This window comes from Chromobacterium sp. Beijing (assembly GCF_021496765.1).
Taxonomy (GTDB): domain Bacteria; phylum Pseudomonadota; class Gammaproteobacteria; order Burkholderiales; family Chromobacteriaceae; genus Chromobacterium.
Genome location: NZ_CP053750.1, coordinates 3220001 through 3277303, shown reverse-complemented (window position 1 = coordinate 3277303; position 57303 = coordinate 3220001). Strand labels below are relative to the sequence as shown.

Sequence of the window (57303 nt, the reverse complement as noted above, 5' to 3'; positions counted from 1 at the left end):
CGCTGCGTTTCGAATGCGTGCTGAGCCAGTGCCTGGTGCTGGGCGAAGGCGCGGGCGCCGGCAATCTGGTGTTGGGCGAGGTGCGCCACGTGCATGTGGCGGACGAGGCGTGGCGGGACGGCCGCGTGGCGAGCAAGGCCCTGGACTTGGTGGGCAAGCTGGGCGGCGACGAGTTCAGCCGCGCGAAGACTGCTTTCAGTTTGCGGCGGCCCGGCGCGTGACGGCGCTGCGGCTCTGGCTGGCCAGTTCGTCCAGCAAGGCGTAGCGGCGCTGATATTCCGCGCGTTTCTTGCTGGCGATCTCGCTCAGGGGCTTGCGCGGCAGTTGCAGCGGCAGGCTGAAGAAGCGCTTGCAAGCGGTGGGCTGGGCGTCGAAGGTGTCCCAGAAGCTGTCGTAATCGGCAAAGAACTGGCGGCGATAGCGCCAGGAGCTGTAGATATGCTGCCATTTGCTGACGGCCAGCACCTGGTTGGCGCCTATTTCCTGGGCCAGCGCGACCAAGGCCTCAACCGCCAAACGCTTGGGAAACAGGCCGTGGCTTTGCTTGGTGAGCTGGTGCACGGCTTCCGCGCCATGGGGTTTGCGCGGGCCTTGCAGGCCGCCGATGATGATGGCGGTTTCACCTTGATGGCGGGTGATGGTGAAGGTCAGCGTGGCGATGGCGATCCCTTCCTCCGAGCAGATCTGCAAGGACAACTCGCCTTCTTTGTCGAAGCTGTGGCGGTGCGTCAGCACCGCCGTGATCGCGGCCTCGTTTTTGCCGAGCAGCGTGGCCAGCGGCAGACCGGCGTCGCTGAGCAGGCTGCGGTAGGCGGCGGGAGACACCCGCGTCGCCAGCGTCTGATAGTGTTCGCGCAGAGCCGCCAGCTTACCGCTTGGGCCAAGAGCGCGGTACAGATAGGGGCGGTGCAGCTTGCAGGCCAGCCGCGGATTGGCTTGCAGATGGCGGCGCAGCGCGGGTTGGCCCCAGCTGTCCAGCCAGCGCAGCGTCCAGGGCAGGGTCAGCAGTCCGCGCAGCGCGAATTTGCAGCGATTCTTCCCTTCGTCGAATCCGTCCTTGCGGGAGAAGCGCCCGCTGGCCAGAGACCAGAATAAATCCACCGCGTTCAGCGCCGACATACCATAACCTCAAGAAAAAAAGGGTTAAGGCTACGTTATCGCGGCGCTGTGATTGTTAATGAATATGGGGCAAATTGTGACGAATTGTGACGATTTCGTCTGAAATTAAATACATTGTAATTATTTTCCCGTATCCAACAGCTGGCCCAGAGGTTGTTCCAGCCGATACAGGCGGAAGCGTTCCTTTGGGTCGCCCGGACGCTGGAAGCTCGCCATCGGCGTCAGACCGCGGAGAAAGGCCGGCAGCTGGTCGTGAAGAGACTGGACCAGCAACCAGCGGCAGTCTTTGGCTTGCGACGTGCTTTCCAGCCGCAGCGTGCGGTAATCGGCGTAGTAGTCCAGCAGCGCGCGTTGGGGTTCGCCCAGGCCGACGCTGGCGACGCATTCGCCTTGCCGGCCGATGTCGGCCAGGACAGGGCGCAGCGGGGCGAAGGTTTCGCGGTAGCGCATGCCGTGATCCAGCGCCGGTAGCCACAGCGTGGCCAGGCCGCCCCACAACAGCACGATGGTCAGGCTCCAGCGCCAGGCGAAGCCGGGCGCGGTATCGGCCGGGAAGCGTCGCCATAGCCAGGCCGCGCCGCCGGCGATCAGGCCGAAGGCCAGCCAGGTCCATGGATGCCACTGCGGGTGCCAATCGGTGAACTTGCGGTGCAGCAGGTGACGGGACCATTGCGCCGGTTCGCCGGTGGAAAGCACCCAGGCGACGGCGAGCACGAAGGCGCCAAGCGCCAGGCAGAGAAACAGGCTGAAGCCGGACAGCGCGCGCCAGCCGCGATGGGATTCGCCGGCGCGCAAACCGGCGATGGCCAGCAGCGCCAGCGGCAGCAGCAAGGGCATCGCATAGAGTTCGCGGGCGTCGCCCGCCAGCGACAAGACGGTCAGCGTCACCAGCCAGAGCAGCGCCGGCGCCGCCGGCCAGGCGCGGGTCCATTGTCGGCGGCCGCGCCACAGCCCCCACAAGGCCAGCGGCAAGACCGGGATGCCGTACCAGGGCAGGGTGCGGCCGTAGAACAGGCGCGGCGCCTTGGGGCCCAGGTGGGCGCTGCCGTCGAAGCGGCCGAAGTTGTTCACTTTGAACCACAGCTGGAACAAGGCCGGGTCGCGCAAGTACAGGCTCAAGCCCCACAGCGCGGTCAGCGGCAGGCCGATCAACGCGGCCAGCAGCAGGCCGCCGGCGTAACGGCGGTTGCGGTAATCCGGGTGCAGCGGCAGCAACAAGGCGGTCAGGCCCAGGCAGCCGGGGCCGAGCAGGCCCTTGCTCAGGAAGGCGACGCCGCCGCCCAGGCCCAGCAGCGCGCCGCCGAGCAAGGCGCGCCGGCGCAGCAGCACCAGTCCGGCCAGACCCCAGGCCACGCCGGCCAGCAGGGCGGTGTCCGTGATCATCTGATGGGCGCGCATCGGCAGGCCCAGGCAACCCAGCAGCAGCAAGGCGCCCCAGGCGGCGGCGCGGCGGCCGTACAAGGCGCCGGCGGAGACGGCGGTGCCGGCCAGGGCCAGCGCCATCCAGCCGCCGGCGGCCAGCCGCGCGGCGTCCGGCGCGCTGAGCCAGCCGCTGAACAATTGCATGGTGAAGGCGGCGCTGATGAAGAACAGCGGCGGCTTTTCCATGAAGGGCTCGCCGGCCAGCGTCGGCACGATCCAGTCGCCGGTCTGAGCGATATGGCGGATCAGGCCGAAGGTGTAGGCTTCGTCCGGCTTCCAGGGCTCATGACCCACCAGGCCGGGCAGCAGCCAGGCGACGGCGATGAGCAAGAACAGCCAGACGGGGATGGAAGGCAGGCCGGAATCTGCGGGCTGCGCGGCGTAAGGAGTGGAGAAACGCATGGAGTCCGCGGAAAAGTGGTCGTTAATTGTTATGGGAAAGGGGAGGGCGAGCCGTCCCGTTCATCACCTTGAGGCATGGCGACCGCGGGCTTCTGCCAGGAAGATCCGCGGCCGGACGGTAGAGTGTAGCGTTGTTTGCGCGCCAAGCAAACTTGAGCGCAGCCGCATCGGGGCGGGGGCGGTTTCAATTGTGCGGCGGGTCTTTAGGCCGCATCGAGTGCAGCGCGGACTTCTGCATTTCCAGGGCTTTGATCTGCATGCTCAGCATGCCCATATTCATGGTCAGCCAGCTTTCCACCACGCGCAATTCCGCCAGCTTGCGCTCGATCTCCTCCTCGCTCATCGGCGGCAGAAAGGGCTGCATGCCCGGCGGCGTGGCGGTTTGCCAGAACTGGCGGAATAGGGAGAAGGGGTCGTTGGGGTTGAATTCGTTGCTCATGAGCGGCTCCCTTGGCGAAGAAAAAACGGGCAAGCTGTGCTTGCCCGTTCAGTATATGCCTTAAATGCCAGGCAAACGCTTACTTGCTGTTCTGCGCGTCCACGGCGGCCAGGGCCACCATGTTGACGATGCGGCGCACCGAAGCGATCGGGGTCAGGATGTGAGCCGGCTTGCTCATGCCCATCAGGATGGGGCCGATGGTCACGCCGTCGGAGGCGGAAACGCGCAACAGGTTGTAGCTGATGTTGGCGGCTTCCACATTCGGCATGATCAACAGATTGGCCGAGCCTTTCAGCGTGCTGTCCGGCATGGCCTGGTTGCGGATGCTTTCCACCAACGCGGCGTCGCCCTGCATTTCGCCGTCGATTTCCAGATCCGGCTGCGCCGAGCGGATCTGGTCGAAGGCGGCGCGCATCTTCTGCGCCGACGCGCTGTTCAGCGTGCCGAAGCTGGAGTTGGACAGCAGCGCGGCCTTGGGCGCAATGCCGAAGCGCTTGATCGATTCGCTGGCCATGCGGGTGATGCTGGCCAGTTGCTCGGCGCTCGGGTCGGCGTTGACGTAGGTGTCGGCGATGAAGATGTTGCCGGTGGGCAGGATCAGCGCGTTCATCGCGCCGGCCACTTGCTCCGGGTTGTTGTAGCCGAGCACGGTTTCAACGATGTCGAAGTGCTGGCGGTACGGCCCGTAGGTGCCGCAGATCATCGCGTCGGCGTCGCCGCGGCGCACCATCATTGCGCCGATCAGCGTGGTGTTGCCGATCACGCGACGGCGAGCCTGCTCCTGGGACACGCCCTTGCGCTTGGTCAGCTGGTAGTACTCTTTCCAGTACTCGGCGAAGCGCGGATCGGATTCGTTGTTGACGATCTCGAAGTCCTTGCCGGCTACCAGTTTCAGGCCCAGCTTCTGGATGCGCATGTCGATGACGCTGGGGCGGCCGATCAGGATGGGCTTGGCCAGGCCTTGGGTGACGATTTCCTGCGTGGCGTGCAGCACGCGCTCGTCTTCGCCCTCGGTCAGCACCACGCGCTTCTGGTCTTTCTTGGCCTGGGCGAACACCGGCTTCATGAACAGATTGGTCTTGTACACGAACTGGGCCAGTTGATCGGCGTAGGCGTCGAAGTCCTGGATCGGGCGAGTGGCCACGCCGGAATCCATTGCGGCCTTGGCCACGGCGGGCGCGATCTTGACGATCAGACGCGGGTCGAACGGTTTCGGAATCACGTATTCCGGGCCGAAGGACAGTTCCTGGTCGCCGTAGGCGGTGGCCACCACGTCGTTTTGCTCGGCCAGCGCCAGGTCGGCGATGGCGCGCACCGTGGCCAGCTTCATCTCTTCATTGATGGTGGTGGCGCCCACGTCCAGCGCGCCGCGGAAGATGAAGGGGAAGCACAGCACGTTGTTGACCTGGTTCGGATAGTCCGAACGGCCGGTGCCGATGATGGCGTCCGGGCGCACTTCCTTGACCAGCGGCGGCAGAATTTCCGGCTCCGGGTTGGCCATGGCCAGGATCAGCGGCGAGCGGGCCATGGATTTGACCATGTCCTGGGACACCAGCTTGGGACCGGACAGGCCCATGAAGATGTCGGCGCCGGCCATGGCGTCGGCCAGCTTGCGTTGGCCGTTGTCCTTGATCGCGTAGCGTTTCTTGGAGTCGTCCAGTTTCTCGTCGCGGCCTTCGTAGATCACGCCCTTGGAGTCGCAGACGGTGATGTTGTCGCGGTTCACGCCCAGCGCCACCAGCAGGTCCAGGCAGGCGATGGCGGCGGCGCCGGCGCCGGAGGCCACCACGCGCACTTGCGCGATGTCCTTCTCCACCAGGCGCAGGCCGTTGAGCACCGCGGCGGCGGCCACGATGGCGGTGCCGTGCTGGTCGTCATGGAACACCGGAATGTTCATGCGTTCGCGGCACTTCTTCTCGATGTAGAAGCACTCGGGCGCCTTGATGTCTTCCAGGTTGATGCCGCCGAAAGTGGGTTCCAGCGAACAGATGATGTCCACCAGCTTGTCCGGATCCAGCTCGTTGACCTCGATGTCGAACACATCGATGCCGGCGAACTTCTTGAACAGCACGCCCTTGCCTTCCATCACCGGCTTGCCGGCCAGCGCGCCGATATTGCCCAGGCCCAGCACCGCGGTGCCGTTGGAGATCACCGCCACCAGATTGCCGCGCGCGGTGTATTTGTAGGCGTTCAGCGGATCTTCCACGATGGCGTCGCAGGCGGCCGCCACTCCGGGGGAGTAGGCCAGGGCGAGATCGCGTTGGGTGGTGAGAGGCTTGGTCGGGGCAACCTGGATTTTGCCCGGGTTGGGGTACTGGTGGTATTCCAGTGCGCTCTGGCGCAATTGCTCGTCCATTCTCTGGGACTCCTGAGGTTGATCTTTAGGTGGTTGGTTGGTGTAAGAGAGTAACTACACATTATACGGGCTTAAGGGCGGGCGGGGCTATCGCCTTGTCGGACAAAAAACGCGATGGCGCATGCCATCGCGTTTTCACGCCTGTCAGGCGGATGCTAATTCACCATGCCCAGCGCGCGCGGCAGCCACAGCGAGATCTCCGGAATGTAGGTGACGGCCACCAGGAAGCCCAGCATGGTCAGCAACCAGGGCCAGACCGCCACCGTTAGTTCGGTGATGCCCATCTTGGTGATCCCGGAAGCCACGTAAAGGTTCAATCCCACCGGCGGGTGGCACATGCCCACTTCCATGTTCACCGCGATCAGAATGCCGAAGTGGATGGGATTGACGCCCAGTTTCACCGCCACCGGATAAAGGATGGGCGCCATGATCAGCACGATGGCGGACGGGTCCATGAAGTTGCCGGCCGCCAGCAGCAGGATATTGGTCAGCAGCAGGAAGGCGACGATGCCCAGGCCCTGGCCGGTCATCCAGGCCGCCATCGCCTGCGGAATCTGCTCGGACGCCAGCAGGAAGGAGAACAGCACCGCGTTGGTGATGATGTAGAGCAGCATGGAACTCATCGACGCCGCGTTCAGCAAGACCTTGGGCACGTCCTTCAGTCCCATGTCCTTGTAGACGAAGACCGCGATCACGAAGGCGTACACCGCCGCCATCGCCGCCGCCTCGGTGGGCGTGAAGATGCCGCTGTAAATGCCGCCTATCACCAGCGCGATCAACAACAAGCCCCAGACGCTGTCGCGGAAAGCCTGCCAACGCTCGCCCCAGCCGGCGCGGGGCAGGCGCGGGTAGTCGAACTTCTTGGCGCGGAACCAGGTGGTCAGGCCCAGCAGCAGGGACAGGCACAGGCCGGGCAGCACGCCCGCCATGAACAGCTGGCCCACCGAGGCGGTGCTGACGCTCATGCCGTTGGGGCCGGTGACATCCATGCCGGCGGTGGCGATGCTGTACATCACCAGATTGATCGACGGCGGAAACAGAATGCCCAGCGCGCCGGAAGTGGTGATCACGCCGGCGCCGAAGCGCTGCGGATAGCCCTGCTTGACCATGGCCGGCAGAATGATGGAACCCACCGCCACCACGGTGGCGACAGATGAGCCGGTGATGGCGGCGAACAACGCGCAGGACACCACGCCGGCCAGACCCAGGCCGCCGTACCAGTGGCCCACCAGCGTGGTGGCGAAGCGGATCATCCGTTTGGCCACGCCGCCGTGCATCAGGAAGTTGCCGGCCAGGATGAAGAAGGGGATGGCCATGATTTCAAACTTCTCGATGCCGGTGAACAGCTTCAGCGCCACCGAAGTGACCGGCACATCCGTCATGGTGAACAGGAAGGTCAGCACCGTCAGGCCCAGGGAGATGGAAATCGGCATGCCGGTCAGCATCAGCAGCATCAACAGGCCGAAAATGATCAAGGCGCTCATGGGCGGCCTCCGTGATGCATATCGTGGGGGTGCATATTGTCCAGCTGCTCGTCGCCGTCCAGGCCGTCCACATGGCCGTGGTCATGCTTGGGCAGCGAGCCGGTCCTGAGGAAATTCCAGGCCACTTGCAGGAAGCGGAAGCACATCAGCGAAGAACCACAGGGAATGGCCAGGTAGACCAGCCACATCGGCGCCTCCAGATCCGGCGAGGTTTGATCGGTGTGGGCGATGTCCCAGACGAAATCCGCGCCCATGACGGCGACGGTGCCGGTGAACAGCGCGCCGGCCAGCAGGCCGAAGACGATGAAACGTCCGCGGCGTTTGTCGCTGAGCCGGTTGATCAGCACGTCCACGCCGACATGGATGCCGGTGCGCACGCCGTAAGCGGCGCCGAACTTGGCCATCCAGACGAAGAGGTAAATGGTCAGCTCCTGCGCCCAGGACATATTGATGTGGGCGAGCAGCGGTTGCAGAGTGGCGATGCCCGAACCGTAGCGGTGCAGCACCGCGGTAAAGGTGATGAGGGTGGCCGCCCCCATCAGGCAGGCGATCATCCACTCCTCAAGGTGATCGAGGAATTTCAACATATCTGTCTCCGCATGGAACAAGAGCATGCTTGAGGGCATGCTCTTGAACCGGGCTGGCTTTATTTGGCCGGATTGAAACCGGTTTCTTTATAGATCTGGTTTAGCAGATCCTGGCCAATGCGGCCGGCCATCTTGGCGTGGACCGGCGCCAACGCCTTCTTGAAGGCGCTGCGTTCCTGCGGAGTGGGGGTGTAGATCTGGGTTTTGCCGGAAGCCTTGATGCCGGCCAGCGCGCGTTCGTTTTCCTTCTTCGCGATATCGTTGGCGTAGGTGGACGCATCGCGGATCGCGCTGTCCAGCTGGGCGCGCACGTCGGCCGGCAGGCCGTCCCAGAACTTCTTGTTGACGATGACGGCGTAGCCGAGGAAGCCGTGCTGGGTCAGCGTCAGCTGTTTTTGCACCTCATAGGCCTTGCTGGTGTACAGATTGGACGCTTCCAGCTCGGTGCCATCCACCACGCCGGTCTGCAGCGCCTGATACACCTCGGAGAAAGCCATCACTTGCGGCAGCGCGCCCAGGGTGCGCATTTCCTCTTCCAGCACCTTGGACGACTGGATGCGGATCTTCAGGCCCTTGAGGTCGGCCGGCGTGCGGATGGGCTTGTTGGCGGAGAAATTCTTGAAGCCGTTGTCCCAATAGGCCAGGCCCTTGATGCCCTTGCCCTCCAGCTTGCCCAGCAACTGCTTGCCGATGGGGCCGTGCATCACCTTGTTGACCTGGTCGTAATTGTCGAACAGATAGGGCAGATCGAAGACCTCGAACTCCTTGACCCCCAGCGGGCCGAACTTGGCCAGGCTGGGCGCCAGCATCTGAACCGCGCCCAGCTGCAGCGCCTCCAGTTCTTCCTTGTCCTTGTACAACTGGCTGTTGGGATACACTTGCACCTTGACCTTGCCCTTGGTGCGTTCCTCAGCCAGTTTCTTGAAATATTCGGCGGCTTTGCCCTTGGGGGTGTCCGGAGACACCACATGGCTGAATTTGATGAGGATCTCGCCGGCGGCATTGGCAACGCCGGACAAAGCGAACGCGGCGCAGAGGGCCACGGCGGCAGTCTTCAGTTTCATTCTCTATCTCCATCGTACTTGTATAGTGTTGTATGGAATCCACCAATCCCTTGGCATTTTATGGCCGGCAAAAGCGATTTGGCCGGCGCCGTGGGCGGTTTTTCCTTATGCGCTGTCCTTGTGGACAGTCTGCTTGTTCCGTGTAAAGTAGGATTTCCTATTTCTTTCAACTATTAGGGACTTCCGCATTAGGGCTTTCCCTAGAATGCCATGCAGATAAAAAATTTATTGTCGCGCCGTTCCCCCGGCATGCTCTGGCTCAGCGCCGGCGCGCTGTTGCTGGCCCTGCTGTTGGCGCTGGGCAGCCTGTTCTACCTGGTTTACCGGGACTGGCGCGACGAGCAGCAAGACAATCTGATCCAGGAAGTGCTGTGGCTGGAGCAGTCCTTGCGCATGTATCTGGAAGGGCAGCAGGAATGGGCTGAAAATCTGGGCCGGGAAATCGAGGACGGCAATATCGACAGCCAGCGCTTTGCCCGGCAAGCCGCGTTTTACCTGCGGGGCAACCCGGAACTGCTGAGCATCGAGCAGGTGGACGTGGACGGCAGGGTGGTGCGCGACCAGCACGGCACCCGCCGCGACGGCAGCGTGCTGACCGGAGAAACCTTCGACGCGCTGTGGCGCGCCAACCGCCTGCTGCGGCCCAGTTACGGCGAACCCTATCAGGGCGGCGATGGCAAATACCGCTTCGATCTGGCCGTGCCCATCGTCCACGACGGCAAACCCCTGGGCGGGCTGAGGCTGGCCTACCAGATGGACCTGCTGTTGTTCAACCAGGTGCCGTGGTGGATCGCCTCCAAGAACTACATCAGCATCCAGGATTTGAGCGGCAAAATCCTGGCCAGCAAGTTCGATCCGGCGGAGCGTCCCGGCACCCTCTCGCATCAGACCAGCTTCGACCCGCCCGGCTACGGCCTCTATCTGCACGCGACCAGCTACCGCGCCGGCCTGGGGCTGACCCTGCCGGTGCTGTCCGGCCTGATCGCGCTGCTGGTCAGCGCGCTCTTGTACGCCGCCTGGCGCATCCGCCGCCACGTGCGCGAACGCGCGCACGCGGAACAGGCGCTGGCCAAGGAAGTGTCCTTGCGCCAGGCGATAGAAGACTGTATGAAAAGCGGCCTGGTGGCTTTGGAGGACGAAGGGCGCATCGTGCGCGTCAACCGCGCCTTCTGCGACATGCTGGGCTTCGGCGCGGACGAACTGGTGGGTCAGGCGCCGCCGCATCCGTTCTGGCCGGAGGACGACCACGCTGCCATGACCGCGGCGATCGCCGCGGTGCGCGACAACCGCCAGCCGGAAGAGGGCTTCGAACTGCGCTTTGCGCGCAAGGACGGAGAATTCATCGAAGTGCGGCTCTACGCCACCCCGCTGGTGGAAGCCGACGGCAGCCAGCGCGGCTGGATCGCCTCCCTGTTCGACATCACCGAGCGCAAGCGGCAGCGGCTGGCGCTCAACGCCTCCCATCAGCGCTTCCTCACCGTGCTCAACGGCCTGGTGGCCGGCGTCTGCGTGATGGAAGAAAGCGGCGGCCTGTTGCTGTACGCCAATCCGGCGTTTGCCCGGCTATGGCTGACGGTGGAGCCGGACGGCCCCTGCTGCGTGCTGCTGCCCGGCCTGCAGGAACAGCCGGAACAAGATGAGTACGGCCTGGAATTCACCACCGACGGCGGCGGCAGCTGGTTCCAGATGCACCGCCGCCGCATCGACTGGGTGAACGGCGAATCCGCCTGGCTGGCCATCCTGGCCGACGTCAGCGAAGACAAGGCGCGCGAAGGGCGGGAACTGGCGCAGCAGGAACGGCTGCAAAACACCTCGCGCCTGATCGCCATGGGCGAAATGGCCTCCACGCTGGCGCATGAACTGAACCAGCCGCTGACCGCCATCAACACCTACGCCGCCGGCGTCAGCCGCCGGCTGCCGGCGGAACTGGAACTGCCGGCCGGCGTGCGCGAAGCGATTCAGGAAATCGCCGGACAGGCCAAGCGCGCCGCCCAGATCGTCAGCAGCATCCGCGCCTTCGTCAAAAAGCACGAGCCCCAATTGCAGCGCGTGGAACCGGGGCCGGTGGTGCTGCGCGCCGTCGGCCTGGCGGAAGGCCTGGCGGTCAAAGCCGGGGTCAAGCTGCAGGTGGAACAAGACCCGGCAGGCTGCCTGCTGGACATGGACCCGGTGCTGATCGAGCAAGTGCTGCTCAATCTGATGAAAAACGCCATTGAAGCGATGCAGGAAGCGCAGACCAAGCGGCCGCGGGTCAAAGTGCGCACCTCCATCGGCACCGCCTTCTGGCGGGTGGAAGTGGTGGACAACGGCCCCGGCCTGTCCGAGGCGATGAAGAGCAATCTGTTCACCCCGTTCTACTCCACCAAGCCGGAAGGCATGGGCATCGGCCTGAACATCTGCCGCTCCATCGTTGAATTCCACCGCGGCGAATTCGGCGCCAACAGCACCGTAGCCGGCGGCTGCGCGTTCTGGTTCACCCTGCCGCTGGCCAAGTGAGGGTCCTGCCTCCGCGCGGGGCAGAGAGGGCAGGCGGCGGGCGGGGGCGGTGAAGGCGGTCCGTTTTGAATAAGCCGCTGCCGGGTTCGCGTCTGTTTCCCGGCGGCGGATTGGCTTATGCTGTGGCGGCGCGCTGGAATGTCCGCCGCGCCCGCCTTCCCGCATCCGACAGGAGCCCGCCATGTCCGTTTCCATGTACCAAGCCTCCGTCCCGGCGCTGATCCGGGGCCTGAACAATCTGTCCGCCATCCTGGACAAGGCCGCCGCCGACGCCGCCGCGCGCAACATCGCGCCGGACGTGCTGCTGAACGCCCGGCTGGCGCCGGACATGTTCGCGCTGACGCGCCAGGTGCAGATCGCCAGCGACAGCGCCAAAGGCTGCGCCGCGCGGCTGGCGGGCGTCGACGTGCCCAGCTACGCCGACGACGAAGCCAGCTTTGCCGATTTGCAACAGCGCATCGCCAAGACCGTGGCGTTTTTGCAGGGTTTTAACGCTGCGCAGATCGACGGCAGCGAGACGCGGGAAGTGGTGCTGAAAGTGCGCGGTGACGAGATCCGCTTCAGCGGACAGAACTATCTGCTGGGCTTTGTGCTGCCCAACTTCTACTTCCACCTCACCGCCGCCTACGCCATCCTGCGCCACAACGGCGTGGCGCTGGGCAAGATGGATTACTTGGGCGGCGTGTAGTCCCGGGCGGGGAGCCGCCGCAGCGCTGGCCAGCGCTGCAAAAACTGCTTGTCCATCAGCCTGCGCTCAAACACGGCGGCGTTGCCATGCCTGGGATTATGGCGCAACACGCCGTTCATCAAATCGTCCAGACCGCAGGGAGCCAGAATCCGCACGCGGTCCTCCTCATCCAGCCAGGCCGCCACGGAAGTGGCGGTTTCCGGCCAACTAGCCACCCCGTCCGCCAGGCTTTGTAATGGCGGCAAGGGGCGGCCCGGCTCCTGTTCGCGCCAGAGGTGCACCGCCGCTTGATTGCAGACTTCCCAGTTCAAGCTTGGCAGCGCAGTGCGCAATTGGGCTTCCAACTGATGCTCGCGCTCTGGGCTTAAGTCCGCGGGATCGAAGTAAACCAGATCTATGTCCGGGATAGGTGTGGGCCGTGCATGGCTGCACAGCCGGTCCCAAACCAGGCTGCGGATGGCTCCGGCGCCGATGGCCCAGGAGGACAGGCCCAAGGCGCGCCCAGCGCCAAGCGCCTCCATCAGCCACGGCTGCCCGCGCAGCAAAGCTACTAACTGTCGCTCATGCTCCATCGGCCTGCGCCGGCGCCTCCGGCGTCAGGATGGTCTCCTGCGCCAGCTCCAGCTTCTCCGGATAGTCGCGGCTGTAGTGCAGGCCGCGGCTCTCCTTGCGCAGCAGCGCCGAACGCACGATCAATTCCGAAGTCTGTACCAGATTGCGCAGCTCGATCAGATCGTTGCTGACGTGGAAATGGCGGTAATACTCGTTGATTTCCTCGGACAGCAGGCGGATGCGGTTTTGCGCCCGCATCAGCCGCTTATTGGTGCGCACAATGCCCACATAGTCCCACATCGCCCGGCGCAGCTCGTCCCAGTTGTGGGAAATCACCACCTCCTCGTCCGGGTCCGTCACCTGGCTGTCGTCCCAGTCCGGGATCTTGGGCAGCTTGATCTCCGGCGCGGCCAGGATGTCCGCCGCCGCCGCCTTGCCTATCACCAGACACTCCAGCAAGGAATTGCTGGCCAGCCGGTTGGCCCCGTGCAGGCCGGTGCAGGCCACTTCGCCCACCGCGTACAGCGCGTCCACATCGGTGTGGCCGGTCAGGTCCGTAACCAGGCCGCCGCAGGTGAAATGCACCGCCGGCACCACCGGGATGGGCTGTTGGGTGATGTCTATGCCCAGCTCCAGGCAATGGGCGTAGATATTGGGGAAATGCTCGCGGATGAAATGGGCGGGCTTGTAGGAAATGTCCAGGTAGACGCAATCCAGGCCGTGCTTCTTCATCTCAAAGTCGATGGCGCGCGCCACCACGTCGCGCGGCGCCAGCTCGGCGCGCGGATCGTGCTCCGGCATAAAGCGGGTGCCGTCCGGCAGCTTCAGGATGCCCCCCTCGCCGCGCACCGCCTCGGTGATCAGGAAGGACTTGCTGTGCGGGTGATACAGGCAAGTGGGGTGGAACTGCATGAATTCCATATTCCCCACCCGGCAGCCGGCGCGCCAGCCCATGGCGATGCCGTCGCCGGTGGCGGTGTCCGGGTTGGTGGTGTACAGGTAAACCTTGCCGGCGCCGCCGGAGGCCAGAATGGTGTGCTTGGCGGCGATGGTCACCACCTGATCCGCCAGCTTGTCCAGCGCGTACACCCCATAGGCGCGGTTGCCGGGCAGGCCCAGCTTGCGCGAGGTGATCAGATCGATGGCGATATGCTCTTCCAGCTCCGTGATATTGGGGTGGGCCTTGATCTTCTGCCCCAGCGTGCTGGTCACCGCCGCGCCGGTGGCGTCCGCGGCGTGAATGATGCGGCGGTGGCTGTGGCCGCCCTCGCGGGTCAGGTGATAACCGGTGCGGTGGGTTTCATCCTTGGTGAAGGGCACGCCCAGCGCAATCAGCCAATCAATGGCTTCCTTGGAATGCTCGACAATGAAGCGCGTGGTCTCCTCATTGCACAGCCCTGCGCCGGCAATCAGCGTATCGCGGATGTGTTCCTCCACCGAATCCTCGGTGTCCAGCACCGCGGCGATGCCGCCCTGAGCGTAAGTGGAACTGCCTTCCAGCAAATCGCGCTTGGTAATCAGACCCACCTTGCGGCTTTCCGCCAGGTGCAAGGCCAAGGTCATCCCGGCCAGACCGCTGCCGATGATCAGAACATCAAACTTAAGCATGATGAAATCCTGCAGGACGCAGAGTCGAAATGGATAGGCAGCGTAGCAGACTTCATGCTGGTGTGACAGATGGGGGAGGGGCACTCATGACGACGGGGGCTGCGCTTGCTCATAGGCCCGCAGCAAGTCTTTAATCCGGTAATCCAGTGCGCTCATATTGTGCTCGTCGTAGACGAGTTGCGGCTCCACGATCTCCCTCAGTTCCGCAATCAGCGTGGGCAGGCGCTGTTGCAGATCCAATTGCTGAAACGTTTGGCAGGTGGTGGCCCAGGCCTCGGCCGGGCTCAAATCCTCGCAGGCTATCCGCACGCCCAAGCGATGGAACACGGTGTCGATCAGGCTCAGGGTGCAGATTGCCTGTTGTAGGGCTGCTTGTGGCGGGGTCATGGTCTTGGCTCCGATATTGCGGCAGGCACACCGCGTGCGTTTGCAAAATGGTATCTATGTCGCGCCCCTGAGTGTGGTGGCGGCTGTTGCCAGGGGGAGGGGCTCGGCGTAAATGATGGGGCGGCAAGAGGCAGAGCCTTAATTCATGATGTTCTCTGCTGGAGGGGGGCCTTGAAGCCGACATTATTTCCTACGGTATTTCTTCGGTGCCGGGGTGATAGAACAGATACAAGCCATCCTCGCGATCTTGCAAATCCAGCGTGGCCCCCTCTGTATCGAAAAACACTGTCAGGTCCTGGGTGTCGTTGGCGGACCAAACGCTTTTGACGAAGCTCTGGACATCGCTGATATCGGCTTGAATGCAGTAGGGCTGTTCAAAGGGGAGGGTGACTGTTGAAGCATGGCGGGCAAAGATTAAGGTCAGCGCCTGTAGTGTCTCAGACTCATCTGCCGCCGCCAGCTTTTGTTGCGGCTCGGCATCGAGATGGCAGTGTTGCCTCAGGAATGCCCGGTTCTTGGCGTAGTCATCAGCCTGGATTGGCATCACCGCGCCGCTGAACAGGCCGCTTAGCCGCTTTAGCGCAAGCCTGGCGCGGTGTTCGATTAATTTATTGTTCAGCATGGGTACACGCTATCACTGCCTTGGTCATCGAGTTCAAAGCGGTACACCTGTAGTTGGCACAACTTTGCAGTACGGTGGCCGGATAGAACCGGGTGATTTTGACGAACCATCGCTGATGAACTCCCTCCGTGTGTCGAAGGATTGATGCTGTGGAGAGCAGTTTTCATCGTTATCTGTCTAATTGTTTAACTTTGAAGAATAAGGAAGTCCCGTTTGAAAATGATATTTCCCAGCGCCGATATGATATCGGTTCCGATTTCGCAGAAGAAGTCATCGTAGCCGGCGTACATAGCACCATCTTCTGCGATCAGATAGCTGAGATGTCTGGAGTAGCCTTGCCCCACTGGCAGCAGTTTTTTTCCAATTAAAGGTTGATAGACCTCAAGAGCCCATAGACGATCAAAGCCCTGGGTGGCCAGAACTGAGTCGAAATACGACTCATCTTCTGCCTTACCGTCCCAAGAACGGTGTTTTAAGGTGATGCCGTTAAAGCTCTGGATGAAATGCACTCCGGCTTGGAAGACGCTGTAGCCGTCCTGTTCCCAAGCCAGAATCGCATGTTGGGGCGCAATATTTCTGCTCGGCTGCCAGCCATACTCGGCCAATTTGGCCGTGGTCGCGGTAGGGAAGGTGTAGTGCATAAGATGCTCTTTTAACATTGTGGCGCAGATTGCGCGGGCGTCAGCTTGCGCTTAGCCATATAAATACTCGAAGCGATTCAAGCGGTCCTTGATGCTGAGAAAACGCGTGGTTAATTTCGTGAGCTTAGCTCCCGGTGGGTCTTGTCCATTTTCAGTCCCCGTGCGCCTTGCTCATCGGTCGCTGAGTGATAGTAGTACAGTGTCGAGAGCTTGCGCAGTGGTGCTTGGTCTGGGCCGTAGGGGGCCAGCACTTTAATGTCGCGTGTGGCTTCGCTGCTTGGGACTGGAGGTGAAGCCGTCTGGTTCGAATAAGTTATGCATTGGCTGTTTGCCTTAGGCTTTGAAGGCTTACTTGTTGCCGTCGCCAGGGATTCGCTGCGGAACGGTCCCTGCCCCTTGTCTCCCAGCCCCAAGCACGTGATAATCCGGCCGTGCTGTGCATCAGCACCGGAATTAGCGTTCCGAGGCAAGAAGGCGGACAGCCGCACATGCGGCATCTCATGTCCGGACACACCATAGATGCGCCTACTCTCAGGCGGGTCATGGTGGGAGCGTGCTTGCACGCGCCGGATCCTTCTTGCCGGTAACGCTAATCCTGCCATGTCCCCGCCGCCTCCGCTTAGCGTCGGAGGGCGGGCATAAAGCTCAAGAAGGAGTTGCCATGACTAGCGCCACTCAAACCCTCCACAGCCCATCGCTGTCAACTTTGCTGTCCCAGCTGAAAAGCTTGCGTCGGCAAAATCCCTTACTACACCCGATTGACCCGCTGTTGCCGCAGCTTGACGAATACGACGAGCGCTTCCATCACAGCGTCCAACTGATCTGTCTGGAACTCGGCCAGGTCAGCCATGCCTTGAGCGCGCTTGTTGCCATGCTGGACCAACCCAACTTGGACACGCTGGAGTGCGAGCAGCTGTATTGCCTGCTGGAGCCCTTCGCCCGCCGCTTGCAGCAGACTACGGTGCAAATGCAGGCACTGGCTTAATCCTTCCAAATGCTCAAAGCCCCGGATGGGGCTTTGGGTTTATTACGGCTTGGGTTTGGTTCGGTTTTTGTGCATCAGGCGGCCGCAGGACGAGTCTGCCTTTTGCGCCAGCGGATTGATGTCGCCGCTACGATTCTCTGTGCCTGACTCCAGGCCTCGTAGTCCATTTCTAGCTTCGCGTCCTTGCGTGTCGGGCAATGCCCGTGGAGGGCTAGGTGGTTGGTGTGGTGGTGGTAGTACTCTGCTATCAGTTCGGAGGGGGCCGATGGTGACTTCAGGCCGGAGTTGTAGGGGCGGTACTGGTTCCAGCTTTGCGCTAGGACGTCGCGCACGGCTGTGGTGTGGACTTGGGCCGGTAGCACGAAGCTATCCGGTTCAAACAGATGGCCCGTCGGTCTGTCACGGACTTTGATGGCTCGCAGGTCACCGTTCAAGTTGTGGTGAGTTGTTTGTTTGGTTAAGTATTGGTGACTCTGGGAATGAAGCTGGGTTTATTCACTTCATCAAAATTTAAACATTATTATAAGCTACTGAAACATACGATCCAAATCCGTAAAGCTTGTGGCTACCTTTGCCATATTGCCAAAAAAAGGCTCCGCCGAGCAGTCGGCTTCATCGTTGTGATCCCAATAATAGACTTCCCCTTTATTGTCCCCGGTGCAACTTAAAAGAAGCAAGCTTCCACTTGAGTCATGAGCAATAGGAATATATCCAAGAGGGATACGACCTTTATGCATCGTTATTGCATAATCAAGGGTGCAAGAAGCTAATGGGGTAGAATGCGCATAAAAGTACTGTATGGAGATGCTTTTTGTTTTTATTTTTATGGAGCTCGGTTCTGGCTTGCCTCCATTGTATTTTGACAAAAACTCTAAATAATCTTGGGCTGGTGAAATGTCAAGTTTTCCAAAAAAATCTATCAAAGTGGTCGCCGATGGCCTTTCTTTAAAGCTATAAGCTTGGAGCATCTGCTGCTTTTTTCGCTTGTCGAGCTTTACTCCATTTTTGATCAGAAAATTCAGCTCCTCTAAACTAATGCCAAGGGGTAGATATTGTGTCATTTTATCTCCTGTATTTGGTGTTGAGTGTCAGGTGGATCATATGGTTCTACTTGCTTCATTAAAGAAAATTCTTGAAATTTAATATTTAACTTATGGGTTTGGCAGATTGTTTTGAATGATTCTGTTGTGAAAAAAATCTGTGGGTTGTTGATGTCTCTTATGATGAGGTCGTCTTGAGTGATTTTGGCATCTTTTTGGATTTGAATTTTATAATCGTCAACGCACTCAAAAACTGCTTTCCTGTTTAGTATTATTCCGGCATGGGCATCAATTGTATGTGCACCTATTTTTATTCTGCAAGGGTGTATTTCCATTTGGGGGCTTATGACTTCGCCAATACTGTTAATGGCATGATCTGAAAAAATTGGAAATGCCATTGTGGGCTCAAAGTAGTCGTAATTCTTTATGGTTTCTGGGGTGAAAAAAGACTGGGTCGTAACATTTAACGGATGAGCATTTTTAAAATTATTACTTTCTATTCCAAGCATAAAATAATCTAAAATGACTCCGTTGGGGTCTTTCAGGTCTAGCAGAGCGTTTTCGCATTTCCCTGTGGTATACACACTATATATTTTCATCGCTTTGCTTTCGTGTTTTGACCTTTGGAGGGATGGAAGGTGATGCGCAAGTTAGTTTTCCTGAATTTAGATCCACTCTTAATTTTAATTGTTCCCCAGGTGCTTACTGTGTGGCCTTGACTGTGCCACACTTTCGGCTGTTGTGATCAACAGAGTCATACTTGCTGAAAGTTATATGTTAGTAAAATTTTTACTACATCTGATTGATTGGCCGTTGCTAAAAATCAATACTTGTTTCAATACATGCCCAATCTGATTAGGGTTATGCCAACTCAGTAACTATTTGACCTTGTTGGTGGTGCTGTTGAAATGATTCAGGCTAAACCCATTAGGGTGCGAGTGGGGGTGTTGTTTGCAGCAGTCTTTCTTTAGTTTTTCATAGTTTAATGTAATGTAAGTACAGTAATTAACTTAAGCTATTCTAAATGACTAAAGCCCCGAACGGGGCTTTGGGTTTTCTGTAGTTTGAGCTTTATTTGTTGCACAAACTTGCAGTGGAGTAATTTTTTGTGTCGGCCGATTTTTCTAAATAGGACGAGTCCTATATAGGACTGCAAAATTTGTTGTTTATCTTTGGATGCTAATGCTTCATGAGGTTATATGGAATTTTTCTTCTTCCAATTTTGACCGTCAATGCTTTGGTATGCCTGGTCAATCTTGTAAGTGTCTTCTTTTTGTAAAATAATATGCTTTGAATAGCTGTTTTGTTTTTTTCTATTTTTGGAAATGACTTCGAACTTTAAGGGGGAGCTCTCAGTGCAGGAGATGGTTTCCTGATCGTAGAGGCGAGGTCTTCCAACTCCTAATGTTTCTAGCTTTTCCTGTCCAATTTTACAGAAGGCAGACTCAGTTAAAAATGGCCGCAGAATAAGCTCTAGCTTGGATCTGGATTCTTGGTCGGTTTTTTTAATGAACTCATTGTCTGTTTCAAACTCTGGCTTTCTCTTTTCTGCATAATACCAGTCTTCCCAGTTAAGCATCTGTTCCAGAAAATTGGCGGTGAATTCAGAAGGAGTCAATTTTTGTCTCGCAGCAGTCTGGGTTTTTGAAGCTAATAGATTGGGCTATACCATTTGCGTGTCATTGCTATAAGGTCTCAAGGAGGACAATTTTCTCCAATCTTGGTGTTAAAGTTAAGGTTGAAAACCAACTGGGTCCCATGAAATAAACTATTAAATCTCTGAGTCAGAGTAGTGGCGGTGGTTGCATGGTGGTCGATTTCCACCGCCTGCGCGCCTTGTTTGTCGGTCGGCACCGACAAAGTGTCTCGGTGGCCAATTTTTTACCTTGGTATTGGCTGCTGGCTGATCTGACTTTAATTGCCAGCCAGTTTTGATTTGAATGATTCGCAAATTTGGTGGTTTTGTATTTGAAATTAACTGGATAATGCCATATAACTTTCGACGCATTTGTAGCACATTGGTTTTAATGTTTCCAGTATCTGATTTAATGTGCTTTCGTCTGTTATTTCAACTTGAGAGGATGAAAAAGTTGTTCCATGTATCATTTCTCCCTCAGTAACAACAAGAGGGAACTCGATTTCTTCAAAAAGAATACTTGAATATATTATTTTTTCGAGTGTTTTTTTTGTTATGGCGTTGGCCGCTCTTGCGCTGACATTTTCAGTGCCAGACCAGCCGTGCTGTGTGCAATTAATAAGAGACATATTTCACCTGACTTTAAGTTTGAAGCCTTTTTTTGCAAGAAATTTTGCTTGGCCTCCGGGGCCCTCTGGAACATTTACTCCCCCTGCTCGAAGAACATTTGATACATGGTCTACGCAACTGTTTGTACGTTCACTATAAGGGCCAAGTTCTTTATGGATTTGTTCTTTTTGATACTTCTGAGCAGCTGCAGCATCAGGAACTTCGATTTGAGTGGTATGTACTACAGGTAGTCCAGCTAGAGAGTTATGTTCAGCTTCGTTGATAATAGTTGTAGTAGAGTGGTTTTCACTTGTTATAACTTGGTGAGTGTGTAAGCTACCCTTGCCACTAACTTCCACTGTGTAATGTCCTGTTCTAGACCCCGTGTCGTATTGTCGGATCGTTGCAACCCCTCCCTTAATTGGGCAAGTCGTCAGACCTTTAGGATCAACCCATTGGATTGGGTTGGAGGCGTAGTTATGAGTATTTATCCCACCAAATAACCCAATCGGATCCCGCGAAATAAAGCGCCCGATCTCCGGATCATAGTAGCGGTGGCGGTTGTAGTGCAGCCCGGACTCCTCATCCTGGTACTGGCCCTGGAAACGGAAGGGGTTGCGGATGCCGGCCTTGTTGGCGGCGTCGGCGATGATTTCCCGTGCTTGCCCCCAGGCCTGGTAGTCCATTTCCAGCGCCAGCGCGCCTTGTTCGTCGGTCAGCGCCTGCGGGGTGCCCAGGTGGTCGGTATGGTAGTAGTACACCGCCGTCGGTTCGCTGGGTTCCGGCGCCGGCTTGCGCAGCGGGTCCTGGTCCGAGTCATAGGGGCGGTGCTGGCTCCAGCGCGGCACTTTGACGCCGCGCACGGCCTCGGTGTGGACTTGAGCCAGCGGCACGAAGCTGTCCGGTTCAAACAGATAATGCACCGCTTGTTCGTCCCGGGTTTCAAAGGCCAGCACGTCGCCGTCCCAGCCGTAAAGCGTGGTCTGGCCGGCCTGGGTTTTGGCGATGCGGCGGCCCAGCGGGTCGTAGTGGTAGTCGGTGTTCTGACCGTCCGGCGCGGTCAGGCGGGACAGGCGGTTGTGGCTGTCCCACTCCAGCTTGGTGAGCGCACCGTTGACGCGCTTTTCCACCAGGTTGCCGCGGCTGTCGTAGCGGTAGTGGCGGCCGGCGTACTGGCTGAGCAGGTTGCCCAGCAGGCTGTTGTCCTGGTGGCCGTCGGCGGCCGGGGCGTTGTCCAGCAGGTTGCCGGCCGGGTCGAAGCGGAAGCTTTCCACGCCCTTGGGAGTGGCGGCTTCCAGCAGGCGGCCCACCGGGTCGTAGCGGTAGTTGAGCTGGCCGGCGCGGCTGTCCGCGATGCCGGTGAGTTGGCCGGCGACGTCGTACTGGTATTGGCGGTTCCACTGGGTGGAGCCCATCAGCCGCTGGCTGGCCAGGCGGCCGGCCTTGTCGTAGCTCTGGTGCTGTTGCAGCGCATTGCCCAGCACGCGCTGGGTTTCGCGGTGCAGCTTGTCGCGCTCCAGGTTGACGATGTCGCGCTGGCCGAACAGCAGGCCGTGCACGTGGCCGCTGCCGTAGCTGAGGATGTCCACGCGGCGGCCGTCCGGGCGCACGCTGGCGACGCGGTTGCCCAGCGGGTCATGCTCATGCTGCCAGCGGTAGGTTTCCTTGACGCCGGCCACGCTGTAGCCGTGGTGTTCTTCTATGACATTGCCCACCGGGTCGTAAATCCAGCGCAGGCTGGCGTAGCGGTTCTTGGCCTGGTACAGCCGGCCGGCGGGGTCGTAGCCGAAGCTTTCCAGGCTGCCCGGCGCGCTGCGTTCGATCAGGCGGCCGGCGCCGTCGTAACGGTAGAGGGTGGCGACATCGCCTTCCTGTTGTTTTTCCAGCTGGCCGGCGGCGTTGTAGTGGTAGCGGGTGGGGCTGCCGTCAAAGCCGGTTTCCGAAATCAGCTGGCCGCCGGCGTCGTATTCGAACAGATACTGGCGGTGGTTTTCATTGCGCAGCGCGGTCAGCCGGCCCAGCTTGTCGTATTTGTAGGCCAGGCTGTGGCCGTTGGCGTCGGTGCGGGTCTGCAGCCGGCCGGCTTTGTCGTAGTCGTAATGGGTGGCGCGGCCCAGCGGGTCGGTGAGTTTGAGCAGGCGTGCTTCGGCGTCGTGCTCCAATTGCGTGGCCTGGCCGTCCGGTAGGACGATGGCCTGCAGCGTGCCGTTGGCTGCGTATTGGTAGCGGGTGGCGCTGCCCATGGCGTCGATGATCAGCTGCGAGCGGCCGCGTTCGTCGTACTGCCATTGGGTGGCGCTGCCGGAGCAGTCGGTATAGCTCTGCAGCAGGCCGTCCGGGCGGTAGGCAATCTGTTTCTTGCCGCCCTTGGCGTCGGTGATGGCCACCGGCAGGCCCTGCTCGTTGTAGGCGTATTTGGTCTTGTGGCCCAGCGGGTCGGTTTCCTCGATCAACTGGCCCTTGTCGTCGTAGGCGCGCAGCCATTTTTCGCCCAGCGGATCGGTGATCTCCACCAGATTGTCCTGGGCGTCGTAGGCGAAGGCCACTTCGCTGCCGTCGCGGCGCTCGTGCAATACCAGATTGCTCTTGTCGTCGTAGGAGAAGCTGTCTTGCGAGCCGTCCGGGTAGATGTGGTTGACCAGGTTTTTCTGGGCGTCGTAGTCGAACCATTCTTCCTTGTGGTCCGGGTAGATGATGCGGTAGTTGTAGCCCTTGTCGTCGAAGTAGTACTCGGTGGTGCGGCCGTAGGCGTCGGTGACGTAGGTGAGGTCGATATTGTCGTCCCAGGCCAGGCGGATGTCCTGGCTGCCGTCGTCGGCGTATTCGCGCACGGCGCGCGCGTCCAGGTGTTTGCCGTCCCACTCCAGATGGATGCCGCGGCCGGTGCGGTCGGTGTAGCGGGTCAGCAGGTGGTGCTGGTACTGGTAGCTCCAGCTTTGACCGTTTTCATCGCTGGCGGCCAACAGGTCGCCGGCGTCCGCGGCCAGCGGGCCGGCGTCGTCGTATTGGTATTGCGCCAGCGTGCGCAGCGGCAGGCCGGTTTCCGGGTTTTGTAGGCTGATGCGAACAATGCGGCCGCGCGCGTCGTGGCTGAGGTCCGCCACGTAGCCGGCGCTGCTGAGCAGCTGGATCAGCCGGCCGTCGCGGAAGTTCATCGCGATGCTGTTGCCGGCGCGGTCCTTGATCAGCGCCAGGCGGAAGCTGTCGCCGTGGCGTTCGTATAGTTGCACCAGATCGTGGCCGTAGGTCTGGGAGATCAGGGTGTCGGACAGGCGGCTGAGGGTGAAGCCTTCCAGCTCGTCCTTCAGGGATTCGCCCACCGGCAGCAGCGGATAGTCCAGCGTGCGGCAGCTGTCGTCGTGGAGCTTCAGCGCTTCGCCTTCGATGTCGAAGCGCGCGCCGTAAGCCACGCCCCAGCGTGCGCCCAAGTCGCCGCGGGCGTCGTTGCCGTCGAAGTTGGAGCGATATTGCCGGGTCCAGATGATGGGCAGCACGCCGGGCAGGCTGAAGTCGGTATGTTGCAGCGATTCTTCGCCCAGCACGTAGCCGATGCTGTTGGGCGAGGCGGCGCAGGCGCATTTGGGCGGCGGCTTGATCTTGCCCTTGAAGCGGCTGGTGACCTCCTGATAAAGCTGCTGGGTGCCTTTCTTGGCCTTGTTGGTGACTTTGTTGGCCACCGCGGCGGCCTTCTTGGGCAGGTGCTTGAGGAAGGCTGCCAGCAATTTGTTCAGCAAGGGCTTCAGGTGGCTGGAGTACATGGACAGCAGCTTGGCGGTGAGCTGGCCGGCCCAGGCCAGCAGGGTGCGGCCCAGGCTCAGCATCATGCGGGCGGCGGCGCTGCCTTTCAGCGCCATGTCTATGCCTTTGGCTGCGGCCACGGTCATGCCGGCGGCGGCTTCTTTCTTGGCGCTGGCGGCGGCGCGGTTCAGCGCGTCCAGTTCCGCGCCCACCGATGCCCAGAAGCCTTGCTTATTGGTTTTCTCCAGATGGTATTTGACCGGCGCTTGCGGCACGTGTTGTTTGACGTAGCCGCTGAAGTTGCCGGAGCCCAGGCTGATCAGCAGATTGGCCAGGTCTGAGATGATGACCTTGCCCTTGCCGCCGCAGGTTTCCAGCGTGCTCTGCATTTTGCTGTCTACGTGCTTGACCCATTGGTCCGGCATATTGCGGAAGTCGGCCGGCAACATATTGGCCACTTTTTGGGTCAGCGAGGCGGACAGCTCCATTTTCAGCCAGTCGCCGCCGGCGCGGCGCACGCTGCTGGCGCACAGCTTCAGCGTGGGGCGCGCGCCCATTTTGAACAGGCCGCCTGCGGCCGGCACCACGCCCACCAGGTCCACGCCCAGAAACAGCCAGTCGAAGACGTCGACTTCCTGTTTTTTCTTGCTCTTTTCCGACATCTCCATCAGGTCGACGATGACATCGCCCACCGAGATCAGGTTGCCGACAATGGGCACCGCGCTGCCTATGGTTTTGAGGCTGTCCACCGACAGATGTCCGTCGCTGATGCTTTGCAGCCATTGATCGAAGGTCTTGCCGGTTTGCTGGATGACCTGGGCTGCGTTTTGCGGCGTGCCGTTGATTACGGCGACGGGTTTGGCTTGGGCTGCGGTGCTCATGTCGGAGGAGGGCTCTTAAACGATATTCTTGATCATGCCGGCGGCGGAGGGGAGGGACGCGCCGGAGGCAAGTTGTTTGATGTCGCGCGCTTGCTGCAGCGCGGCCTGGGCTTGGGAGGCCATGGCTTTGGCCTGGTCCACGGCGCCTTTGGCCTGGGCCAGGTTTTGTGCCAGGCCGGCGGCGCCGGGCGGCAGCGCCTTGCCTACCAGGCTGCCCAGCTGGCTCATGGCCTGCTGCTGCACCGCGGCGCCCATTTTTTGCAGCGCCGCTTCCGGCTGCGGCACAAAGGGGAAGATGTCCGCCTCGCTCTTGTGCGGACGGCCCAGGAATTGTACTTGCGCCGGTCCGGTGGGCAGGCCGTTGACCATGGCCTTGCCGGCGGCGTCCAGCACGCCGCTGTGCTTGACGCCCAGCGCGTCGGTGAGCACGAATTTGCCCTGATCCATGGAGTAGCCGTTGGCGAAATCGTGAATCACTTGCAGATTGCCCATGCCCGGCTTGTTGAAGGTGGGCGTGGGCGTGCTGAGGCTGGCCGGGCCGGTGAGCGCGTGGCTGGCGCCCTTGACGCTGACTTCGCCCGGGCAGTGCACTTCGATATTGCCGCCCTTGAGCCGGATATAGCCGCCGCCGCTGGTGAGCAGGATTTCCTGGCCGGCGGCGATTTCCACCTTGCCCTTGCAGGCGGTGACGGTCACATCCTTATCCGCGGTGACCTCGATGCTGTCGCTCTGTGCTTGAACCTGCACCTTGCCCTTGGCGGCAATCAGCTTCAGCGCGATCTGGTCCTTGACCCCGGTGACGAACAGGCTGATGTGCTGGCCCACGTTATGCAGCCAGCGACGGCCGGAGGTTTGATTGGTGTCCCGCTGCGCCACCAGGTCCAGATTGGTCCCCGCCGCCACGGTCTGGCTTTGCTGGCTCAGGCTGGCGATGCCGGCTGGTGCGGACAGCACGATTAGCGGCTGCTGGCCGGCCTGGTCCTTGGCGGTTTTGCCATCCTTGTCGGTGTTGCTGCCGGCTTCCCAGGCTTTCAAGGCCGCGGCCTGGTGTTGCAGATGGCCTTCGGTCTTCTTGGCGGCCTTGGCGTTGTCCGCGCCGATTTCTTCCGGCCCGGTTTCCATGGTGTCGGCCTGCTGGCCGCTGGCGGTGTCGCCCAGGCTTTGGCTCAGGGCCAGGGCTGCATCGAGCTGGCTTTGCGCCTGTTCGCGCGCCAGTTGTTTGCCGGACGCGCCGTTCTGCGCTTCGGTGCTCAGCAGCAGGCCGTGGCCGGCGCGGATGGCGCCGTGGCTGTCGGTGCGCAGTTCGAAGCCGTCGCCGCGCGGCTCGGCCTTGCCGTTGCTGCGCGGCTGGGTGAGGAAGCCTTGGTTGAGCTGGGTTTTGCCCGGTTCGCTCGACAGTTTGGCGCGCACTTCGCCCGGGGTGTCGTCGAACAGCAGTTCGTTGTACTGGCCGCCCTGGTGTTCCTTGGATTTGATGCCGGACAGGGTTTTGTTGGCCGGCAAGGCGCCCGCGCCGCTGAAATCCGGCGGGGGGTGGCTGCCGTTGTAGAGCACGCCGGTGATCACCGGGCGGTCGATATCGCCTTCGATGAAGTCGACCAGCACTTCCTGGCCGATGCGCGGGATGAATTGGTGGCCCCAGCCGGCGCCGGCGCTGGGCATGACCACCCGCAGCCAGCAGGAGGATTTGTCGTCGAGATTGGCTCCGATGCTCGGGTGCTCGTCCGGCCGCTGCCAGTGGAATTGCACTTTGATGCGGCCGTGCTGGTCGGTGTGGACTTCTTCTCCTTGCGGTCCCACCACGGTCGCGGTCTGTACGCCGCGGGACTTGGGCTTGGCCAGTTCGGTGTGGGCGTAGGCCGGGGTCAGCGGCACGCCGCGGCGTTGGGCGTCGAAGTCGGCGCGGAAGGGTTGGGCGTCCTCGGCTTTTGCCAGCGCTTTGAGGTCGGCCGGCAGGTTGTTACGCGCACTTAAGGTTTGGCGGGTGACGACGAATTCGCGCTGTTCGCTGCTGTCGCCGTCGTGGGCCGGATGGTCGTCCAGGCGGAACCACTGGCCGGCGGCCAGGCCGCGCACGCTGCCGCCGCCGCTGAATTGCTTGGCGTTCAGATCATGCGCTTGCTGGCGCAGCTGGGCGTAGTGGCTGAGCTGGTCGGCGTCGCCGGCGTAGTACAGCGATTGCGGGTCGTAGTCGTGCAAGGAGGATTGCAAGGCCTTGCCGTTCTGGCCCTGGTCGATGCGGCTGTCGTCGCCGCTGTGCTGGGTCTGCACCGGCTGATAATCGAAGCTGGCCAAAGCCACCGCGCCGGGGACGATCTGGCGTTGGGCGTTCCACTCGGTCAGGCCGTCTTCGGCCTCGGTGGCGTCGCTGCGGTGGAAGCGCACTCGCTCGACCGTAGCCGGCGGCAGACTGTAGGGGTCGTCGAAGGCGACCAAGCGCACTTGTGGCGTGTCGCCGTCCAGATGGTCGAAACGCCAGGCGTAACCCTCTTCATGCAGCAGGCGCACGATGAAGTCGTAATCGCTCTCGCGGTATTGCAGACAGTAGCTGCGCGGCGACACCGGGCCGGTCTTGAAGTCCTGGGCCTGGACGCGGGCGAACACCGGATTGGCCTGCTGATGCTCGCTCAGGATCTGCGTGACGATGTCCGGCACCGACTGATCCTGGAACACCCGCGAGCTGACGCGGTGACGCAGCAGCGCGAACGGCGGCTCTATGGTCAGCTGGTAGCGGCTGAAGCCGCCGTCCGAGCCCAGGCACTCGGCCTTGGACACCACGCCGCAGCGCAGGCTCTCCGCGCCGGCGGCGTCGAGGATGCCGAGCCGGGCCGGCAGGCCGAGCAGGCTCTTGAGTTCGATCTTGCCGTCCGGGGACAGGCAGGTCAGCTGGTAGGCGTAAGACCGGGACACGCCTTCTTCGCCGGCCAGGCTCAGCGGCAGCAATTGCTCGGCCGCCACGCTGCCGTCGCCCAGGCTGAGGGTGAGCAGGCGCTGGTCCTGGTTGAAGGCGGAGGCGAAGCTGGCGAGCAGGGTGCTGGGGTCCATGGGGCGCTGTCAGGCTGGGTCAGCCTTGTACCTTGTAAACGTTGGAGGAGAGTTGCAGGGTGGCGTCGAAGGTGACCGGCGGCCGGTGTGGATGCACTTTCAGCACCGCGTCGACGCGGAAGCGCAGATGGCGCTCCATCTCGCGCGGCGCGTCCAGGTTCACCCGCACGCGGGACAGCCGCGGCTCGTGCACTTCGATGGCGCGGCGCAGTTGCTCGCGCAGCAGTTCCCGGTCTTGCGGATTGAGCAGGCTGATGCCGGACAGGTCCGGAATGCCGAAGCTCAACATGCTGTCGTGGGCCTGCGGGTACATGTCGAACAGTTCTTGCAAGGGCGCGAGCCGGGTGTTCAGCAGCGCTTCCAGATCCCGCGCCAGCGAGCGCTTGATCTGCGGCAGTTCGTACAACATGGTTTCCGCGCCGTGGCTGTTGTCCGGCTGGTCGTCCAGCAGCCGGTCCAGCACCGACGGCAGGATCTGGGCGTGGCGGCTGCTGTGCATGGCTTACAGGCCGAAAATGGATTGGAGCTGGTTGGACAGCAGCCAGCGGTAGGCGACGAAGATGCCGGCGCCCACCACGGCCAGCAGGGCGAAGTACAGCCACAGCGGCAGTTCATGGCGGACAAAGGCCTGGAAGCGTTGCGGCAGCTGCCAGTTGGGCGCGAACTCGGCCTTGCCGCCGCGCACTTGCTGGATTTCCTGGCCCAGCTTGTGGGTCAGGTAGCCCAGCTTTTCCTGGCCTTCCAGCAGGTATTTGCCTTGGAAGCCCAGCAACAGGCAGGTGTAGAACACTTCCAGCGGCTCGATATGGGCGGCCGGGTCCAGACGCAGTTGTTCCAGGCGGTTGAAGAAGCCTTCGCCGGCCAGATGCTCGCCAAACAGCCGCAGTTGCAGCGGCATGCGCTCCCATTCGTCGCGGATGTCGAACTCGGAGGACAGAATGATCTCGTCCATCAAGGCGCAAAACGCGTACTTGGAGTGGTTGATGGCGTTCTGGTCCTTGCCGAAGTTGCGGGCGTTGCGCTCGTACTGGTTCAGAAACTGGTCGACGCGGCGGTTGAACTCCACCGCGCTGCTGGGGGCGTTGCCGTCCCGGAGCAGGAACAGCAGGTAGATGCCGTCTTCCAGCATTTCGCGCAGGGTGGGCGCCGAGGCGGAGGCCACGGCCAGCGGGCGTTCTTGTAGAGTTGCGGCGGTTTGGTTCATGGCGGCCTCAGCGGAATACGGCGATCAGTTCAAGCGTCAGGTTGGAGAGCGTCTGCGGCATATAGATGCAGATGCTGCGCGATTGCAGCATGCGGCCGAAGATTTCGCCGTGCGGCTCCAGCGCGAAATAGTGGTTGCCCACGCGTACCGGAATGGCGGACGGCGTTTGCGCCGCATGGCTGAGCGCCACGCCGCGCATGGCGGAGTTGAGGATTTTTTCCACGTCGTCCGGCGCGCCGATCTTCATCTTCAGCGGCACGCTGTCGATGATCTGGCTGGCCGGCAGTTCGCTCTGCACCGACAGGTAGTAATCGACGTTCTCCAGCAGGCGGTCGCTTTCCAGCCGGCCGATGTAGAAGGACGGCTTGGGCGAATGCAGCGGGATGATGGCGTAACGCGAGGAGATCACGGTTTCCAGCAGTTCGCGGATCTGCGTGTCCAGCGCGGCCAGCACGGCGTGCAGGTCGTCGTGGCGATAGGCCGGGATGTCGGACAGGGTGTAATGGGTGGAGAAGGTCTGCAGCTCGCCGCAGAATTCGGCCAGCGCCAGATACAGCTCTTCCGGATGCAGCGGGCTGGACAGCGACAGGTGGCGCAGCTTGGCGAAGTTGCGGTTGACGGTGTGCAGCAGCCAGAAGGAGCTGATGTCGCTGGAGCTGTACTCCATCACGTTCTTGGCGCGTTCGCGCTGGCCGCCGGACAGCGCCTGGTTCTTGACCAGCAGGATGTCCAGCAGGCGGCGCAGCATGTGGCTGACCTCGCGCGAGCCTTCGACCGTGGCCAGCGGGGGAATGAAGCCGCCGCCCAGGCCCCATTGGCCGGTGGCGTCCTTTTCCAGCCGACACAGCGGAATAGCGTCGTAGCCGTCGCGGTTCTCTTCCTCGATCATCAGCCGCACGTCCAGCTCCAGCGTGGACAGATCGGCGTCCAGCGCCTGGGTGTAGAGATCGGCCACTTCCGCGCTGGCGCTTTGGAAGCGAGTGGGGCGGGACATGAGCTCGCCGTTGCGGGTGTTGCCGCCGTAGGGCTGCATATGGGCGAGACAGGCGTAAAGCGTGGTCTTGATGCCGGCTTGCGGCAAGGTGTTCAGATCGCGGGACAGCGGCAGCGGCGCGCTGGCCGGCGCCTGGAACAGCGTGCCGTCCCGGAACAGGATGGACAGCCCGTCGATGCGGACGGTGCCGCCCTTGAGCGCCTGCTCGTCCAAGACGATGTGTTGCAGGCCCCAGCCGTGGCGTTGGCTCAGTTGCTGCCGCGCGGCGATGTGCTGCTCCAGCAAGAGGGTTTGCTGTTGAAAGTGCTGCGGGCGCAGGAACATGCCTTCGCCCCAGAGCACTCGTTTGGCTTGTTGCATTACTGATACACCTTGTCTGGAAATCTACTTCAATCTCAATTGCGCCTGGAAATTCATCGGCTTGTCAGCCGGGCCTGGCCGTCGCGGGCGAAGAAGCGCATGGGCTTTGAGCCACGTCATGGCCGGAACGGCCCGCATCCGGTAATAACACCCTGTTCAAACTGTGTACACGATCGCTAAAATGCGCGACATTTTGCAGCAAGAGCGGCACCCTTGTCATGCAAAAGAGTTTGTTAATTTTCAGCGTCGGCCCGGCGCCGCGGCAGGCTTCAGTTTCGGCTGCCGGCGCAGTCCGCCTTGGCGGACGCGGGCTGGCCGGGCAGGGTCAACGCTTTGGGTTTGATGGCTTCCAGGTGGCAATCGGCGGCGCGGAAGCTCAGGTCTTTGCTGCGGACGGCGTCGGCGTCGTACAACAGGCGCCAGAAGTGGGCGTCCGGACGGCGGAAAAAGCCGACGACGCCGATGAACTGAGCGTCTTTTTCAATGGTGACGTCTTCTAGCGTCACTTTACCACCTGGCAAAAAGGTCAGTTCTTTGCTGTTGATCAGACTGTCGCCCAGCAGTTCTGATTCAGGCTTGCCGCTGGACAGGGCTTCCATGGTCAGGCGGTTGAAAGCCTGCTGGTTTTTGAGCTGGTAGACATGCACCACCACGGACAGCGGTTTGCCTTTGGCGTCGCGGTTTAGCGACGGGCTGCCTTCCGCTTTGATGTCGATGGTCTTGGTGCTGGAACAAGCGGTCAGAGAGGCTATGGCGATGGCGTAAAATAGGGCGCGGGCCCGTTGCCAGCTGGGGCGTTTTTTCATCATGACGGCGGTTCCTAACGATTGGATTTGTGACTATCTGCTATCGAAAGTATCCCAAATTTTTGGTTTAATTGGAATGCATGCTCCGTCGCAAATTGATTTGCATACGGCGGTTAAAATCAGAGATCGGGTAGCTCAAGCTATTGATTTAAATTGTAATGTCATTTATCGTCTCGCGTCAAAATGCATTTGAACTATATCTTGCCGATCCTGGTGCTTGGCATCGTTTTGCTCCTGTCCTGGCTGGGCTGGAAATTCTTCTTGGGACAGCCCCGCATCTTGGAAGGGAGCCGCTCGCCAAAGCCTGTTCTGCCTGGGGCGGAGGCTTTGGCCGGAGCCATGGCCGCAGGGCCGGAAACACTGACTGAAAAGCGGGCGGTGAGCGCCGCTTTTTTGCGTGCGTCGCGCCGGGCGCCCAGCGCCGCCGCGCGTTACTGGCGGGTGTGGCTGCCGGTGGTGTCGCTGTTGCTGGTGGCGCTGGCGGTGGCGATCACGCTGAAATTGAATCGTTTTCATCGTAGTCCCGAGTTCGAAGCGGCAGAATATGCGCAGGGCATAAGAATTAAGCAAACGCTGTTGGAAGAAAAACTGGTGCCCCCGCCGCCGCTTCCGCCGGAAGCTTTTGTCAACGTCATAGCGGAGCGCCCAAGCTTGGGCCATGCGGACCGGGACTGGAGCAAGCTGAATCCGGAGTTTGTGCAGGTGGTGCTGCGGGTGATGGAAAAAATGAAGGCCAGGGGCTTCCCCATGGTGCTGCTGGAGGGCTATCGCAGCCCGGAGCGCCAGGACTCGCTGGCCGGGCAGGCCACGCTGGTGACCAAGGCCAAAGGCGGACAGAGCAAGCATCAATACGGCCTGGCGGTGGATTTGGCGCCGATCCGCGAAGGCAAGGTAGTGATATCGGAACGCGATCCCTGGGCGATGCAGGCTTACAACGCGCTGGGGGAAGAGGCGACGGCGGCCGGCCTGACTTGGGGTGGCAACTGGAGCTTCAAGGACTTCGGGCATATCGAGCGCTCAGGCTCGCTGAAGTCCCTGCTCAAAAAATAACGGTTTAAAAGAAGGTGGTGGGTGTTTATGAAAGGTTGGCTGCGTCACGCCAAAGTGGCTTCGGCAATCGGGTTCCTGATCCTGATCGCTTTGATCTGGTTCCTGGGCCGTGGTTGGGCTTGGAGTCGCTGGAGGCCCGTTTGGGCTGGATTATCGGCGTCATGTTGTTTTGGGTGCTGACCCTGCTGGTGGGCCAGGTATTGGCGCGCCGCGCCGGCGGCCTGCTTGAGCGCATGCTGCGCAAGCAGGCGGACGAGGCGGTCATCAACGCCAGCTCCGACAAGCGCGCCGAGGTCACCCTGCTGCGCCAGCGGCTGCTGGGGGCGATCGACACCCTGAAGAAATCCAAGCTGGGCAGCGCCAGCGGCAGCGCCGCCTTGTACGAGCTGCCGTGGTACATGATCATCGGCCACCCGGCGGCGGGCAAAAGCTCGGCCATCCTGCAGTCCGGCCTGACCTTCCCCTTCAGCGACAAGAGCGGCATCCAGGGCGTGGGCGGCACCCGCAACTGCGACTGGTTCTTCTCCACCGAGGGCGTACTGCTGGACACCGCCGGCCGCTACGCCACCCAGAGCGAAGATAGGGTGGAGTGGCTGGAATTCCTCAAGCTGCTGAAAAAACACCGGGCCAAGGCGCCGGTCAACGGCATCTTGATCGCCATCAGCCTGCCGGAGCTGGCGCAGCACCATAGCGAAGGCTTCACCCTGTACGCGCGCCAGATCCGCGAGCGCATTCACGAGGTCTGCAACACCTTCGGCCTCTTGGTGCCCATTTATCTGGTGTTCACCAAGCTGGACCTCTTGGGCGGTTTCGCCCAGTTCTTCCAGGACGCCAGCGACGAGGACCGCGCCAGGGTCTGGGGCGCGACGCTGAGCGCGGACCAGGGCACGGGCTTCGACGTGGCCAATGTGACCGGCCAGCAGTTCGAGCTCCTGTACCGCGGCCTGGTGCAGGCCGGCGAGGAAAAACTGATCCAGTACCGCGGCGATCAGGTCAAGCCGGCCCATTTCGCCTTCCCCATCGAATTCCACGGCCTGAAAGAGGCGGTGGTCAAATTCGTCAAACTGCTGCACGAAGAAGACCCTTACCACGCGCGGCCTTTGCTGCGCGGTTTCTATTTCACCAGCGCCCTGCAAGAGGGCGTGCCACGCATCGTGGCCGCCAATCGCGTGCAAGGCCAGTTCGACCTGAGCCAGGGCGGCCAGGAGATGAAGCAGGCGCCGGCGTCTTACAGCTACTTCCTGCGCAATCTGTTCCGCGACGTGCTGTTCCAGGATCAACACCTGATCTCCCGGCAGACCAAGCCCAGCGGCAGCCGCTGGCGTCTGTTCGGCATGGCCGCCGGAGTGTTGTCGCTGGCCGCGCTGGCCAGCTTCTGGACCTGGTCCTTCATCGGCAACCAGCATTTGCTGGACGAGGTGAAGGCCGAGCGCGCGCAGGCGCAAAAGCTGGCCGCCAGCGGGCAGCTGTACGACAAGCTGCGTTCGCTGCAGATCCTGCAGAAGCGCCTGGAGGAATTGCAGTCCTACCGCAAGAACGGCGCGCCGTGGCAAGTGGGCCTGGGCCTGTACCAGGGCAAGGAACTGGAGCCGCAACTGCGCCGCGAGTATTTCGCCGGCCTGAAGGAAGCGATGCTGCGCCCGGTGCAGCGCAATCTGGAAACCACGCTGGTGGCCCTGAAGCCGGAAGCGCCCGCGCCGACGCCCGCGCCCGCGCCGGTGGTGAGCGAACCGCCCAAGCCGGCCGCGCCGGCTCCGGCGCCGTTCAAACCCAAGCCTAAAAAGCACGCGCCGCGTGGCGGCCTGCCCAATATCAACTTGAGCGCGCTGGATTGGCCGCAACGCGCCACCACCGCCAAGCTGGAAGCTTCCGCCGCGCAAGGCGAGACCGCCGCTGCGCAACGCAATCCGCAGCAGTTGGACGCCAGCTACAACGCCTTGAAAACCTATCTGATGCTGCACGAGCAGAAGCGCATGGACGAAGCGCATCTGATCGACCAGCTGCCGCGCTACTGGCGGCCTTACCTGGAAAGCCAGCGCGGCCAGTATTCGGTGGAAGAGGTGATGGCGGTGGCCGAGAAGCTGGTGGCCTTCTACGTCAGCCAGATCAAGGAAGCGGATCTGCCGCTGATCGACAACAACGCTAAGGTGGTGGGCGAGGCGCGCGAGGTGTTGCGCGGCTCCTTCAAGCGCCTGTCCGCTCAGGAGCGGGTGTTCAATGAGATCAAGGCCCGCGCCAACACCCGCTTCGCGCCGCTGACCGTGGCGCGGATCCTGGACAACCGCGACCTGGACGTGATGGCCGGCAGCCAGATGGTGGAAGGCGCTTACACCCGCGAAGCCTGGAACGGCTACGTCAAAGCCGCGATCGACGAAGCCAGCAAGGGCGAAATCCGCAGCGACGACTGGGTGCTGGCCTCGTCCTCTCAGGACAATCTGGGCCGGGACGGCGACGTGGAGAAAAACCGCGCCGCGCTGGAAGCCCTGTACCGCGGCCAATACGCCGCCGCCTGGAAGAAATTCCTGATCGGCGTCACCACCCGCGACTTCAGCAACCCGGCGCAGTCCGCCTCCGCGATGGCGCGGCTGTCCGACAAGCAAAGCTCGCCTATCAAGCTGGTGCTGGCGCGCGCGGCGATGGAAACGGCCTGGGACAACCCGTCCGAGCTGAACCGTTCGCTGGAAAACGCCAAGCAGTCGATGCTGGAAAAAACCGCGGAATTCCTCAAGGGCGGCAGCGCGCCGGCCCAGGCGGACAAGGCCAAGCTGTACGGCGAAGTGGGCCGCCAGTTCGCCGGCGTCGCCCAACTGGTCAAGGGCGACAATCCGCCGATCAACGCCTACCTGGATCAGCTGGCCAAGCTGAAAGCCAAGCTGGCGGCGATCTCCAGCACAGACGAACCCGGCCCGCAGGCGCGCGCCGCCTTGCAGGCGACCCTGGGCGGTTCCGGCTCGGAGCTGGGCGACACCGCCTCCTTCGTCGACAACACCCTGCTCAGCCAGGTCACGCCGGAAACCGGCGAGATGGTGCGGCCCATGCTGGTGCGCCCGCTGACCCAGTCCTACAACGCCTTGCTGGGGCCGGTGGCCAACGACATCAACCAGGCCTGGGCCAATGAAGTGCTGCCGCAGTGGAAGCAGCTGGCCGGCAAATACCCGTTCGCGGATTCCAGCAACAGCGCCTCGGTGGCGGAGATCAGCCGCTTCGTCAAAGCCAACGACGGCACGCTGGACAAATTCATCAACAAATACCTGAACGGCCTGGTGCAGAAGAAGGGCGACCAATTGGTGCCGCGCGCCTGGGGCAATATGGGGGTCAAGTTCAACCCGGCCTTCCTGTCCAGCGTCAGCAGCCTGTCCGCGCTGGCCAACGCCCAGTTGCAAGACGGCGAGAACACCCGCTTCGAACTGCAGCCGACGCCGACGCCGGGCCTGTCCGAAATCGTGTTTGAGGTGGACGGCCAGGAACTGCGCTACCGCAACGGCCCGCAGGCCTGGCAGCCGTTCACCTGGCCGGGCAACGGCCAGAACGCCGGCGCCCGCATCCAGGTGGTGTCCTACAGCGGCGCCAGCAGCGTGGTGGGCAACCAGCCGGGCCGCATGGGCCTGATGCGTTTGCTCTCCAGCGCCAAGGTCAGCCAGGACAGCCCGGACTCCGCCCAGCTCACCTGGAACCTGCGCAAGGCCGACGGCGAAGCGCAGACGGTGAAATTCAATTTCCGCATGGTTGGCGGCGTCAATCCGCTGCAACTGAACAAGCTGTACAAGCTGACCTTGCCTGAGCGCGTGACGCTTTAAGGGAGACACATAGTCATGGCGTTCAATTTCAAGCGGGCGCAGGAAACGCCTCCGCAATTCTGCATTTTCGGCAAATTGCCGCGCCGCGGCGATTTCGTCCGCGTCAACGCCACCCACCCGGCGGCCACCCAGCTGGACCAGCTGCTGGCGCAAAGCCTGGGCGGGCTGGAATCCGGCCCGGAGGCGGTGGAGCGTTACCACGCGATGCCGGGCACCAGCTTCGTGCTGCGCAGCCGCGACCAGATGTGGCTGTCGCTGGGCGTGATGCAGCCCAGCCGCGACGAAAGCGGCCGCAATTACCCGCTGGTGGCGGCCTCGCTGATGCCTTGCGACGCGGCCTTGCCGCCGTTGTCGGTGCTGATGCTGGCCAACGAACTGTTCTTCTCCGGCCTTAAGGAGCAATTGAGCAGCGCCATCGACAACGCGGTGGAAATGCTGGCCTGCCGCCAGTTCCTGGAGGAGCAGTCGCTGTTCGGCATCTCCTCCGTGGCGGATCTGGATCTGGCGCAGCAGCTGCTGGAACGGCATCTGAGCGTGACGCCGGCCTCCCTCCTGAGCCGGTTGTTGAGCGGCCGCGGGCTGCCGGACCTGGAGACGGTGCTGCTGGCCTTCACCTTCCACCATCAGCTGCTGCGCAAGTTCCAGGGCAGCCTGACGGCGCAGACCTATCTGCTGCCGCTGCCGGACCGCGACGGCGAAGACATGCTGGCCGCGGCCACCTGGCTGTCGCTGTACCAGGCGGCCACCGCCGGCCAGGCGGGACAGGCGGAGCAATGCCTGCTGATTCAGCGGCCGGAAGGCCGCTTCCTGGCCTTGCTGCCGGGAGATTTGAACGAACAGATCGTCGCACAGTGCTGGGGAGGGCAGTTGGACGCCCGCTTCATCGTCGACGTGGCCGAGCCGCACGCGCCGTGGCGCAACCACCAGGCCTACGCCGAAGCGGCTTACATCCTGGGGCGGAGGCTGAACGATCCGTCCATTTCGGTGGCGCAGCTGCGCGAGGTGGCGTCCAGCCTATCGCGCAGCGTGGCCTGAGTAGTGGCGTAACACCGGAGCGGCCGGCGACATTCGCCGAGGCCGCTCCAATCAGAGCTTTGTGAACTTGAGAGAGAACCATCATGGCCAAAGAAAGCACACAGAAAAAACTGTCGCGGGTACGCCCGCCGCGCGTGCAGATCACCTACGACGTTGAAATCGGCGACGCCATCGAAACCAAGGAACTGCCCTTCGTGCTGGGCGTGCTGGGGGATTACTCCGGCCACAGCAAGGAGCCGCTGCCCAAGATGAAGGAACGCAAGTTCGTTCAGATCGACCGCGACAACTTCGACGAAGTGCTCAAGGGCATGGCGCCGCGCCTGGCCATCAAGGTGGACAACAAGCTGAAAGACGACGGCAGCCAGCTGGCGATGGAGCTGAACTTCGACGAACTGGCGGATTTCGAGCCGCAGAACGTGGTGGATCAGGTCGAGCCGCTGAAAAAGCTGCTGGACGCGCGCAAGCGCCTGGCCGACCTGCGCAACAAGATGGCGGGCAACGACAAGCTGGAAGAATTGCTGGACGAAGTGGTGCGCGATACGGAAAAGCTGAAGGCGATCAGCCAGGCCGCGCATCCGGACAAAGCGGGAGAGTGATAGATGAGCGCAGAACAACAACTTGAGGCCGGCGCGGCCGCAGCCCCGGCGGCGGCAGGCAGCCTGCTCGACTCCATCATCGAGCAAAGCCGCGTCGCCACCAACGACAACGAGAAGGGCCACACCCGCGACCTGATCGGCGAACTGGTCGACCAGGTGCTGGAAGGCAGCGTCAGCGTATCGCGCGATCTGTCCGCCAGCATAGACGCGCGCATCGCCGAAATCGACGCGCTGATCTCCTCGCAGCTGAACGAGATCATGCACCACAACGACTTCCAGAAGCTGGAAGCCTCCTGGCGCGGCCTGAAATACCTGGTGATGGAGTCCGAAACCAGCACCATGCTCAAGATCAAGGTGCTCAACGCCTCCAAGAAAGACCTGGTCAAGGACTTCAAGGCGGCGCCGGAGTTCGACCAGAGCGCGCTGTTCAAGAAAATCTACGAAGAAGAATACGGCACCTTCGGCGGCGCGCCTTACGCCGGCCTGGTGGGCGATTACGAATTCACCCGCCACCCGGAAGACTTCTACCTGCTGGACGAACTGTCCCACGTGGCCGCCTCCGCGCACGCGCCGCTGATCACCGCCGCTTCCTCCGGCCTGTTCGGCCTGGAGAGCTTCACCGACGTGGGCAAGCCGCGCGATCTGGCCAAGATCTTCGACACCGTCGAATACGCCAAGTGGAAATCCTTCCGCGAATCCGAAGACTCCCGCTACGTCGGCCTGGTCTTGCCGCATGTGCTGGGCCGTCTGCCCTACGGCCGCGACAATGTGCCGGTGGAGGAATTCGACTTTGAGGAAAACGTGGACGGCAGCACCCACGAAAAATACCTGTGGACCAACGCCTCCTACGCCTACGCCGCGCGCCTGACCTCCGCCTTCGCCCAATACGGCTGGCTGGCGGCCATCCGCGGCGTGGAAGGCGGCGGCCTGGTGGAAGGCCTGCCGGCCCACACCTTCAAGACCGACGACGGCGAAGTGGCGCTCAAGTGCCCCACCGAAGTGGCGATCACCGACCGCACCGAAAAACTGCTGTCCGATCTGGGCTTCATCTCGCTGGTGCACTGCAAGAACACTGACTACGCGGCCTTCTTCGGCGGGCAATCGGTGCAGAAGGCCAAGACCTACAACACCGATTCGGCCAACGCCAACGCGCGTCTGTCCACCCAGCTGCCCTACATCTTCGCGGTGTCGCGCATCGCGCATTACATGAAATCCATCATGCGCGACAAGATCGGCAGCTTCGCCTCGCGCCAGAACGTGCAGGACTTCCTGAACACCTGGCTGGCGCAATACGTGCTGCTGGACGACTCCGCCAGCCAGGAAGCCAAAGCCAAATATCCGCTGCGCGAAGCGCGCGTCGACGTGGTGGAAGTGCCGGGCAAACCGGGCGTCTATCGCGCCGCCGCCTTCCTGCGGCCGCATTTCCAGCTGGATGAACTGACCATTTCCCTGCGTCTGGTGGCGGAGCTGCCGCAGCCGGCGGGTTAAGGCTGGAGAGCCTGCGCGCGTCCGCCGGGTTCCGGCGCGGCGGCGGGCGCGGGCGTCTTTTGGAATGGGAGGGCTCGCCTCCAATTTTTGACTTTTGTTCTAAGGAGAAGTAAATGGCTTTTGATGCATTCCTGAAAATTGACGGTATTCCTGGCGAAAGCAGCGACGACAAGCACAAAGACTGGATCGAAATCCAGTCCTTTGCCCACAAACTGGAACAGCCGGCCCAGGCTACCGCCAGCTCCGCCGGCGGCGCCACCGCCGAGCGCGTGAACCACGCCGCTTACGAAATCACCCACTTCCTGGACAAAGCCAGCCCGAAGATCTACGAAGCCTGCTGCAAGGGCCAGCACATCAAGGAAATCACCATCGAACTGTGCCGTGCCGGTGGTGACAAGGTGAAGTACATGGAGATCAAGATGGAACAAGTCCTGATCGCCAAGGTTGAGCCGCACGGTTCCGCCAACGACAACGGCTTCCCCAGCGAAAAAGTGAGCTTCACTTACGGCAAGATCAAGTGGACCTACACCCAGCAGAAACGCGCTGACGGCGCCGGCGGCGGTAACGTCAGCTCCGGCTGGGACCTGACCGCCAACAAAGCGATCGCCTAAGTCTCAGTAGCGAAGAAGTGCCAACCCGCCCACTGCCCTGGGCGGGTTGCAAGAATCTGTTCAATGTCCGCCGCGTGCGCGAGACCTTGCACGGCGAGTACCGCTTCGGAATGCTCATGCGCCCTAGGGCCAGTCCGTTTCTTCCGCTGTTTTCGCCCTGTTTCGCTCGTGACCGCCGGGCTTTGAACAGACTCTAAGGCACCCGGGGGCCGCCGCGCGCCGATTGGCCGCGGCGAGCTCCGGGATGTCCTTTACCCATGTCAAAGTCAATCCGGGAAGTAATGCTATGAAACGTTTGCTGATGGTCGCCGCGCTCGCCCTGTCGCTGGTGGGCTGCAAGACCAATCCTAACGCTCAACAAGCCTCCAACGACCCCGCCGTGATCAAGGCGGCGGAAGAGAAGGCCGCGCTGGACAAGGCCGTGGCCGCCAATATGGCCATAGACCCCAACCTGATCCCGTTTGAAAAAATGAGCCCCAAACTGTCCCCGGTGGGCGAGGCTCAACTGCAACTGCTGCTGCCCAAGCTCAAGACCGCCAAATCCATCCTGGTGCGCGGCCACTGCTACCGCGGCGACATCGGCAATGCCCGCGCCGCGGCGCAAACCCGCGCCATCGCCGTCAAGCAGTTCCTGAGCGACGCCGGCGTGCCGGCCAATAAAATCACCGTGCGTTACGACACCGAGCGTCAGCTGCACGCGGTGCGTCTGATCGCCAACTGAATCTCGGCGCCGGGCCGCCCAGCGCAAGCGGGCGGCCGGGCGTTTTCGGGTGCTTAAGCAAACCCGGCGCGGCCGCGCACGGTTTGCTTAAGGACTCGCCAATTGCGCAGTCGATTTGAATCAGGTTAACGCCATGGACCCCAGCACCCTGCTCGCCAGCTTCGCCTCCGCCTTCAACCAGGACCAGCGCCTGCTCACCCTCAGCCTGGGCGACGGCAGCGTGGCGGCCGAGCAATTGCTGCCGCTGAGTTTGGCCGGCGAAGAAGGCGTGTCCCGGTCTTACGCCTACCAGCTGACCTGTCTGTCTCCGGACGGCAAGATTGAACTCAAGAGCCTGCTCGGCCTGCCGGCCCGGCTCGGCATCCTGGACGCCGCCGGCGCGGAGAGCCTGCGCTGCGGCGTGGTGTCCAAGGCCGAGTGCCTGGGTTCGGACGGCGGCTTCAGCCGTTATCAGCTGACCATTGAGCCGCCGTTCGCGCTGCTGCGTCATCGCGTCAGCTCGCGGGTGTTCCAGGACCAGTCGGTGCCGGACATCGTCACGCAGATTCTGAGCGAGCATCAGCAGGCCAATCCGGTGTTCGCCCGCGTCCAGGCCCAGGACTTCAAGACCGGCCCGGCGTCGCCGCGCAGCTACTGTCTGCAATACCGCGAGAGCGATTACGATTTCATCGTGCGCCTGCTGCACGAAGAGGGTTACGCCTGGCGTTTCGATCACCTGGACGGCGACACGCCACAAGTGCGCTTGGTCGCCTTCGACGACCCCTACAGTCTGCCGCCGGCTACGGTCGAGCGAGTGCGCTTCCACCGCAGCGACGCCACCGAGGCCGAAGACGGCCTGACCGAGTGGAACGCCCAACGCCAGATCGTCCCCGGCGCGGTGGCTTTGGCCAGCTTCGATTATCAGCCGGTGCAGACCCAGCACAGCGGCGACGACAGCCGCATCGACCAGGGCCAGAACGGCAAGGCCTTGCAATCCTCCTTGCACGACTACGACCCGCAATCGCTGTACTACGCCGGCGACGCCGACCAGCTCAGCCACTACGCCCAGCTGCGCCAGCAAGCGCATGACCTGAACGCCAAGCAATTCAGCGGCGGCGGCAGCGTGCGCGGCCTGGCCGCCGGCCAGTGGTTCCGCCTGGACGACCATCCGGCCCACGACGGCGACAGCAGCGAACAGCGCGAATTCGTCGTCACCCGCCAAGCCTTAAGCGCGCGCAACAACCTGCCGGCCGACCTCAAAGCGCTGGCAAAAGCCGAGGACGCCCAACCCTTCCGCGCCGACTTCGACGCCCAACGCCGCGGCGTGCCGCTGACCCCGGCCTACGCCCATACCGAACTGGCCAAACCCAAATCCCGTGGCGTACAGACCGCCACCGTGGTCGGCCCGCAAGGAGAGGAAGTCCACACCGACCAGCACGGCCGCATCAAGGTGCAATTCCACTGGCAGAGGCCGGACGAACACCCGAGCATCGGCGCGGGGATGGACGACAAATCCTCCTGCTGGCTGCGCGTGGTGATGCCCAGCGCCGGCGCCGGCTGGGGCCATCAATTCATCCCGCGCATCGGTCAGGAAGTGCTGGTCGACTTCATCGAAGGCGATATCGACCGCCCGGTGATTACCGGCGTGCTCTACAACGGCAGCCACCCGACGCCGGACTTCAGCGGCGCGGGCGCCTTGCCGGCGAACAAGACCCTGTCCGGCATCAAATCCAAAGAACACCAGGGTGGCCAGTACAACGAACTGCTGTTCGACGACACCCCCGGCGAAGTCCGTGCCAAACTATCGAGCGAACCCGGCAAAACCCAACTCAACCAAGGCTTCCTCACCCAGCCGCGCAGCAACGGCAAGGCCGAGCCGCGCGGCGACGGCTTCGAACTGCGCACCGACAACCACGGCGCCGTCCGCGCCGGCCATGGCCTGCTGCTGAGCACCGAAGCGCAGAACGGCGCTGGGGGCAAACAACTGGCGCGCGAACAGGCGCAAAGCCAGCTGGACGCGGCCTTGGCCCTAAGCCAAAGCCTGGGGACACCGCCAGCGGCCAGCAGGCCGATACCATGGAAACCGGGCCGGAGGAAATCGGCCCGGACAACGCCAAAGCCGCCAAGAAAACCGAAGGCCATCTGCAACACCAGGCCGCGGCCTTGAAAGCCTGGGAGGCCGGCAGCAACACCGACAAGGACGGCAAAACCGCCAAGGACCAAGCCGGCCAACAGCCCTTGATCGTGCTGTCCGCACCGGCCGGCATCGCCAGCCTGAGCCAGCAAAGCCAGACCGTGGCGGCGGGGACCAATCTGGACCTGGTGGCGCAGCGGGACAGCAATCAAACCTCGGGCCGTCGCTGGATTCACAATGTAGGTCAGCACATCAGCCTGTTCGTCGCCGGGGTCAAGGACCAGATCGCGCTGAAGCTGATCGCCGCCAAGGGCAAGGTGCAAGTTCAAGCGCAGAGCGACAGCATCGAGGTGACCGGCGACCAGGACGTCAAGATCACCGCCATCAAGGGCCAGCAGTTGTGGAACGGCAAGAAGGAGATTCTGCTGACCAGCGGCGGCGCTTATGTGCGGATCAAGGACGGCAAGATCGAGCTGCACGCGCCCGGCACCGTCAGCTTCAAGGGCGGAAGCCACGATTGGAGCGGGCCGGCCAGCATGAGTCCGCCGTTCCCGCGCTTCCCCAACACCGTCTGCAAGACCTGCATGGCGCAAGGCTTCAAGCAGGCCAATCCCTTGGTGGCGGCTAAATGAGCCCGGCGGTGCTGTTGACCAAACCTTCTTCGGCCGCGTGGCTGGAACGGCTGTTGGAGCAAGCGCGGCAGGCGGAGCTGGAGTGGCTGGACTTCATCGTGGATCAGGGCGATATCGGCGACGCTTGGCAGAGCCGCGCCCCTGCCATGCATATGCCGCGCAGCCTCTTGCTGGAGACCCCGCACGCCGAGGCCGCCGACGAAGGGCCGGCCTTGCTGCGCTTGCCGCTGCACTCCCCGGCTGGATTGGAAAAATGGACGCGGCAGCTGGATAAATGGCAGGGCGAGCCGCGCTTGCTGGCCCTGTTGGGCGATTGGGATTTCGACGCCTTGGCCGAGCGGCTGAGCGCCTGTCTGCAAGCCTCCTGGGACCAGGGCCGACAACAGGGCGTGCTGCGTTTCAACGATCCGCGCGTGTTCGCCGCGGTCAGCGAGGCGCTGGAGCCGGCGCAGCGGCGTTTCCTGTTGGAGCCGGCCTTGCAATGGCATTGGCTGGACCGTGACGGCAACGCCCGCTGTCTGGAGCCGGATGTCGACATGATGCGGAGTTGGCCGCAGTGGGAGGAGGAGACCCTGAGCCTGTCGCCGTCGCAGATTGACGAATTGATGGTCTGGCACCAGGCGGAAAGCTGGCGCCAGGATCATCTGCTGACGCCGTCGATGTACGGGCTGAGCTCGCAGGAAGAACTGATGGCGCGGCTGGCGGCGGCGCACCGGGCGGCGGACCGGGCCAAGCTGTGGTCGGAGCCGGAACGCCAGCCCTTGATCGAGCGCCGCTTGAGAGAGCCGGTGTGAGCATGGCCGCGGCATGGGCGCGTTTTTGCGGGTGGCTGATTTTGCTGCTCCTGTCCGGCTGCACGACATCGCCCAAAACCATAGGCGTCGGCGCGCGGGTGGTGAATACCATGGCCGGCGCCGAGATTGTGCATGCCAGTTTTAACGGTCAGGGCATAGGCGGTTCCGGTGGGGAGGAGTGTTGCATCAGCCTGCCGGCGCAGTGGCGGCCGGGCATGACGGCGACGATAGAGTGGGTGAAGGATCCTAGTCCTGGGGTAAATCCAGGAGGGCGGCGTGCGCCGTCTTGGAATCCGGATGGAACGACGCCGCCGGAGTGGCGCCACTGGCTGAAGGAACACCAGGCTAACTATGTCCGCCATCGGCTTACGCTCCCCGTGCCGGCCTATGAGGATACTTGTGGTTTGTCCCTGGTGTTTTTGCCTTGCGATGAGGTGTATCCGCTGATTGACTGCCGGCAGCGCCAGCAAGTGTTTAGCGGTTTGCGGGAGAAAACCTCGGCAGAGTGGCGGCAGGAGCTGGCGCGACGCCTGGGCGGTCGCATGCGCTGCGAAGCGCCGGCGGAATCCGGCAAGGGCGGATGGTGATGCGAGCGCCAAACCGTGGCGAGATGGCTGCGGTGCACATGCCATGGCTGGCGTGGGCCGCTTGTGGCGTCTTGGCTTTGGGGCTGGCGGCTTGCCAGAACATCGCGCCGCCCAAAACCCTAGGCGCCGGCGCGCGAGTGGTGAATACCGTGGCGGGCACGTCGATTGTGCACGCCAGCTTTAACGGCCAGGGCATGGGCGGCGGCGGAGGCGAGGAGTGCTGTGTCAGCCTGCCGGAGCAATGGCGGCCGGGCATGACGGCGACGATAGAGTGGGTGGTGGATCCGAGTCCAGGGGTGAATCCTGGTGGGATTCGGCAACCTCCCCGGAGCAAGTATGGATCTATCACGGTGGAAGGCAGTAGATGGCATGAGGAGCATGAAGCTAATTATGTTCGCCGCAAGGTGACGATGGCGGTGCCCAGGTATGAAACCGTCTCTTCCTTGGTACTGGTGTTCCTGCCTTGCGACGAGGTGTATCCGTTGATTGATTCGGCAGAGCAGGGCCGGGTGTTTGGCGGTCTGAGAGGGCTGGCTTCGTCGGAGTGGGACGATGAAGTCATTCGCCGTTTGGGGCTGGGAAGGTCTGTGCGGCAGGCAGATGAACTCGATGGGCTTGGCCATGTGCGTTTGGCGTGTTGGCAGTGTGACTGAGTCAATCCGTATTTCCGCATGGAGGATAAAACCATGACGAGGATCGCTTTAACGATTGGTTTGCTGCTGGCCCTGGCCGGGTGCCGGAGTATGGAGCGGCCCAAAACCCTAGGAGCCGGCGCGCGAGTGGTGAATACCGTGGTGGGCACATCGATCGTGCATGCCAGCTTCAATGGCCAGGGCATGGGCGGTGGTGGAGGCGAGGAGTGCTGTGTCAGCCTGCCGGAGCAATGGCGGCCGGGCATGACGGCGACGATAGAGTGGGTGAAGGATCCGAGTCCGGAGCTTAATCCTGATGGGCGACGTGCGCCGCCTTGGAACCCCGACGGGACGACGCCGCCGGAGTGGCAGCGTTGGATGAAAGAGCATCAAGCGAATTATGTTCGCCGCAAGGTGACGATGGCGGTGCCCAAGTATGAAAAAGTGTCTTCCCTGATTCTGGTGTTCCTGCCTTGTGATGAGGTGTATCCGTTGATTGATTCGGCGGAGCAGGGCCGGGTGTTGGGCGGCTTGCGTGGTCGTGAAGACCGTTATCCGGAGATGGTCCGTCGGCTGGGTGGTCGGCAGACGTGTTCGGGAGGTGGATGATTCCCGGCTAGAGCCAGTTCCTGTCAGGCGATGGTTTTGGAATGGAACGGCAAATCGGAATTTAGCATTGAGGGTGAAAACGATGAAATGGTTCTCTGTTAGTGCATGGCTGTTCTTGACCCTGAGCCTGCTTGGATGTCAAAGCATGGCCCAGTCCAAAACTATAGGCGCTGGCGCGCGGGTGGTGAATACCATGTCTGGGATGACAATTGTGCATGCTCGCTTTAATGGCCAAGGCATGGGAGGCGGCGGCGGTGAGGAGTGCTGCGTCAGTTTGCCGGAGCAATGGCGGCCGGGCATGACGGCGACGATTGAGTGGGTGAAGGATCCGAGTCCTGGGGTGAATCCGGGTGGAGTTAAGCAACCTCCCCGAGGCAAATATGGGTCTATCACGGCGGAAGGTAGTAAATGGCATGAGGAACATGAAGCGAATTATGTTCGCCGTAAGGTGACGATGGCGGTACCCAAGTATGAAAAAGTTTCTTCCCTGGTTCTGGTGTTCCTGCCTTGCGATGAGGTGTATCCGTTGATTGATTCCGCGGAGCAGAGTCGGGTATTAGGAGGATTACGTGGTCGTGAAGACCGTTATCCGGAAATTATTCGTCGCTTGGGAGGAAAACAGACATGTCAGGCGCGTTGATTGCTCCTGCCTTTCCCTTGGCTGGTTATTTGCCGGTGGGGCTACCGCAGGTGATGGCTCAGCGCAGCGCTCAGTTGCGTGAGGTGGATGCCGCTAAGTGTGATGCGCGCCAAAAAGGACAGCCATCCCCATGTGTTCAAGTGCTGCATGTCAGCCTGTTCTTTGACGGTACCAATAACCATGGCGACTCGGATGATAAAGCCGACCCAGTCAACAGCAGCAATGTGCGCCGTTTATTCAATGCCTCTATTGGTAACGATGCAGGGAATGACTGGGGGTACTACAGCTATTACATCCAAGGGGTCGGCACGGTATTCAAGGAAATTGGCGAGGATGAGCCAAGTAGCAGTGGCCTGAGTTTTGCCTCAGGGGCGAAGACCGCATTCTCTGGGGAGTGACTCGGTTGGTTGATGCCATGCGTCGCGCGTATAGCGACCAAGGCGAGAAGCTGGAGGCGGGGGAGGCTCTCCAACTGATCAAAGACATGCAGTACACCTATGAGGAAGACGACAAAGGCGTCAAAAAACGCAGCAGCACCACGCTGGCGCAACGCCGCGCGGTGATGCAGAAAGTGCTGGCGCCGATTGTCGCCAAGCGCGAAGCCGACTACAAGCCGGAAATCCTGCGCATCAAGTTGTACATCTATGGCTTCTCGCGCGGCGCAGCCGAGGCGCGTTCCTTTCTGTGGCGGCTGCGCGAATTGATGGACGTCGAGGCCGGCACGCTGTGCGGCATCCCCGTCGCGGTGGAATTCCTCGGCCTGTTCGACACTGTGGCCTCGGTGGGTCTGACCGAGCTGGCGCCGGGGGCGGAGGGCCATATGGGCTGGGCAGACGGTACGATGAAGCTGCCGCCGGAGGCCGGCTTTCTGAAGCGCTGCGCGCATCTGGTCAGCGCGCACGAGCAGCGGCTGTGCTTTCCGCTGGACTCTGTGGCCATCGCCAACCGCAGTTATCCCGGCTGCGTGTTGGGTGAATGGGTTTACCCCGGCATGCATAGCGATGTGGGCGGCGGTTATCCGCCCAAGGATCAGGGCAAGGCGCGCGAGGGGCAGGGCATGCTGTTGTCGCAACTGCCCTTGCTGCATATGTACCGGCTGGCTTTTGACGCCGGCGCGCCCTTGCAGGCGGATAAGAGTTTGCTGGGGGATGCCGACGCGGAGCAATTGGCCATGCTGGAAGGACGCGAGCCCTGGCGTTTCATGAGTGATGTGACAAGCCGATTATTTATTTTCAACGAGGAGTTGATCCTGCGCTTCGAAGCCTGGCGTCAGCATGCCGGCAGCGGCGCGTCGCTGGAAGACCTGCTGCAGTGGCAGACCGCGCAGATCACCGCCTGGCGCATCGCCCGTTACGCAGGCGGCGTCGACGAGAAAGGCGGGCCGGGTTATCGCAACGCCGAGTTTTACAAAAACTCCCAGGACACGCCCAAGTGGCTGGTGAACGCGCAGGAGTCGGAGTGGAAGGCGCAGCGCCGCAAAGGCGTTGCCACCGGGGTGACGCTGAAGCCTAAGGGAAAAGAGGCGGACGCGAGCCAGGTTTCGGAGGGCTTCAAACCTAACCTCAATAAGCAGTACGAGCCGGTGATGGATCAGACCCAGTTGCGGGAGGGGCCAAGGACTTCGCCGACGATTACATGGGCCGAACCTCGCTGTCCTTCAACCTGATTGGCGGCTTCGCCACCTTCTTCACCGGCTTGTCCCGCCCGTTCAGCGACGATTGCCAGGCGGAACTGGTCATGCTGCGGGAGGATGGCAATGATTTGTACCCGGCGGTGGTCAAGGACGAGAAGCTGATGGCGCTGTACGACGAGCATGTGCACGACTCCCGCGCCTGGTTCATGCATTACGCGCTGGGCAAGCGCGAACCCCACGGCACTTATCTGCGCTACCGCACGGTGTTCTTCACCGACGGCAACAGCAATAAGAAGCCGATCTGCCAGGCGCCGCGCGCGCAGGAGATCCGGCGCGAGCAGCAACGCCAGGCCGAGGAACGGCGGGGCGAGCGTATTGGGGGAGGCCGGCATTGAGCCCGGCGCATCGACTTTATGGCGAGAGGGTTTCAAGAATGAACAAGCGAGCCTGGTGGGTTTGCGCCGCTTTGCTTTTGGGCTGCCTCTGCGCGCCGGCGCAGGCCGCCGCGCCGGACAAGGCGGCCGGCACCTATGTGCCGGCCGACGAGGACTGGTTGCCCAGCAGTCTGGTACTGCTGCCTTCGGGTCAGTTTGAATGGTTCATCAAGGGCAGCGGCGCGCGCACGGTGCGCGGCGATTGGACGCGCGGGCGGGGACGGATCGTCCTGCGCGCGGCGGCAGGCGGCGAAGCGCCGGCCTACCGGCAATTGCCCTATGCCTCCGGCCGCTTCATGGCCGCGGACCGCTACGACGAGGCGATGATGACGGTGGCGGTGCTGGCGGCCGGCCGCATGGGCGTGGCGGGAACGGAGGCCCTGCTGGAAGACGATCAAGGCCGGCAAGTGGAGGCCGAGGCTACCCGGACGCCGGGCTATCTGATCGCCTGGCAGCCTAAGGCATGGGGAGCGTGGCGCAAGGTGGGCCTGCGCCTGGCCGGCTCCGGGCAAGCTTGGCAGTGGTTCGAGGTGGACGCCGCCGGCAGGACGGAGCGGGCGGCCGGTTTCGAGCTGAGCAACGCCGACGCGGTGCAGCCCCTGTTCCGCCAGGCGGAGCTGGAGATCCAGGCGGACGGCGGCTTGACGATGCCCAAGCCGGCCCTGAGATTCCGGTGCGCTCCGTGTTGCGCTACCGCAAATTGGACCGTCCGCTGACGGCGGCGCAATTGGCCGGGCATTATCGGATGGAGAGCCGGACGGAGTCCGAGCTGGCTTTGCAGGCTGACGGCCAGGCTTCCTGGTCCTTGTTGGCCAGCCGCGCTTATTATCTGGAGGGCCGTTGGCGGGTGAGCAACGGCCTGGTGACGGTGGAGGCGCAATTGCCTGCTCAGGCGCCCAAGTACCGCCTGATGTCGGATGCGGAAATGAATGTGCGTCAGCCGGCCACGGCGCGGCAATTGATCGCCATCGTCGGCCAGCCGCGCGTGGGCGGGGCGGCCGGCATCGAGGTCCGCTTCGAGGCGGCGGGTAAAACGCTGGGACAGGCGGTCAGCCAGGCCAGCGGCGATGCGATCCTGGATTGGGACGGCAAGGCCGACGACTGGACCCGCGTGGCCTTGCGGCGTCAGGGCAGCGCCGACGCCTGGACCTGGCTGGAGGTGCCGGCCGCGCGCCGCGCGGACCGCCTGCTGGCCATCGCCGTCGACGACCTGGGGCTGAGCCGGCCGGCGATTCCCTCCTTGATCTTCGGCCTGGGCGAGGATGGCGGTCTGCTGCTGCGCGAGCCGCTGAACCATGACCTGGAAAAGTATTTCAAAACCAAGAAGTAGCGGTTTCCCGCCGGCGGCCAGCCCGCCGGCGCAACCGGACAACAATAGATGTGACGTGAGCCTTAATGCTTGAATCCTTATTGCCGTATTACGAACGCGAACTCGGACACCTGCGCCAGCTGTCCGGCGAGTTCGCGCGCCGCTATCCCAAGATCGCCGGCCGTCTGCAAATGGAAGGCGACCAGTGCGAAGACCCGCACACCGAGCGGCTGATCGAGTCCTTCGCCTTCCTGGCCGCGCGCATCCACAAGAAGCTGGATGACGAATATCCGGAGGTGGCGGCCAGCTTCCTCAATGTGCTCTACCCGCATTATCTGCAGCCGATTCCCTCCGCCACCATCGTGCAGTTCGAATGCGATCCGCAGCGGCCGGAAATCGCCAAGCGCTACCGGGTGGAGCGCGGCCAGTCGGTGCACGCGCCGGCGATGCAGGGCGTGGTGTGCAAATTCCGCAGCGCTTATCCGGTGGACCTGTATCCGCTGTCGCTGACCGAGGCCAAGCTGGAGCTGACCAGCGGCTCGCCCTATCTGCGCCAGCTGGCGCCGGACGCGGCGGCGGTGATGACGATGGAGTTCCATACTCACGGCGGCCTGGCGCTCAACGCCATCGGCCTGCAATCGCTGCGCTTCTTCCTGGACGGCGAGCCGGCGCTGATGCATCTGCTGTACGAAATGCTGCTGTCCAATGTCCTGAGCGTCAGCGTGGGCGACGGCAGCGAAGACCCGGCCCGCACGCGCAAGCTGCCGGCGGACAGCCTGCGGGCGGTGGGCTTCGGCCGCGAGGAAGGTCTGCTGGACTACGACGAACGCTCCTTCATGGGCTATCGGCTGCTGACCGAGTACTTCTGCTATCCGGACAAATTCCTCTTCGTCGATCTGCTGCGCTTGGACAAGGCGGTGGCGCGGCTGGACGGCGATAAGCTGGTGCTGCGGATCTTGCTGGACGAATACCCGGACAGCGAGCGTCACAACCGGCTGCAGACCCAGTTGCAGGCCCAGCACATGAAGCTGGGCTGCACGCCCATCGTCAACCTGTTCACCCAGCCGGGCGAGCCCATCCGCGTCACCCACCAGAAAGCCAGTTACCCGGTGCTGGTGGACGCGCGCAAGCAGCAGGCTTACGAGGCGATCCAGATCAAGCGCGTGGTGCGGGTGGAGAAATCCGGAGACGGCGAAAGCAGCGAGGAAGTGCCGTCCTTCTACGCGATACGCCACGGCAGCGAAAAAAAGACGCCGCGCTTTTATTGGCACGCCAGCCGGGAGCCCTCGCCGCGCCAGAGCGACAAGGGCACCGATCTGGAGCTGCACCTGGCGGACCTGGAGTTCAACGCGGTGCGGCCGGCCACCGAGGTGCTGAGCCTGGAACTGCTGTGCAGCAACCGTGATCTGCCGGAGCAGATTCCCTTTGGCGGCAGCCAGTCCACCCAGCGGACGGATTTCTCGCTGCCGGGCCATTCCGTGGTCAAGCGCGTGCGCCTGTTGCGCAAGCCCAGCGCCAGCCAGCGTTGCCCGCTGGGGCGCGCGGTGCAGTGGCGGCTGGTGTCGCATTTGTCGCTTAACTACATGTCCATCGTGGATTCCGGCTGCGCCGCCTTGCAGGAAATGCTGGCCTTGTACAACCTGACCGATTCCCCGGTGAACGTGCGCCAGATCCAGGGCGTGGTGGGGATAGAAAGCCAGCCGGCGGTGACCCGCGTGTCCGGCCGCGATTTCAGCGGCTTTGTCCGCGGCAGCGAAATCCGCCTGACGCTGGACCCGGATTACTATGTCGGCGGCAGCGTTTATCTGTTCGCCGCGGTGCTGGAGCGTTTCTTCGCGCTGTATTGCGCGCCCAATAGTTTCACCCGTTTGCGGGTGCATGCGGTTCAACAAGACGAGGAGGTAGCCTCATGGCCAGCCCGAGCCGGCGAAGCCCTCGTGATCTGAAACTGGAGCTGGCGCGCGACGCCAGCCAGTTCGGCTTTTTCCAGGCGGTGCGCATCCTGGGCCTGTCCGCGCGCAAGCGCGGCGAGCGCCGCGGCCGGTTGCCGGCCAGCTTGCGCTTCCGCTCGCTGGCCTCGCTGTCCTTCCCGCCCAGCGAGCTGTGTCGTTATCAGCCGGCCAAGGAGCCGGAGCAGCTGGACGCCACCGACGAGATGACGGTCAGCTTCATCGGGCTGACCGGGCCCAGCGGCGCCTTGCCCACCAGTTATACCGAGCTGCTGCTGGAGCGCCGCCAGCAGTACAAGGACGGATCGCTGCACGCCTTCCTGGACATCTTCAGCCACCGCGCCACTGCCTTGTTCTTCGGCGCCTGGCGCAAATACCGCTATTGGCTGGAAGTGGAGGCCGGCGAGCGCGACGGTTTCACCCGCAATCTGCTGGACCTGGGCGGCCTGGGCCTGTCCCAGCTGCGCAAGCAGATGGGGCCGGACGCGAGCCTGGACGAAAACCTGTTCATCTATTACGCCGGCCTGCTCAGCCAGAAGCCTTTGTCGGCGCAGGCGCTGGAAACGCTGATCCAGGGCTTTTTCGGCGTGGACGCCGCATTGGAGCAATTCATCGGCCAGTGGATGCAGGTGCCGGCGGCGGAGCAAAGCCGGCTGGGCGACAGCGAGAGCGAGCTGGGCGTGTCCTTGTTCGCCGGCGCCCGGGTTTGGGACCGTCAGACCAAGCTGCAGCTGCGCTTGGGCAGCATGCGCCGCGCCCAGTTCGAAGCCCTGCTGCCCGGCGGCCCCGGCGCGCAGGCCTTGCAGGCGCTGCTGCAATTCGCCGTCGGCCATAATCTGGCGGCCGACGTCAGCCTGGTGCTGGACAAGCGCGACGTGCCGGCGGCGCAGCTGGGCGGCCCGGCGGACCTGCGTCTGGGCGGCAATTGCTGGCTGGGCCCGCAGAAGCAAGATCCTGAAGACATGCGCTACGCGCTGCTGCATTGAGCGGCGCGAGCGGAATCGACTTTTCATTTTGAGCGTATTGGAACGATATGTCCGTATCCCTGAAAGCCCTGATCGACAGGCTGACCCCCACCGCCCGCCAGGCGATTGAGCAGGCGGCCAGCCGCGCGCTGGCGCGCACGCATTTCGAAATCGAGATCGAACACGCGCTGCTGGCGATGTTCGACCAGGACAACAACGCCGCGCTGGCGGCGCTGCACGCGCTGGGCGCGGACCTGCCGCGCATCGAGCGCGAGCTGGAAGCCGCGCTGGACGCCTTCCGCAGCGGCAATACCCGCAACCCGGTGCTGTCCGGCTGGCTGCCCAAGTGGCTGGAAAAAGCCTGGCTGCTGGCCAGCGCGGAACAGGGGCAGGACGATGTGTCCACCTTGGACCTGTTGCTGGCGCTGTGGCAGGACGAGGCGCTGCGCGGCGCGTTGCAGTCCGGCTCCGCCGCGCTGGCGCGCCAGGACGCCGGCCGCCTGCAGGGCGCTTACGCCGCCTTGCGTCAGCACGGCGGCGAGGCCTCGGCCAACGCGCCGGCCGCCGAAGCCGGCGCGGAGCCGACGATGGCCGCGCCCGCGGCCGGCAAGCGCGGCAGCCCGGCGCTGGACAAATACACGATAGACCTGACCGCCCAGGCCAAGGCCGGCAAGATCGACCCCATTCTGGGACGCGACGTTGAAATCCGTCAGATGATAGACATCCTGATGCGTCGCCGGCAGAACAACCCCATCCTCACCGGCGAGCCGGGCGTGGGCAAGACCGCTGTGGTGGAAGGCCTGGCGCGCAAGATCGTGCACGGCGAAGTGCCGCCGGTGCTGGCGGGCGTCACCCTGCGCACCCTGGACCTGGGTCTGTTGCAGGCCGGCGCCAGCGTCAAGGGCGAGTTCGAAAACCGCCTGCGCCAGGTGATAGACGAGGTCAAGGCCAGCCCGGTGCCCATCATCCTGTTCATCGACGAGGCCCACACCTTGATCGGCGCCGGCGGCGCGGCGGGCCAGAACGACGCGGCCAACCTGTTGAAACCGGCGCTGGCGCGCGGCGAGCTGCGCACCATCGCCGCCACCACCTGGGCCGAGTACAAAAAGTACTTTGAAAAAGACGCCGCGCTGGCGCGCCGCTTCCAGGTGGTGAAGGTAGAAGAACCGGCGCCGGAAATCGCCGTGCAGATGGTGCGCGGTCTGACCCCGGCGATGGCCGAGCACCACAAGGTGGAAATCCTCAACGAGGCGGTAGCCGCCGCCGTGCATCTGTCCAGCCGCTACATCGCCGGCCGCCAGCTGCCGGACAAGGCCATCAGCGTGCTCGACACCGCTTGCGCCCGCGTCGCGCTGTCGCGCGCCGGCAAGCCGGGGCCGATCGAAGACGTGTCGGTGCTGATAGACAATATCGACCGCGAAGTGGCCGCGCTGCAGCGCGAAGAAGGCCACGCCGAACGCATCGCGGAGCTGGAAGCCCGGCGCGCCGAACTGCAGGCGGACCTGGAGAAATTGCACGCCGCCTGGGATGAACAGCAAAAGCTGGTGGCGGAAATCGACGAGCTCAAACAGCGGCAGGCCGAGGCCAAGCCGGCCAAGGGCAAGAAGCTCAGCCCGTTGCAGACCAAGCGCAAGGCGCTGCGCGAACTGCAGAAGCTCCAGCCGCTGGCCTTCGAGTGCGTGGACGAGAGCGTGATCGCCGACGTGATTTCCGGCTGGACCGGCATCCCGCTGGGCCGCATGGTCAGCAATGAGCTGGAGCAGGTGCAGAAGCTGGCCTCGCTGCTGGGCGCGCGCGTCATCGGCCAGGATCACGCCTTGGAGCAGATCGCCGAGCGGGTGCAGATCGCCAAGGCCAATCTGGAAGACCCGGGCAAGCCCAAGGGCGTGTTCCTGCTGGTGGGGCCGTCCGGCGTGGGCAAGACCGAAACCGCGCTGGCGTTGGCCGAGGCCTTGTACGGCGGCGAGCGCAATCTGATCACCATCAATATGTCGGAATACCAGGAAGCGCACAGCGTGTCCGGCCTCAAGGGCTCGCCGCCGGGCTATGTCGGTTACGGCGAGGGCGGGGTGTTGACCGAGGCGGTGCGTCGCAAGCCCTACTCGGTACTGCTGCTGGACGAGGTGGAGAAAGCCCATCCGGACGTGATGGAGCTGTTCTTCCAGGTCTTCGACAAAGGCCTGCTGGAAGACAGCGAAGGCCGCGAAGTCGATTTCAAGAACACCATCATCCTGCTGACCTCCAACGCCGGCTCCGATCTGGTGATGCGCGCCTGCGAGCACGGCGTCACCGTCGAAGGCGAAACCCGCGATCCGACGCCGGAAGACCTGGTGGAGATTTTGCGGCCCACCTTGCAAAGCGTGTTCAAGCCGGCCTTCCTCGGCCGTCTGACCATCGTGCCCTATCTGCCGATCAGCGACGAAGTGCTGCGCGCCATCGTCGGCCTCAAGCTGAACAAGATCCGCCAGCGCATCGCCGACAACCACGGCGCGCAAGTGGAGTTCCCGGAAGAACTGGCGGAACAGATGGCGGCGCGCTGCCTGGACGTGGACAGCGGCGCGCGCAACGCCGACGCCATCCTGACCCGCACCCTGCTGGCGCAGATATCCAGCGACCTGCTGGCGCGCATGGCTTCCGGCCGCCCGGTGAAGAAGATCGCCGTCTCGCTCAAGGGCGAGCAGGTCAAAGTGCGGCTGAGCTGAGGAAACGCGTCCATGTGGAAAATGTTGGGCCTGTTCGGGGTCAGCACCGTCGCCTGGTGGGGGCTGCTGTGGCTGGTGTTGCCGCAAAGCTGGCAGCGCATCAGCCCGTCGGCCATCCTGCTGCTGCACCTGGGGCCGCCGATGTTGCTCAGCGCCGGCGTCAAGCTATGGGGCTATCTGAAGGAAAAGCGCGCCAAGCAGGAAGAGACCGAGCAAGAGAGCGCGGCCGAGGCCGAGCGCCAGTCCGCGCGCGAGGCCGCGCGCGAACGGCATCTGGCCGAGCTGCGCGAACGCCAGGCCGTGGTGGACTGCCGCTGGCTGTGGGCGCGCGCCGTGCCGGCCCATGGCGAGCCGGACTGGCTGGCGGAAGCGCCGGAAGGCTGTCTGTGGTCCTGCCTGGACGCGGCCGACCTTGACGCCGACGAGGCGCTGGAAGGACTGCGGCCGCATGTGACCGAGGCCTTGCAGGAACTCTACGCCGTCGCGCCCGGCGCGGCCTGGCTGCCGCTGGTGATGGAAGTGGTGCCCAGCCTGTCCGGCATCGAGCAGATCGCCGCGGTCAAGGAATGGCAGACGGTCGCCATGGCCGAAACGCTGGACGACGGCGAATGGCCGACGCCGGAAGCGCGCTTCCTGGCGGGCGCCGGCACCGGCACGGTGGCGGACCGCGCGCGGCAGCTGCTGCAACAACAGCCGGAACTGCCGGGCGTGATCATGCTGGGCGCCGACGCGCCCTTGCTGACGCGGGGCGGCGAAGAGCGGGACGAGAGCGACCCCGCCACGGCGGAACGCCTGCGCTGGCTGGGCAAGCCGGGCCTGGCCGTCGCCGTCATGCTGTTCCTGCGCGAGCAATTGCCTGAGCCCGATTTGGGCCCCGTCGCCGTGGCCGAGGGCGCCGATCCTTATCAGCCTTATTGGGAAAAAGACTTCAGCCGCGCGGGCGGCAGTTGGGGCGTGGTGCCGGCCCGTCATCAGGCCGGCCTGGCCGAGCTGCCGGTCTTGGCCCAATTGGGGCAGTCCAGCGCGGCCGCTGCGCCGCAGGAGCGCGCCTTGCAACTGACGCGGCAACTGCAACCGGTGCTGGACAACGCCTTGGTCAATGCTGCGCTGCTGGATTACCCGTTCAGCCCGGAGGACGCCAAGCCGGAAAACGATAAGGCGGCCAGCCTGGGCTGGCTGGTGCACAACGGCGGCGACGTAGACGCCGGCGGCGTGCGCCTGGCCGCCATCGCCAGCGCCTTGAACCGCCACGCGGTGGAGCTGCACCCCATCGACGAGGCCAGCAATCTGGCGCGGGAGTGGGGCGACGTCGGCGTCGCCGCCGACGCCATGCTGGCCGCCGCCGCCGTCAGCCACAGCGCGCGCCTGGCCGCTCCGGCCCTCATTACTCAATTCAGCAACGATCATGTGGCGCTGGCCATGGCCAGACCGCCGCGCGAGGAGGCCACAGCATGAAACGCGTGATCCGATTGGGCGACCCCACCGATCATGGCGGCAAAGTCGTCAGCGCCGCATCCAGCACCACCTTGTTCGGCAAGCAGGTCGCCTGCCTGGGCGACGCCGTCACCTGCCCGCAGCAAGGGCACGTCAACTGCACCATCGTGGAAGGCGACCCCAGCTGGGTGGTCGGCGGCAAGCCGGTGGCGCTGGAAGGCCATAAAGTCAGCTGCGGCGCCTCGCTGATCTCCACCATGCCGGAAGTCGGCAAGGGCTGATCGCAACACCTCTATATATAGAAGCCACAAAGCATGGAAAACATCGAACAAACAGTGCAGCAATTGCTGGTCCCCATCCCCGGCGGCTGGCCGGCGGGGAGGACCTGGCTTACTCCACGCTTTTCG

Annotated in this window: 49 protein-coding genes and 1 pseudogene (2 of these 50 only partly in view); 29 read left to right on the top strand and 21 right to left on the bottom strand. The window is 62.6% G+C overall.

Translation table 11 applies throughout. The annotated features are described in order from the left end of the window. Window positions 1-221 carry the final stretch of a flavin reductase family protein gene (locus tag HQN78_RS15100; RefSeq protein ID WP_235084698.1) on the top strand. 388 nt of this gene lie to the left of the window's left edge, so 221 of the gene's 609 nt are visible here — the last part of the coding sequence; its start codon lies beyond the left edge, outside the window; the stop codon is at window positions 219-221. Here the strand turns inward: HQN78_RS15100 and HQN78_RS15095 are convergent. From HQN78_RS15095 to HQN78_RS15065, 7 genes are all read right to left on the bottom strand, one after another. Then, complete coding sequence (locus tag HQN78_RS15095) at window positions 196-1119, bottom strand: VirK/YbjX family protein (RefSeq protein WP_235084695.1); 924 nt, start codon at window positions 1117-1119, stop codon at window positions 196-198. The genes HQN78_RS15100 and HQN78_RS15095 overlap by 26 nt on opposite strands. 120 nt (window positions 1120-1239) lie before the next feature. Continuing rightward, window positions 1240-2943 (bottom strand): glycosyltransferase family 39 protein, encoded by a 1704-nt coding sequence (locus tag HQN78_RS15090; protein ID WP_235084692.1) that lies wholly within the window; start codon window positions 2941-2943, stop codon window positions 1240-1242. Between the two features lie 184 nt (window positions 2944-3127). Continuing rightward, window positions 3128-3382: a PhaM family polyhydroxyalkanoate granule multifunctional regulatory protein gene (locus tag HQN78_RS15085; RefSeq protein WP_107800821.1), complete on the bottom strand. Its 255-nt coding sequence runs from the start codon at window positions 3380-3382 to the stop codon at window positions 3128-3130. Between the two features lie 79 nt (window positions 3383-3461). After that, the gene (locus HQN78_RS15080; RefSeq protein ID WP_107800820.1) at window positions 3462-5738 is read right to left on the bottom strand and encodes an NADP-dependent malic enzyme; all 2277 of its coding nucleotides are present in this window, start codon (window positions 5736-5738) and stop codon (window positions 3462-3464) included. A gap of 155 nt (window positions 5739-5893) precedes the next feature. Further along, a complete protein-coding gene (locus HQN78_RS15075) occupies window positions 5894-7222 on the bottom strand; it encodes a TRAP transporter large permease (protein WP_081548523.1) in 1329 nt (442 codons plus the stop codon). After that, window positions 7219-7809 carry a TRAP transporter small permease gene (locus HQN78_RS15070; protein ID WP_107800819.1) on the bottom strand — a complete coding sequence of 197 codons (591 nt, stop codon included), beginning with the start codon at window positions 7807-7809 and terminating at the stop codon, window positions 7219-7221. Before HQN78_RS15070 ends, HQN78_RS15075 begins: the two co-directional genes overlap by 4 nt. A gap of 59 nt (window positions 7810-7868) precedes the next feature. Continuing rightward, complete coding sequence (locus HQN78_RS15065) at window positions 7869-8873, bottom strand: TRAP transporter substrate-binding protein (protein ID WP_107800818.1); 1005 nt, start codon at window positions 8871-8873, stop codon at window positions 7869-7871. A 210-nt stretch (window positions 8874-9083) separates the two neighbouring features. Here HQN78_RS15065 and HQN78_RS15060 point away from each other — a divergent pair, with 210 nt between their 5' ends. Further along, the gene (locus tag HQN78_RS15060; protein WP_233246740.1) at window positions 9084-11369 is read left to right on the top strand and encodes a PAS domain S-box protein; all 2286 of its coding nucleotides are present in this window, start codon (window positions 9084-9086) and stop codon (window positions 11367-11369) included. Window positions 11370-11550: 181 nt separating this feature from the next. After that, window positions 11551-12057 carry a DUF1993 family protein gene (locus HQN78_RS15055; protein WP_081548533.1) on the top strand — a complete coding sequence of 169 codons (507 nt, stop codon included), beginning with the start codon at window positions 11551-11553 and terminating at the stop codon, window positions 12055-12057. Here HQN78_RS15055 and HQN78_RS15050 read toward each other — a convergent pair. The 5 genes from HQN78_RS15050 to HQN78_RS15030 all read right to left on the bottom strand — a co-directional run bounded on the left by HQN78_RS15050 (window position 12039) and on the right by HQN78_RS15030 (window position 15867). After that, window positions 12039-12629 carry a nucleotidyltransferase family protein gene (locus tag HQN78_RS15050; protein ID WP_235084690.1) on the bottom strand — a complete coding sequence of 197 codons (591 nt, stop codon included), beginning with the start codon at window positions 12627-12629 and terminating at the stop codon, window positions 12039-12041. The two genes, HQN78_RS15055 and HQN78_RS15050, sit on opposite strands and share 19 nt — an antisense overlap. Further along, window positions 12619-14217, bottom strand: a complete 1599-nt coding sequence (gene nadB / locus HQN78_RS15045; RefSeq protein ID WP_235084688.1) for an L-aspartate oxidase — start codon at window positions 14215-14217, stop codon at window positions 12619-12621. Before nadB ends, HQN78_RS15050 begins: the two co-directional genes overlap by 11 nt. Window positions 14218-14301: 84 nt before the next feature. Next, complete coding sequence (locus tag HQN78_RS15040; RefSeq protein WP_235084686.1) at window positions 14302-14604, bottom strand: hypothetical protein; 303 nt, start codon at window positions 14602-14604, stop codon at window positions 14302-14304. Window positions 14605-14794: 190 nt separating this feature from the next. Then, the gene (locus tag HQN78_RS15035) at window positions 14795-15226 is read right to left on the bottom strand and encodes a hypothetical protein (protein ID WP_235084682.1); all 432 of its coding nucleotides are present in this window, start codon (window positions 15224-15226) and stop codon (window positions 14795-14797) included. 185 nt (window positions 15227-15411) lie between these two features. After that, window positions 15412-15867 (bottom strand): SUKH-3 domain-containing protein, encoded by a 456-nt coding sequence (locus tag HQN78_RS15030; RefSeq protein ID WP_235084678.1) that lies wholly within the window; start codon window positions 15865-15867, stop codon window positions 15412-15414. A gap of 661 nt (window positions 15868-16528) precedes the next feature. Here HQN78_RS15030 and HQN78_RS15025 point away from each other — a divergent pair. Next, complete coding sequence (locus HQN78_RS15025) at window positions 16529-16852, top strand: DUF1484 family protein (protein WP_235084675.1); 324 nt, start codon at window positions 16529-16531, stop codon at window positions 16850-16852. 527 nt (window positions 16853-17379) lie between these two features. On the opposite strand, the gene HQN78_RS15020 is transcribed toward HQN78_RS15025, so the two are convergent. From HQN78_RS15020 to HQN78_RS15010, 3 genes are all read right to left on the bottom strand, one after another. After that, a complete protein-coding gene (locus tag HQN78_RS15020; RefSeq protein ID WP_235084673.1) occupies window positions 17380-17913 on the bottom strand; it encodes an SMI1/KNR4 family protein in 534 nt (177 codons plus the stop codon). Then, window positions 17910-18491: a hypothetical protein gene (locus HQN78_RS15015; protein ID WP_235084671.1), complete on the bottom strand. Its 582-nt coding sequence runs from the start codon at window positions 18489-18491 to the stop codon at window positions 17910-17912. Before HQN78_RS15015 ends, HQN78_RS15020 begins: the two co-directional genes overlap by 4 nt. 596 nt (window positions 18492-19087) lie before the next feature. Beyond that, window positions 19088-19510, bottom strand: coding sequence for an NTF2 fold immunity protein (locus HQN78_RS15010; RefSeq protein ID WP_235084669.1), 423 nt, complete (start codon window positions 19508-19510; stop codon window positions 19088-19090). A 188-nt stretch (window positions 19511-19698) separates the two neighbouring features. Here HQN78_RS15010 and HQN78_RS25580 point away from each other — a divergent pair, with 188 nt between their 5' ends. Further along, on the top strand, window positions 19699-19827 hold the full coding sequence (locus tag HQN78_RS25580) for a hypothetical protein (protein ID WP_255701156.1): 129 nt from the start codon (window positions 19699-19701) through the stop codon (window positions 19825-19827). Between the two features lie 333 nt (window positions 19828-20160). Here HQN78_RS25580 and HQN78_RS15005 read toward each other — a convergent pair whose 3' ends face one another. The 6 genes from HQN78_RS15005 to tssJ all read right to left on the bottom strand — a co-directional run bounded on the left by HQN78_RS15005 (window position 20161) and on the right by tssJ (window position 31168). Beyond that, complete coding sequence (locus tag HQN78_RS15005; protein WP_235084667.1) at window positions 20161-24756, bottom strand: RHS repeat-associated core domain-containing protein; 4596 nt, start codon at window positions 24754-24756, stop codon at window positions 20161-20163. Window positions 24757-24771: 15 nt separating this feature from the next. After that, the gene (locus HQN78_RS15000) at window positions 24772-27801 is read right to left on the bottom strand and encodes a type VI secretion system Vgr family protein (RefSeq protein ID WP_235084664.1); all 3030 of its coding nucleotides are present in this window, start codon (window positions 27799-27801) and stop codon (window positions 24772-24774) included. Window positions 27802-27820: 19 nt separating this feature from the next. Next, on the bottom strand, window positions 27821-28300 hold the full coding sequence (gene tssE / locus HQN78_RS14995; RefSeq protein WP_227106718.1) for a type VI secretion system baseplate subunit TssE: 480 nt from the start codon (window positions 28298-28300) through the stop codon (window positions 27821-27823). 3 nt (window positions 28301-28303) lie between these two features. Next, window positions 28304-29005: a type IVB secretion system protein IcmH/DotU gene (gene icmH / locus HQN78_RS14990; protein ID WP_081548565.1), complete on the bottom strand. Its 702-nt coding sequence runs from the start codon at window positions 29003-29005 to the stop codon at window positions 28304-28306. 7 nt (window positions 29006-29012) lie between these two features. Continuing rightward, a complete protein-coding gene (gene tssK, locus HQN78_RS14985) occupies window positions 29013-30359 on the bottom strand; it encodes a type VI secretion system baseplate subunit TssK (protein WP_235084662.1) in 1347 nt (448 codons plus the stop codon). 269 nt (window positions 30360-30628) lie between these two features. Then, window positions 30629-31168 (bottom strand): type VI secretion system lipoprotein TssJ, encoded by a 540-nt coding sequence (tssJ, locus tag HQN78_RS14980; protein ID WP_107798022.1) that lies wholly within the window; start codon window positions 31166-31168, stop codon window positions 30629-30631. Window positions 31169-31348: 180 nt separating this feature from the next. On the opposite strand from tssJ, the gene HQN78_RS14975 reads away from it, so the two are divergent. The 24 genes and pseudogenes from HQN78_RS14975 to tssA form a co-directional block, all read left to right on the top strand. Continuing rightward, complete coding sequence (locus tag HQN78_RS14975; protein ID WP_235084659.1) at window positions 31349-32215, top strand: M15 family metallopeptidase; 867 nt, start codon at window positions 31349-31351, stop codon at window positions 32213-32215. Between the two features lie 161 nt (window positions 32216-32376). Further along, window positions 32377-36012, top strand: a complete 3636-nt coding sequence (gene tssM / locus HQN78_RS14970) for a type VI secretion system membrane subunit TssM (protein ID WP_235084657.1) — start codon at window positions 32377-32379, stop codon at window positions 36010-36012. A gap of 15 nt (window positions 36013-36027) precedes the next feature. Next, entirely contained in the window at window positions 36028-37047 is a 1020-nt protein-coding gene (tagF, locus tag HQN78_RS14965; protein ID WP_235084655.1) for a type VI secretion system-associated protein TagF, read from the top strand. Between the two features lie 83 nt (window positions 37048-37130). Next, window positions 37131-37643: a type VI secretion system contractile sheath small subunit gene (tssB, locus tag HQN78_RS14960; RefSeq protein WP_107798025.1), complete on the top strand. Its 513-nt coding sequence runs from the start codon at window positions 37131-37133 to the stop codon at window positions 37641-37643. Between the two features lie 3 nt (window positions 37644-37646). Then, complete coding sequence (gene tssC, locus HQN78_RS14955) at window positions 37647-39131, top strand: type VI secretion system contractile sheath large subunit (protein WP_107798026.1); 1485 nt, start codon at window positions 37647-37649, stop codon at window positions 39129-39131. A gap of 113 nt (window positions 39132-39244) precedes the next feature. Further along, entirely contained in the window at window positions 39245-39742 is a 498-nt protein-coding gene (locus tag HQN78_RS14950; RefSeq protein ID WP_043640831.1) for a type VI secretion system tube protein Hcp, read from the top strand. Window positions 39743-40028: 286 nt separating this feature from the next. Beyond that, a complete protein-coding gene (locus HQN78_RS14945; RefSeq protein ID WP_158274210.1) occupies window positions 40029-40463 on the top strand; it encodes an OmpA family protein in 435 nt (144 codons plus the stop codon). 133 nt (window positions 40464-40596) lie between these two features. Next, window positions 40597-43208, top strand: a pseudogene (locus HQN78_RS14940) (type VI secretion system Vgr family protein). Between the two features lie 8 nt (window positions 43209-43216). Continuing rightward, a complete protein-coding gene (locus HQN78_RS14935) occupies window positions 43217-44002 on the top strand; it encodes a DUF4123 domain-containing protein (RefSeq protein WP_235084650.1) in 786 nt (261 codons plus the stop codon). A 2-nt stretch (window positions 44003-44004) separates the two neighbouring features. After that, a complete protein-coding gene (locus tag HQN78_RS14930) occupies window positions 44005-44589 on the top strand; it encodes a DUF3304 domain-containing protein (protein WP_235089827.1) in 585 nt (194 codons plus the stop codon). Window positions 44590-44612: 23 nt separating this feature from the next. Then, window positions 44613-45242, top strand: a complete 630-nt coding sequence (locus tag HQN78_RS14925) for a DUF3304 domain-containing protein (RefSeq protein WP_235084647.1) — start codon at window positions 44613-44615, stop codon at window positions 45240-45242. Window positions 45243-45275: 33 nt separating this feature from the next. Next, entirely contained in the window at window positions 45276-45830 is a 555-nt protein-coding gene (locus HQN78_RS14920) for a DUF3304 domain-containing protein (protein ID WP_235084645.1), read from the top strand. An 82-nt stretch (window positions 45831-45912) separates the two neighbouring features. Continuing rightward, window positions 45913-46470 (top strand): DUF3304 domain-containing protein, encoded by a 558-nt coding sequence (locus HQN78_RS14915; protein WP_235084642.1) that lies wholly within the window; start codon window positions 45913-45915, stop codon window positions 46468-46470. Beyond that, window positions 46455-46868: a DUF2235 domain-containing protein gene (locus tag HQN78_RS14910; protein ID WP_235084639.1), complete on the top strand. Its 414-nt coding sequence runs from the start codon at window positions 46455-46457 to the stop codon at window positions 46866-46868. The genes HQN78_RS14915 and HQN78_RS14910 overlap by 16 nt, the downstream gene beginning before the upstream one ends. Window positions 46869-46885: 17 nt before the next feature. Further along, window positions 46886-48136 (top strand): DUF2235 domain-containing protein, encoded by a 1251-nt coding sequence (locus HQN78_RS14905; protein WP_235084635.1) that lies wholly within the window; start codon window positions 46886-46888, stop codon window positions 48134-48136. After that, the gene (locus HQN78_RS14900) at window positions 48106-48498 is read left to right on the top strand and encodes a hypothetical protein (protein WP_235084633.1); all 393 of its coding nucleotides are present in this window, start codon (window positions 48106-48108) and stop codon (window positions 48496-48498) included. Before HQN78_RS14905 ends, HQN78_RS14900 begins: the two co-directional genes overlap by 31 nt. A gap of 38 nt (window positions 48499-48536) precedes the next feature. Then, window positions 48537-49253, top strand: a complete 717-nt coding sequence (locus HQN78_RS14895; RefSeq protein WP_235084631.1) for a hypothetical protein — start codon at window positions 48537-48539, stop codon at window positions 49251-49253. Further along, entirely contained in the window at window positions 49211-49867 is a 657-nt protein-coding gene (locus tag HQN78_RS14890; RefSeq protein ID WP_235084629.1) for a hypothetical protein, read from the top strand. Before HQN78_RS14895 ends, HQN78_RS14890 begins: the two co-directional genes overlap by 43 nt. Window positions 49868-49932: 65 nt before the next feature. Continuing rightward, window positions 49933-51792 carry a type VI secretion system baseplate subunit TssF gene (tssF, locus tag HQN78_RS14885; protein ID WP_235084627.1) on the top strand — a complete coding sequence of 620 codons (1860 nt, stop codon included), beginning with the start codon at window positions 49933-49935 and terminating at the stop codon, window positions 51790-51792. Next, on the top strand, window positions 51756-52781 hold the full coding sequence (gene tssG / locus HQN78_RS14880) for a type VI secretion system baseplate subunit TssG (protein ID WP_107798035.1): 1026 nt from the start codon (window positions 51756-51758) through the stop codon (window positions 52779-52781). Before tssF ends, tssG begins: the two co-directional genes overlap by 37 nt. A 47-nt stretch (window positions 52782-52828) precedes the next feature. Further along, window positions 52829-55462 (top strand): type VI secretion system ATPase TssH, encoded by a 2634-nt coding sequence (gene tssH / locus HQN78_RS14875; RefSeq protein WP_235084624.1) that lies wholly within the window; start codon window positions 52829-52831, stop codon window positions 55460-55462. A gap of 12 nt (window positions 55463-55474) precedes the next feature. After that, window positions 55475-56917: a hypothetical protein gene (locus tag HQN78_RS14870; RefSeq protein WP_235084621.1), complete on the top strand. Its 1443-nt coding sequence runs from the start codon at window positions 55475-55477 to the stop codon at window positions 56915-56917. Beyond that, window positions 56914-57177 carry a PAAR domain-containing protein gene (locus HQN78_RS14865; RefSeq protein ID WP_043641377.1) on the top strand — a complete coding sequence of 88 codons (264 nt, stop codon included), beginning with the start codon at window positions 56914-56916 and terminating at the stop codon, window positions 57175-57177. Before HQN78_RS14870 ends, HQN78_RS14865 begins: the two co-directional genes overlap by 4 nt. Beyond that, window positions 57129-57303 carry the start of a type VI secretion system protein TssA gene (gene tssA, locus HQN78_RS14860; protein WP_370646612.1) on the top strand. It continues 998 nt past the right edge of the window, so only the first 175 of its 1173 coding nucleotides appear in the window; its start codon is at window positions 57129-57131; the stop codon falls past the right edge of the window. The genes HQN78_RS14865 and tssA overlap by 49 nt, the downstream gene beginning before the upstream one ends.

Coding starts and splice junctions, on each gene's coding strand:
- HQN78_RS15095 (WP_235084695.1), bottom strand. CDS start 1,119: ATGTCGGCGCTGAACGCGGTGGATTTATTCTGGTCTCTGGCCAGCGGG.
- HQN78_RS15090 (WP_235084692.1), bottom strand. CDS start 2,943: ATGCGTTTCTCCACTCCTTACGCCGCGCAGCCCGCAGATTCCGGCCTG.
- HQN78_RS15085 (WP_107800821.1), bottom strand. CDS start 3,382: ATGAGCAACGAATTCAACCCCAACGACCCCTTCTCCCTATTCCGCCAG.
- HQN78_RS15080 (WP_107800820.1), bottom strand. CDS start 5,738: ATGGACGAGCAATTGCGCCAGAGCGCACTGGAATACCACCAGTACCCC.
- HQN78_RS15075 (WP_081548523.1), bottom strand. CDS start 7,222: ATGAGCGCCTTGATCATTTTCGGCCTGTTGATGCTGCTGATGCTGACC.
- HQN78_RS15070 (WP_107800819.1), bottom strand. CDS start 7,809: ATGTTGAAATTCCTCGATCACCTTGAGGAGTGGATGATCGCCTGCCTG.
- HQN78_RS15065 (WP_107800818.1), bottom strand. CDS start 8,873: ATGAAACTGAAGACTGCCGCCGTGGCCCTCTGCGCCGCGTTCGCTTTG.
- HQN78_RS15060 (WP_233246740.1), top strand. CDS start 9,084: ATGCAGATAAAAAATTTATTGTCGCGCCGTTCCCCCGGCATGCTCTGG.
- HQN78_RS15055 (WP_081548533.1), top strand. CDS start 11,551: ATGTCCGTTTCCATGTACCAAGCCTCCGTCCCGGCGCTGATCCGGGGC.
- HQN78_RS15050 (WP_235084690.1), bottom strand. CDS start 12,629: ATGGAGCATGAGCGACAGTTAGTAGCTTTGCTGCGCGGGCAGCCGTGG.
- nadB (WP_235084688.1), bottom strand. CDS start 14,217: ATGCTTAAGTTTGATGTTCTGATCATCGGCAGCGGTCTGGCCGGGATG.
- HQN78_RS15040 (WP_235084686.1), bottom strand. CDS start 14,604: ATGACCCCGCCACAAGCAGCCCTACAACAGGCAATCTGCACCCTGAGC.
- HQN78_RS15035 (WP_235084682.1), bottom strand. CDS start 15,226: ATGCTGAACAATAAATTAATCGAACACCGCGCCAGGCTTGCGCTAAAG.
- HQN78_RS15030 (WP_235084678.1), bottom strand. CDS start 15,867: ATGCACTACACCTTCCCTACCGCGACCACGGCCAAATTGGCCGAGTAT.
- HQN78_RS15025 (WP_235084675.1), top strand. CDS start 16,529: ATGACTAGCGCCACTCAAACCCTCCACAGCCCATCGCTGTCAACTTTG.
- HQN78_RS15020 (WP_235084673.1), bottom strand. CDS start 17,913: ATGACACAATATCTACCCCTTGGCATTAGTTTAGAGGAGCTGAATTTT.
- HQN78_RS15015 (WP_235084671.1), bottom strand. CDS start 18,491: ATGAAAATATATAGTGTGTATACCACAGGGAAATGCGAAAACGCTCTG.
- HQN78_RS25580 (WP_255701156.1), top strand. CDS start 19,699: ATGGTGGTCGATTTCCACCGCCTGCGCGCCTTGTTTGTCGGTCGGCAC.
- HQN78_RS15005 (WP_235084667.1), bottom strand. CDS start 24,756: ATGAGCACCGCAGCCCAAGCCAAACCCGTCGCCGTAATCAACGGCACG.
- HQN78_RS15000 (WP_235084664.1), bottom strand. CDS start 27,801: ATGGACCCCAGCACCCTGCTCGCCAGCTTCGCCTCCGCCTTCAACCAG.
- tssE (WP_227106718.1), bottom strand. CDS start 28,300: ATGCACAGCAGCCGCCACGCCCAGATCCTGCCGTCGGTGCTGGACCGG.
- icmH (WP_081548565.1), bottom strand. CDS start 29,005: ATGAACCAAACCGCCGCAACTCTACAAGAACGCCCGCTGGCCGTGGCC.
- tssK (WP_235084662.1), bottom strand. CDS start 30,359: ATGCAACAAGCCAAACGAGTGCTCTGGGGCGAAGGCATGTTCCTGCGC.
- tssJ (WP_107798022.1), bottom strand. CDS start 31,168: ATGATGAAAAAACGCCCCAGCTGGCAACGGGCCCGCGCCCTATTTTAC.
- HQN78_RS14975 (WP_235084659.1), top strand. CDS start 31,349: ATGCATTTGAACTATATCTTGCCGATCCTGGTGCTTGGCATCGTTTTG.
- tssM (WP_235084657.1), top strand. CDS start 32,377: ATGTTGTTTTGGGTGCTGACCCTGCTGGTGGGCCAGGTATTGGCGCGC.
- tagF (WP_235084655.1), top strand. CDS start 36,028: ATGGCGTTCAATTTCAAGCGGGCGCAGGAAACGCCTCCGCAATTCTGC.
- tssB (WP_107798025.1), top strand. CDS start 37,131: ATGGCCAAAGAAAGCACACAGAAAAAACTGTCGCGGGTACGCCCGCCG.
- tssC (WP_107798026.1), top strand. CDS start 37,647: ATGAGCGCAGAACAACAACTTGAGGCCGGCGCGGCCGCAGCCCCGGCG.
- HQN78_RS14950 (WP_043640831.1), top strand. CDS start 39,245: ATGGCTTTTGATGCATTCCTGAAAATTGACGGTATTCCTGGCGAAAGC.
- HQN78_RS14945 (WP_158274210.1), top strand. CDS start 40,029: ATGAAACGTTTGCTGATGGTCGCCGCGCTCGCCCTGTCGCTGGTGGGC.
- HQN78_RS14930 (WP_235089827.1), top strand. CDS start 44,005: ATGGCCGCGGCATGGGCGCGTTTTTGCGGGTGGCTGATTTTGCTGCTC.
- HQN78_RS14925 (WP_235084647.1), top strand. CDS start 44,613: ATGGCTGCGGTGCACATGCCATGGCTGGCGTGGGCCGCTTGTGGCGTC.
- HQN78_RS14920 (WP_235084645.1), top strand. CDS start 45,276: ATGACGAGGATCGCTTTAACGATTGGTTTGCTGCTGGCCCTGGCCGGG.
- HQN78_RS14915 (WP_235084642.1), top strand. CDS start 45,913: ATGAAATGGTTCTCTGTTAGTGCATGGCTGTTCTTGACCCTGAGCCTG.
- HQN78_RS14910 (WP_235084639.1), top strand. CDS start 46,455: ATGTCAGGCGCGTTGATTGCTCCTGCCTTTCCCTTGGCTGGTTATTTG.
- HQN78_RS14905 (WP_235084635.1), top strand. CDS start 46,886: ATGCGTCGCGCGTATAGCGACCAAGGCGAGAAGCTGGAGGCGGGGGAG.
- HQN78_RS14900 (WP_235084633.1), top strand. CDS start 48,106: ATGGGCCGAACCTCGCTGTCCTTCAACCTGATTGGCGGCTTCGCCACC.
- HQN78_RS14895 (WP_235084631.1), top strand. CDS start 48,537: ATGAACAAGCGAGCCTGGTGGGTTTGCGCCGCTTTGCTTTTGGGCTGC.
- tssF (WP_235084627.1), top strand. CDS start 49,933: ATGCTTGAATCCTTATTGCCGTATTACGAACGCGAACTCGGACACCTG.
- tssG (WP_107798035.1), top strand. CDS start 51,756: ATGGCCAGCCCGAGCCGGCGAAGCCCTCGTGATCTGAAACTGGAGCTG.
- tssH (WP_235084624.1), top strand. CDS start 52,829: ATGTCCGTATCCCTGAAAGCCCTGATCGACAGGCTGACCCCCACCGCC.
- HQN78_RS14870 (WP_235084621.1), top strand. CDS start 55,475: ATGTGGAAAATGTTGGGCCTGTTCGGGGTCAGCACCGTCGCCTGGTGG.
- HQN78_RS14865 (WP_043641377.1), top strand. CDS start 56,914: ATGAAACGCGTGATCCGATTGGGCGACCCCACCGATCATGGCGGCAAA.